The sequence below is a fragment of the Flavobacterium sp. UBA7663 genome (assembly GCF_002483315.1).
Classification (GTDB): Bacteria; Bacteroidota; Bacteroidia; order Flavobacteriales; family Flavobacteriaceae; genus Flavobacterium.
This window is the reverse complement of the sequence record NZ_DLHR01000020.1, coordinates 57,672-115,342: the sequence shown is the minus strand read 5'-3', so window position 1 is coordinate 115,342 and position 57,671 is coordinate 57,672. Positions and strand designations below refer to the sequence as shown.

The following is a 57,671-nucleotide window of genomic DNA, read 5'->3' as shown; positions in this document are numbered from 1 at the left end:
TACTGATATTGCGGCAAGAGGAATTGATATTGAACAACTTCCGTTTGTAATTAACTTTGACATTCCTAATATTTCTGAAACGTATGTTCACCGAATTGGTCGTACAGGTCGTGCTGGAAATTCTGGTTTAGCCATTTCATTTTGTGGAAAAGACGAAAAACCATATTGGCAAGACATTGAAAAGCTAATTAGAATGAAAGTTAAAGTGGTTACCGATCACGATTATACTTGGAAAGACGAAGTAATAAATCCGGATGCAAAACCAGATTTAAGAAATAAAGACAAAAATAAAATGAATCCGAATTCCAATTCAAGAAAATCGGAAGCATCTAAGAAAAACAAAAAACGTTGGTACTAACCAACGTTTTTTATTTATCTACTAATCGTTTAATTGTTTCAAAAAGCTTGTGACTTTCAAATGGCTTCACTATCACTTCATCAATTTGAGCGTCTATAACCTTATCCTCAATATCTTTCTTATCGAAAGCCGTAACCGCAATAATTGGTATTGTTATTCCTTTTTGACGAATTAGTTTAGATGTATCAAATCCATTAATGATTGGCATATTAATATCCATTAAAATGGCATCAAACTTAACTTTATCAATTAAATCTAAAGCAGCATAACCATCATCAACTATTTGACATTTGAAATGATTATTTTCTAGTAATTTCTTGGTAACAACTTGATTAATTTTATTATCCTCAACCACTAAAATTTTGTATTCTTTTTTAATTGACAAATCAACTTCTAAGTTATGAATAATTGATTTAATTTTTGTTACATCTGATTCTAATGGAATGGTAAATGTAATTGTTGTGCCTACGTTTTCTTCACTTTCTAAATGAATTGTACCTTTGAAAAGTTCTACCATTTTTTTAACGATGGTAAGTCCTAAACCTGTTCCTTGATAATCATCTTCTTTACGATAAACTTGAACAAATTTATCAAATACTTTTTCCTGGTCTTGCTTTGCAATACCAATTCCGTTATCTATTACTTGAAATTTTAAATAGCACTTGGTTCCTACTTTTTCAACTAAATCAGCTTTAACCGTAACATTCCCTTCATTGGTAAACTTTAAGGAATTACTCATCAAATTAATAAAGATTTGCGACAAACGAATTTTATCTCCTACTAAAATTTCTGGGATATTTGCATCAACATTAATTTCAATTTGATTGCTGTTTTTAATTGCTAAGAAATGTAACGAATCTTTAATAATGGTCAATTCATCTTGAAGATTGAAAACCATATCTTCTAAAACAACTTGATTTTCCTCAATTTTATATACTTTCAAAATATCATTTACCAATGATAATAAATACTTAGCTGAAAATTTTAATGATTTTAAATGTGGGCTATTCGTAAGTTCTTTGTGTTCGTCTAAAATGATATCAGTAATTCCGACTACTCCATAAAGTGGTGTTCTTAATTCGTGACTAATTGTGGAAATAAACTGCGTTTTTAGTTGCGATGCTTCTTCCGCTTTTTCTTTAGCAATCAATAGTTCTTGATTCGCTTCTTTTAAATCGGAATTGGCTTTCGCTTTAATTTTATTATTTCGAATTAAGGAAAGTAATAGCAACAATAAGATGAAAAAAATGATACCTAAAAGAATAACAAAAATACGATTGGCTTGCAATTTTTCTTGTTGGATTTCTTTTTCTTTTTTAATTTGATCAATCTCTCTGTTGATTTCGTCGTGTTCAATCTGTAAGCCTCCTACTTTAACATCATTTAAACGCTCTTCGTTGTAAATTTTGTCTTGTAATTCATCATGTTTTAAAAGATAGAAATGTGCTTTTTCAAAATTTTTAATTTTATAATAAAAATTAGAAATATCATTATAAACATCGCTTGCATTAGACTTTATTAATTCAATATCATTTTGTTCACAAAAATGAACTGCTTTTAAATAATATTCCTCAGCTTTTTGATTATTGTTTAAACTATTGTAGTATAAACCAAAATTAGAATTTAAAGATATTTTAGCTTCAATGTCGTCGTTTTTTTCAACATATTCTTTAATGTCATTAAAATATTGAATACCGTTACTAAAGTCTTCAACAGCAAAATAGGCACTACCAATATTTAATTTCGAAAACATAATTTCATATTGATCATTATGCTTAATGGAATATTTTAATCCTTCTTTATAATGTTTTATTCCTTTATTAAAATCGATTTTTCGATAGCAATATAAATTTCCCAAATTATTGTTGAGCCAACCTTTTACGGTATCATTATCAACTTTATTAGCTAATATAAGCCCTTTATTATAAAATTCGATTGCTTTCTTATAATCAGCAAATTCCTCAAAGTTTAAACCAATAATATTGTAAGCTTTTGCCGCTAATAAATCATTATCGTTCTTGGTGGCAATAACTAAAGCTTTTTGAGCAAAATCGAGCGATTTTTTTGAATCTAACTTCAGAAAGCTTTGTCCTGCTTGTTTTAATAACGCTTTCGCCTCTTTATTTGTTGAATTAGTATTCTGCGCCATCCCAAATATGGAAGTAATACAGAATAGTAAAGCAAAATAAAAACGCGTGTAAGTTATCATGAAACTGCTTTAAATGGATTGAATTTTACGAAAGACTAAAATAAAAAAAAATCCTGACAAAATCAGGATTTTTTAACAAATGTTTATCGTGTTAATTTTTTGTATTTAATACGAGTTGGCGTTACATCTTTTCCTAAACGTTTGCGCTTGTTTTCTTCATATTCTGTAAAACTTCCTTCAAAGCTATACACTTGAGAATCACCTTCAAAAGCTAAAATGTGCGTACAAACTCTGTCTAAAAACCATCTATCATGCGAAATAATTACGGCACAACCTGCAAAATTCTCTAAACCTTCCTCTAAAGCTCGTAATGTGTTCACGTCTAAATCATTAGTAGGCTCATCTAAAAGTAATACGTTTCCTTCTTCTTTTAGTGTCATGGCTAAGTGCAATCTATTTCTTTCTCCACCAGATAATGTTGAAACTTTTTTGTTTTGTTCACCTCCACCAAAATTAAAACGTGATAAGTAAGCACGAGAGTTTACTTGACGTCCGCCCATCATAATTAATTCTTGACCATCGCAAAAGTTTTCCCAAAGGGTTTTGTTTGGATCAATATTAGAATGTGATTGATCTACGTATGCAATTTTTACTGTATCACCAATTTCGAATGTACCAGCATCGGCTTGTTGTTCACCCATAATCATTTTGAAAATAGTCGATTTACCAGCACCATTTGGTCCGATAATTCCAACAATTCCTGCTTGTGGTAAAACGAAATTTAAATCGTCATATAGTAATTTATCTCCAAATGCCTTAGCAACATTTTTAGCTTCAATTACATTCGTTCCTAAACGAGGTCCATTAGGAATGTAAATTTCTAATTTTTCGTCTAGTTCTTTTTGGTCTTCGTTTAATAATTTATCGTAGTTCTGTAAACGTGCTTTTTGTTTGGTTTGACGTCCTTTTGCTCCTTGACGCACCCAATCCAACTCACGCTCTAAATTTTTTCTACGTTTTGACGCTACTTTTTCTTCTTGCGCCATACGGTTTGATTTTTGTTCTAACCAAGAAGAATAATTTCCTTTCCATGGAATACCTTCTCCTCTATCCAACTCTAAAATCCAACCCGCTACATTATCCAAGAAATATCTATCGTGAGTTACCGCAATTACAGTTCCTGAATATTGTGCCAAATGTTGTTCTAACCAAAGAACCGATTCAGCATCTAAGTGATTCGTTGGCTCATCTAATAATAAAACATCTGGTTGTTGTAAAAGTAAACGACATAAAGCTACACGACGTTTTTCTCCACCCGATAAAACTGAAATTGGTGTTTCTGGATCTGGTGTACGAAGTGCGTCCATTGCGATTTCCAATTTATTATCAATTTCCCAAGCTCCTGAAGCGTCTATTTTGTCTTGTAATTCAGCCTGACGATCCATAAGTTTTTCCATTCTTTCTGGATTCTCATATACTTCAGGCAAACCGAAATCGTCGTTAATTTTATTGAATTCTTCTAATAAAGCAAACGTTTCTGCAGCACCTTCACGAACGATATCGATTACCGTTTTAGTTTCATCTAAATGAGGTTCTTGTTCTAGATATCCAACCGTGTAACCTGGTTGAAAAACTACATCACCTTGGTAATTTTTATCAACTCCAGCAATAATTTTTAATAATGAAGATTTTCCTGAACCATTTAATCCAAGAATACCAATTTTTGCTCCGTAAAAGAAACTTAAATATATATTTTTTAGTACTTGTTTATCTGCTCCTGGATAGGTTTTACTCAATTTTTGCATTGAGAAAATCACTTTCTTATCATCTGACATAATGGTATGTTTGTTTTATTATTTTTTTAAATTGTAATATTAAACTCTTCCTTTCAATGCGTTGAAAACCCAAGCAATAGCAAAGAAACCAACTCCAACCGCTGCAAATCCCCAACCAGCAACATCGGCATAACGGTAAATTCCTAATCCAATTAAAAGTAATCCCATTAAAATCATAATGAAAGTAGCCCAAGCCAATATTGTATTTTTATTCATTCCCATAATTAAGTATTTTTAACTAAAGTTTTGTAAATTTTAGGATTGCGAAGGTACAAATTTTTAAACTTTTTATCATTTGAATTAATTGAAAATTTTAATCAATAATTCCTTTAATAAATCATGTTGTGACATTGATGAAGCACCAACTCCTTTACTTTTTACATCGATATCGCGCAAAGCAGCAACAATAGCACTTACTTTTTTCATTGGATAATTTCTGAAAGCCACTTCGTAATCTTTTACAAAGTAAGGACTCACTTTTAAAACTTTAGCTGCATTAAACTGCGATTTGTCTTTTAATCCGTGATATTGTAATAATTGTGAAAAGAAACCAAACACCAATCCAGTAGTAACCACTAAAGGATTATCTTTTGGATTTTGAGAAAAATGATCTATAATTTTATAAGCTTTCAATTGGTCTTTTTCACCAATCGCTTTTCGCAATTCGAAGTTGTTGTAATCTTTACTAAAACCGATATTCTCTTCAATATCTTTTGGAGTAAACGTATGACCTTTTGGTAAAATAATTTTTAATTTATCTAACTCGTTACTGATTTTAGACAAATCGGTTCCTAAAAATTCAACTAAAATAGCCGCTGCTTTAGGTTCAATGCTATAACCTTGTCCTGATAAAACCCTTTTAATCCATTCGCCAACTTGATTTTCGTATAACTTTTTACTTTCATAAACCACTCCTACTTTGTCTAAAAGTTTAGTGACTTTTTTACGCTTGTCTAATGTTTTGTATTTATAAGCAAAAACCAAAACCGTTGTAGGCTGAGGATTTTCGGCATACGCTTCTAATTTATCAATAGTACGTGATAATTCTTGCGCTTCTCTAACAACCACTACTTGTCGGTCGGCCATCATTGGAAAACGTTTTGCACTTCCAATCACATCTTCCATTGTAACATCACGACCATATAAGATAGATTGATTAAAATCGCGTTCGTGTTCTTGCAAGACATTTTGCTCAATAAAATCGGTCAATTTATCAATATAATACGGCTCTTCTCCCATAAAAAAATAAATGGGTTTAATGTTTCCGGCTTTTATATCTTTTGTAATTTGAATTACTTCGTCCATAATTTAGTATTCAGTGTTAGGTAAAAAGTTGGCAGTTTGTAATATTTAACTAATTTTGAACTATGCAAAAATTGAATTTTCCAACGTATTCCTTTCGGTTCAAAAATAGTGAAAATAAAGTGTCTATTTTTGATGAAATTAGAAAAAAATTTATTCTTCTTACACCTGAAGAATGGGTACGTCAACACGTAGTTCAGTTTTTGTTACAAGATAAAAAGTATCCGAAATCCTATATCAACGTTGAGAAATTAATCAAAATTAACGATTTAAGCAAACGTTATGACGGTGTGGTTTTTCAACCAAATGGTGAAATATTTTTATTAATTGAATGTAAAGCACCAGAAGTTCCTATCTCGCAACAAACGTTTGACCAAATTGCACGCTATAATTTAGTATTGAAAGCCAAATATTTAATGGTTACCAATGGACTAAATCATTATTTTTGCCAAATGGATTTTGAGAATGAAAAATATGTTTTTTTAGAAGAATTGCCAACATATACAAAATAATGAAAAAAAATATTCTACTTCTTTGTCTCGTATTTTGTTTTGTTTCTTGTCAAAAAGAAAATAAAAAAGAAACTTCAATTCAAACAAATATAAAAGACACAAGCAAAGTTTTAGTAAGTGAAGCTGTTGTAATCATAGATACCACTTTTAGTGAAACTAATACAATTGAAGATTATTGTATTGCATTAGATTATTTAAAAGATGAATACACTAGAAAATTAAACGAAACTAATTCAAGCGCAAAAAGCAATGAGTTATATGAAGAATATCATACTATTAGAAAAAAATATATTTATAATATGAGTACATTTAATGATACGTTGCTTTCAAATTATGTCAATCAATATAGTGAAGAACAAGAAGATTATGTTTTAAATACTGATTATAAAAGAATTACAAACCAATTAAAAAAAGTAGCTGTTGAATTTTGGTATGTTGGAGAAGGTTATACAGAATTTAGGAGCATTCCAAGTCACTATCCTACCATGTTTAAAGGAAAAGTTTCTCAAGATTATCAAGATTTTTTAAATTTAATTGCTATTGATGAAAAGGAACTTTATTCAGCTGATGCAGGTTTTATGGTAAACTTTGATGAAGTAGGAAAAAGAGTTGCGCATTGGGAACAATATTTAACAAAACATCCTAACAGTAAATTACTAAATGAAGCTAAAGCACTTTATAATAACTATCTTACAGATTTTATTTTTGGTCTTGAAAACACTCAAACTTATGAAGAAGAAACAGGTCTTATCTATCCTGAATATTTAGAAGTTTATGATGATTTTGTAAAAAAATATCCTAATTCAAAAACTACAAAAACAATTCGGGAATTCTTAAAATTAGTTGAAAAAAAGACATCATTCGACGATATTCACAAAGCATTGAATTTGAAGTATAAGTTTTATCAATGAAAAAAAATAAAAAAATAGCAGTAGTCATATTGAATTGGAACGGTGCCAAATTGTTAGAACAGTTTTTGCCTTCGGTAATGGCATTTTCTGATGAAGCTACGATTTATGTAGCTGATAATGCTTCGACCGATACATCTATTGAAGTAATCCAAAACCAATTTCCATCGGTTAAAATCATTCAAAATACGGGAAATTTTGGTTTTGCAAAAGGCTATAATGAAGCGTTGCAATTTGTTGAAGAAGAATATTACGCTTTAGTGAATTCCGATATTGAAGTAACTGAAAATTGGCTTGTTCCTATCTTAAAAATTTTTGAAAATCAACCTGAAACTGCAATTATTCAACCTAAATTATTAGATTTCAAAAAGAAAACCCATTTTGAATACGCTGGTGGCGCTGGTGGTTTTATTGATAAATTTGGTTATCCGTTTTGTCGTGGACGAATTTTTGACACGGTTGAAGAAGACAAAAATCAATATGATGACGAGATTGAAATTTTTTGGGCAACTGGTGCTTGTTTTTTTATTAGAAAAGAAGTCTATCGAAAACTAAAAGGTTTTGATGATGATTTCTTTGCCCATCAGGAAGAAATTGATTTGTGTTGGAGAGCTTTTAATTTAGGTTACAAAATAAAATACACTTCAAAATCAATCGTGTATCACGTTGGTGGTGCGACTTTAAACGAAGGAAACCCAAGAAAAACGTTTTTAAATTTTAGAAATTCGTTGTTAATGTTGACTAAGAATTTACCTAAAAATCAATTGTTTCCAATCCTATTTATACGCTTGTGTTTAGATGGTTTAGCAGGAATTCAATTTATTTTGAAAGGTAAATTCAAACATTGTTGGGCAATTATTCAAGCACATTTTGCTTTTTATCACCTTGTATTTCAATTTTATAAGAAACGTAATACAACTCAAAAATCTAATTACTACAAAATAAACAGCATCGTTTATCGTTACTTTATCAAGAATGGCAAGGTCTTTGCTGACCTTTTTTAACAATAGTTTAGGTTTAAAAAAGCTATTTTTTAACAATTTCCATTTAATTTTGTAAAAAATAATTATCGTATGAGAAGAGTAATGTTATTCGCCGCAGTAGCCGCTATTTCATTAAGTTCGTGTGTTTCAAAAAAGAAATTCACCGAATTAGAGGCTAAAAACAAAGAGATTCAAGATTTATTAAACACCGCAACGGTTAAATTAAACACTTGTTTAACAGAAAGAGAAGCGTTGGCTAGTCAAGTTGATTTTCTTAAGAAAAATAACACTGACTTAATCAATAACATGGGGAATTTGACCACTTTAACTACAAAAGGGGCTGAAAATCTTGAAAAATCATTAGAAAGTTTAAAAGAAAAAGATTTAAAAATCACACGTTTACAAGACGCTTTAACTAAAAAAGACAGTGTTACTTTAGCTTTAGTTACTAGTTTAAAACGTGAAGTAGGAATCGACGATCCAGACATTAACATCAATGTTGAAAAAGGTGTGGTAATGATTTCGATTGCAGATAATTTATTATTCAAATCGGGAAGTTACGAAGTAAGTGATAAAGCAAAAGGTGTTTTAGGTAAAGTGGCTAAAGTAATCAACAGCAAACCAGACTTTGAATGTATGGTTGAAGGTCACACGGATAATGTGCCAATCAAAAATGCTGTTTTATTAGACAACTGGGATTTATCGGTAAAAAGAGCCACTTCAATTGTGAGAGTTTTACATAAAGAGTTAGGAGTTAGCCCAAAACAATTAATTCCTGCTGGAAGAAGTTCATATATTCCTTTAGTGGAAAATGATTCTCCTGCAAACAGAGCAAAAAACAGAAGAACTCGCATTATAATTATGCCAAAAATTGACCAATTCTACGATATGTTAGAAAAGGAAATGAAAAACTTAGAAGGGAAATAATTTACCTTTAAAATATAAAAAAACGCCTCAAGTGATTGAGGCGTTTTTTATTTAATACTTTATTATTGAGACATTTATAAAAAACAAGCACTTTATCTATGATTTTAAACAATTCGTAGAAAAATTGCTAAATAATTAAAAAATTAACTGATAAAAATTTTTATAATTAAATATTCTATATAATTTTGACAAAAATAATAAACATTTTGCCCCACACTACAAATGGATAAACTCCATTAATTAAAACAACTTTCCTTACTTCTTTGGTCGCATTTTATATTGAATTTAATAACCAATTAAATATATAAATTATGAAAAAAGTTGTTTTAAACATCTCCGTGATGTTGTTTGGTGTTGCAATGTTTGCACAAGCCAATCTTAGTGTAGTAAACCAAACAGGTTTAGGAAACATGTCTAATGTAGACCAATTCGGATTGTTAAATGGTTCAGATGTTGATCAAGATGGACGCTACAATGAAGCAGAAGTTGATCAAGTTGGTATTCTAAACGGTTCAGAAATTGACCAATTAGGTAGACGAAATGATGCCAAAGTAGACCAATTAGGCATCGCAAATTATTCTAACGTAAATCAAGACGGTAGAAGAAATGAAGCCGATGTAACTCAAGTAGGTTTAGGAAATGATTCTGATATTGATCAATATGGTAGAAGAAATAGCTCTACAGTTGTTCAATTTGGAATTGCTAACGAAGCTAACGTTTTACAAGTTGGATTAGACAATACTGCTTCCATTTTACAAATTGGAGAAGATAATACTGCTGATCAAACTCAATTAGGCGATGACAATAGTGCAACCGCAATTCAATTTGGTGAAGACAATTACTCATCACAAATTCAAGTTGGTGATGACAACACTGGATTAACACTACAAGTTGGAGAAGGAAATGCTTCTTATCAATTACAATTAGGTGAAGATAACATGGTAATTCATGATCAAGATGGTCAAAATAATTTAGCTATAACTACTCAAGCTGGTGAAGGAAATTTCTCTTACATCCAACAAGATGGTTCGTTAAATACTGCTTGGACAAATCAAACTGGTCAATTACACATGAGTTTTGTTAACCAAACTGGAGTTGGAAACCTTTCTTTAGTAAATCAATCTAACTAATTTTTTTATTAATGAGACAAGTGAGCTTTTCTTGCTTGTCTCATTTTTATTATATGAAATCGCTAACAACAAAAGTTTGAGTTAACAAATACAAGCAAGCGATACTATATGTTACCTATGTATGATAAATGAAGTTTTAACATATGAAAAATCTAAAAAAAATAATCGCCATTATATTTTTGCTAATCTGCTTTGCTGCTGTTTCGCAAGAAAATACACAAACAGAAATAGCGATAATAAATCAAAATCTTATTGATTATAAACTAACATCAATTATTCCTCAAACCCACACTAATATTACTATAATTACACAAATAGGAAATCAAAATTTCAATCAAAATACCATTATTGCCAATCAATCACTCATTCAACTATATCAAAACGGACATTTTAATTCGACCGATATTTACAGAGTTGAAGCTGAAGTAAACGAATTTATTATTCAAAATGGAAATGGAAATACAATCCATGAAATGTCGATAGGAAATTACAATACAATTGACAATCACTACATTCAAAATGGTGATAATAACCGAATTACAAGTTTTGGAAGTAACACAATATCAGAAAATTTAAAAATTCAAATCAACGGAAATAACGCATCAGTAATCGTAATTAACAGATGAAACGAAATCGAATATATATTCTAATTTTCTCGCTATTTTTTAGTGCAATACTTCATGCTCAAATTTTGAATACCGAAGTAAAAGCTAAAATAGAATTGAGTTATTTTGAAGAAATGGTTTCGGTTACAGGAACAGCTGAAAATCTTGATGACGGCATGAAAAATTTATCATACACCTTGTCGGTCATCAAAAAAAATAAGCAAACGGCAAACACATCAAACAATTCTCAAAATGGTGAGTTTACGTTAAATCCTAATGAGAAAAAAATACTTTCAACAACAAAAATCAATCAAAGTACTAAAGATGAAATTATAATTCTACTCTTAATTTATGACGATAATGATGTTATGGTTGGAAAAGACCGAATTATTGTAGAGGAAAAAAAAAGTGAAGCTTTAAATAAAAATGAAGCCGAACTTGAAATTACGGGCATTGTTTCAGACGATACCAAAACCAAAGTAGGAAAAGATTTTTACGACATATATTTTTCAAAATACAATTCTGAAGCTATAAAAGGAAATCAAATTGTACAAATTGAAGAACAACTCAACATCGGAAGAACAACAATTCTAAAAATAACAATAGACAACAAGTTAATTTCAGAATTTATTGCAAATCCAAATGAAGAATTTCTTTCTCAAAAAGCCGAAGAAGCCATTCAAATTACAAAGAAATACTTCAAAGATTTAGAAAAACTAAAAAACAGAATCGAACAATATTAAAACAATAAAAATGAAAACGTACATAACACTATTCGCTTGTTTTTTTATCGGTTTTTCAGTAGCACAAAACTTAGTTTATAAACCAAAAAACCCAGCATTTGGTGGCGATACATTCAATTATCAATGGATGTTAAGTTCAGCCGAGTCACAAAATTTATTAAAAGACCCTGATGGTGATGATGATTACAAACAACAATCTGATTTAGAACGCTTTAGAGACAACTTGAATTCACAATTATTAAGTTATTTATCAAGAGAACTTTTTGATAATCAATTTGGTACTGGAACTTCTGGAACAGGAGATGGCACTGGCTCTGGAACTCAAAATGGTGTATATACTTTTGGAAGTTTATCAGTTGAATTATATGAGTCTAACTTAGGCTTAGTCGTCAATATTTTAGACATTCTGACAGGTGAAGAAACTCAAGTTATTATTCCCAGAAATTAAATTCCTTCAAACATAAACTGCCCTAAAGTTTATCAAAATTTAGCTTACACGTGTTCTTTTACTAAAAACAAAACACATGAAAACAAGCATAAAAATAGTTGGTTGCAGTTTATTTATTCTATTAAGCAGTTGCGGAGCCTATTTTAATCAGCCGCTTACCGTTCAAAAAGCTTCTTATGGGGAAGGAACACCTGCTACTCTATCATTAAAATCATTACCACCACCAAAAGAACAAATCGTTGTAGGTGTGTATAAATTTAGAGACCAAACGGGGCAATACAAACCTTCAGATAATGGAAGTAATTTTAGTACAGCTGTTACACAAGGCTCAACATCTATTTTAATAAAAGCACTTGAAGATTCAAAATGGTTTATTCCAATTGAACGAGAAAATTTAGCCAATCTTTTACAAGAAAGAAACATCATTAGATCTACACGTCAAGAATATTTAAAAGATACAAATACAAAAGACCAACAACTTACTCCACTACTCTATGCCGGAGTTTTATTAGAAGGCGGAATTGTTTCGTATGATTCTAATATTATAACTGGTGGTTTTGGTGCACGCTATTTTGGTGCCGGAAGTTCTACAAGTTATAGACAAGATCGAGTAACGGTTTATCTTCGATTGGTTTCAACCCAAAATGGAAAAATTCTAAAAACAATTTATGTTTCAAAAACCATTTTATCACAATCGTTAGACGCAAGTTTATTTCGCTATGTAAAATTTAAAAGATTATTGGAAGTTGAAACGGGTTTTACAAAAAATGAACCTTTGCAATTAGCCGTTACAGAAGCAATTGAAAAAGCGGTTGAAGGTTTAATTGTAGAAGGAATTCAAGATAATATTTGGGTTGCCAATGCGCCAATTTCAACATTAACTGAAGTCATAAACGAATACAACAAAGAAAAAGAAGAATCAGAATCAACACTACTTTACAAACGCTATTTCAAAGAACGTAGAGCAAAATTTGGAGTCAACTTAGACGTGGGTGGTTCATTAATTCAAGGCGATTATCCAAGTGCAGTTTTAAAACCTGCTTTGCGTGCTGGAATGCGTTATTTCATTTTGCCCACGTTCAGCATTAATACTTCAGTGAATTTATTTTGGATGAAAAACAAAAACAAATTTGATGATGCACACACTTCTTTTGATTTGAATACTGAAGTTCTCTTTTTACCATATGATAGATTGACACCATTTTTTTTCATTGGAACAGGTTTAGGAGCAACATCAAGTTATGAATCACCTTATTTTAAACTACAATCAGGTGTAGGTGTAGAATATTTAGCAACCGATAATTTAGGAATCCGAATGCTTGGCGAAATCAATTTAACACAATCTGATAAAATTGATAACATTACATCAGGAATTAGAGATGACAATTACTGGCGGTTTTTCATCAGTGTAAACTATTATTTTCCTCGAAAAAAATATGATGAAAAAGCCATTAAAAAACACGTAAAAGATTTATCTATTGAAGCAACTTCAAACACAACAAAATAATCATGTACAAAATATATAAATTCAGTTTTTTTATACTAATTCTTGCACTTTCATATTCTTGTTCCGAAGAAACTATTGACGAAACAGGTTTTGGAACGGTAACTGGTCGTGTAGTAGAAGCCGTTACATTTGAGCCAATTGAAAACGCTCGAGTTTCTTCAAATCCTAATACAAGTGCTGTTTTTACTGATGAAGACGGATATTTTACAATAGAAAACGTACCAACAGGAGATTATGCTTTTGAAGCCCGAAAAGATGGTTATATTACTAAATTTGAAGCGGGAACTGTACTAATAGAATTAGAAACCGAATTGGTTTTTGAACTAGAACCTATTGAAGAAATTAACCAATCTCCAACTGTTCCAGAACTTTTAACACCACTCGATAATGCCGAAGATTTAAGTTTAAGCGTTAATTTAACTTGGCTATCAACAGACGCAGAAGATGACGAACTAACTTATAAAATTACCCTTAGAAATGATATTACAAACGAAATTATTATTTATGAAGACATTACAACAGCATCTTATAACTTAACAAGTTTAAATTATAGTACCAAATACTTTTGGGAAGTATCTGTTTCTGATGGAATAAATCCCGAAGTAAATAGCTTGACACAATCATTTAGAACATTAGAATTTCCAAATGCACGTTATCTTTTTACTCGAAAAATAGCTGACAACAATGTAATTTTCACTGCTGACGATGCTGGAAATGAACTACAAATAACTTCTGATGCAACCAATAGTTTCAGACCACGAAAAAATATTCCTGCAAATAAAATTGCTTTTTTGAGAACGACTGGAGGACAAGCTCATATTTATACCATGAATCCTGATGGTTCTGATGTTTTTAAAGTCACAGCCGGAATTCCAGCTGCGGGATTTAATTTGGATTATTATAATTTCAGTTGGAAAAGCAACGGAAGTCAATTAATTTATTCCAATTTTGATAAACTGTACAAAATCAATGCCGATGGAAGTGGATTAGAATTGATATTTCAAACACCCAACGGAAAATTCATTTCTGAATGTGATTGGAGTGTTGATAGTTCAATTATTGCGCTAAAAATGAATAATTTGAATGGTTATGAAACAGAAATCTACGTAATTGATTCAAACGGAATAATCGTAGAAAATGTAATCTCTGGAACCATGGGTGCGATTAGCGGTTTACATTTATCGGTTACTAATAACAAATTAGTTTTTACAAGAGATATTACTGGCTTTGAAAGTTTTGATTACCGACAATTAGATTCAAGAATATTTCAATATGATTTTTTAACTGATACAACAACAGAAGTAAATGTTCAAAAACCAGCAGGCTTCAACGATTTAGAAGTTCGATATTCTCCAAATGAAGCTGAATTACTTTTTGTGAGTACATCAAATGATGGAATATCGGCTAGAAATATTTTTAAATACTCCGTTGGAATAACAGGTACAAGATTACAATTATTTGATATTGCCATCATGCCCGACTGGAAATAAAAAAGCAGGTCAAAGACCTGCTTAATGTATCCTTAATTTTTTTATTAATAACCAATTAAATATTAAATTAAGAAACACATAGTTTTAATAAATTTATACTAAAACTATGAATGTCTCATCTATAATTGGTTAAAATTGAGAATAGTAAAGCTAATTTAGTATTTTATAGTGATAAAACCAAATTATTAACTATAAAACATCCAAACTTCCTTTTCCTTCACGAATTACTTCGGGCTCGTAGCCTGTTAAATCTATAATGGTTGAAGCTACATTGTCTCCGTAACCTCCATCGATAACCAAATCGACTTTGTTATTCCATTTTTCGAAGATTAATTCTGGATCGGTTGAATATTCAATTACCTCATCTTCATCATGAATGGATGTGGAAACGATAGGATTTCCAAGCATTTCTACAATTTGCAAAGCAATATTATTAGCTGGAACACGAATTCCGACTGTTTTTTTCTTTCTGAATTCTTTTGGTAAATCGTTATTTCCTGGTAAAATAAAGGTGTAAGGTCCAGGCAATGCGCGTTTTAAGATTTTAAAAGTCGATGTGTCAATTTGTTTCACATAATCAGAAAGATTACTCAAACTAGAACAAACGAAGGAAAAATTCGCTTTTTCTAACTTAATTCCTTTGATTTTAGCCAATTTTTCTAACGCACGAGAATTGGTAATATCGCAGCCTAAACCATAAACCGTATCGGTTGGATAAATAATTAAACCTCCGTTTTTTAAAACCTCAACTACTTTTTTAATTGCGGCTTCACTGGGTTTGTCTTCGTATATTTTTATAATTTCTGACATAATTATATGCTTTATGCCTTAAGCTGAATGCTTAAAGCAGTTAACCAATCACTTCCAACTTCGCAAATCGCAACAATAATTTTTTCAATCCGCCTACATCAAAACGAATTTCAGCTTTTTTATCGGCTCCAATTCCTTCAATGTTTACGATTTGACCTTTTCCAAAACGTTCGTGCATTACGATATTTCCAACAGCTAAATTCGCATCGACTATGTTTGAACTTCCTGAATTGCTTGAAACAGGTTTTAATCTTCTAATATTGGCTGAAGAAACAGGTTCATCTCGCGTTAAATATTTTGGTGGTGTTCCCGCAGTTGGTTTTGCTAATCGTAATTTTGATTTATCAATATCGCCAAAAACATCAATATCCATAACTGGTTTGTAGCGATAACCTGAATCCACTGGATTCAAATATTCTAAATATTCATCGTTAATTTCTTCAATAAAACGCGAAGGTTCACTATCTACTAATTTTCCCCAACGGTAACGCGATTGTGCATAAGTCAAATACGCTTGATGTTCGGCTCTTGTTAAGGCTACGTAGAATAATCGACGTTCTTCTTCTAATTCGCTACGGGTATTCAAACTCATAGCACTTGGAAACAAATCTTCTTCTAATCCTACAATAAACACGTGTGGAAATTCTAATCCTTTTGCCAAGTGAATCGTCATCAGTGCTACCCTATCATCATCTCCTGTATCTTTATCTAAATCGGTGGCTAAAGCTACGTCTTCCATAAATTCTGCTAGCGCACCTCTTGCACCGTCGATTTCAATTTGTCCTTCAGTGAAATCTTTAATACCGTTTAGTAACTCTTCTATATTTTCAATTTTGGCAATTCCTTCTGGAGTTCCATCTTTCTTAAGTTCTTGAACCAATCCCGTTTTCTTTGTAACATGATCGGTTAAGAAAAAAGCATCTTGATTTTCGTTAATGACTTGAAAACTTTTAATCATCGTAACAAAATCATTCAACTTTGCTTTTGTACCCGAATTCAGTTTCAAATCAATTTTATCAATATGTTCCATTACTTCAAAAATAGAACGCTTGTAATGATTGGCCGCAACCGTTAATTTCTCAACCGTAGTATCACCAATTCCTCTTGCAGGATAATTAATCACACGCACTAACGCTTCTTCATCTTTTGGATTAATCACCAAACGCAAATAGGCCAAAACATCTTTAATTTCCTTACGTTGATAAAACGATAAACCACCATAAATTCGGTACGGAATATCGCGTTTACGCAACGCATCTTCCATCGCTCGAGATTGTGCATTCGTACGATACAAAATAGCAAATTGTCCGTTTAACATTTGATTTTGCATCTTCTGCTCGAAAATAGTGGCGGCTACAAAACGCCCTTCTTCTCCATCGGTTAAACTACGGTGGACTTTAATTTTTGGTCCGTCATCATTCGATGTCCAAACGATTTTATCTAACTTGGTTTTATTCTTATCAATTACGTTATTCGCTGCTTCTACAATGTTTTTAGACGAACGATAATTTTGTTCCAAACGATACAATTGTACGTTTTCGTAATCTTTCTGGAAATTTAAAATATTGTTGATATTCGCACCACGGAAGGCATAAATACTTTGTGCATCATCGCCTACCACACAAATATTCTGAAATCTATCTGACAACGCACGGACAATCAAATACTGGGAGTGATTTGTATCTTGGTACTCATCTACTAAAATGTATCGAAAACGATCTTGATATTTTGCTAAAACATCTGGAAAAAGATTCAATAATTCATTGGTTTTCAATAACAAATCATCAAAATCCATCGCACCCGATTTAAAACAACGCTCTACATATTGTTGATAAATTTCACCCATACGCGGTTTTTTACTCATCGCATCGGCTTCTTGTAATTCGGGATTATTGAAATAGGCTTTTACGGTGATTAAGGAGTTTTTATAGGATGAAATTCTGCCTAAAATTTGCTTTGGTTTGTAAATTTCTTTATCCAATTGCATTTCTTTGATAATTCCACCCAAACAACGCAATGAGTCTTGAGAATCATAAATGGTGAAATTAGAAGGATAGCCTAATTTATCGGCTTCACTTCTTAAAATTTTAGCAAAAACTGAGTGAAAGGTTCCCATCCAAAGGTTTTTAGCTTCATTAGTCCCAACAATATCAGCAATACGTTTTTTCATTTCACGTGCAGCTTTGTTAGTAAAAGTTAAAGCTAAAATATTAAATGCATCTACTCCTTGACTCATTAAATTAGCAATACGAACGGTTAACACACGTGTTTTACCAGAACCTGCGCCCGCAATAACAATCATAGGACCATCTTTCTGCAATACAGGTGCTTGCTGTGCTTCGTTTAATTGGCTAATATATCGCTGCATTTCTTTCATAGTGTACTATAACTTTTAACTAATTTACAAAAATACATCATGAAAAGGGTTAATACAAAAGAAGTTATTAACTCTTATTAAGATTAACACAAACAACTGAAATTCTAATTTGAAAATTAAATTTTTTAATCTTAATTTGCGATGAAATTAAATCAACTAAAAATGACAATCGAAGATAAATTATTAGAAATTGCTGCTTATACCTTACCTGCTTTAATTACTGGTGGTGTCGCTTTTGTAATGATGCAAAAATTTTATAACAGCGAAGAAAGTAAACGCAAATTTGAATTATTAAGAGAAAATCAAAAACAAGCGTTACCTATTCGTTTACAAGCGTATGAGCGAATGGTTTTGTTGTTAGAGCGAATCAATCCGTCTCAATTATTAATGCGTGTTGCTCCTACAGGAAAAAGCAAAGACGACTATGCTACATTATTATCGCATCACATTCAAACTGAATTTGAGCACAATTTAACCCAACAAATTTATTTAACATCTGAAACTTGGGATATCATACTAAAAGCTAAAAACAGTACAGTGCAAATGATTCGAAAAAATGCACTTCGAGAAGATGTTGCAGATGCTGACAAATTAAGAGAAGCGGTTATGATTGAGCTTACAGAAACAGAAGCGCCAAGTAATATTGCGATTAGCTATTTGAAAGAAGAATTGAAAAGAGTATTTTAATATAAATCCCGAGTTGAAGCTCGGGATTTTTTTATTTTTCGTTTAAAAACTTTGCATACAAAGCTTTCATGGTTGAATCTGAAGTTTCTGCAAGTGTTTCAACCGTTTTACTATATTCGGGATTTTTTAGCAATTCACGAATTTTTGTTCTTGCAAAAAGCGTAAACTGCCATTTGTGATGATTGGTTGCTAAAAATAATTGTGTAATTACTTTTTTATTCATGAAATCAATTGAAAGAAGTGCTTCTAAAGCATTTTGCCTAATAGAACTTTCATATTGAGACGATGCATAATGCAACAATTCTAAATAAAAATCTATTCTTTGAGTTTCAAGCTCTGGAGTTTCATAAGCTAACTTTAGCCATGTAATTCGTAAACTTTTATCGTTATTTCCAATTAAACGTCTAATTTGAAATAAATATTTTTCTCTATCTTCAGGAAAGTTTGTACATAAATTCACTAATGCAATTTCTATCGTTTGATACGAATTATCATTAAACAATGTTTCATATTGTGATTTAAAAGCTTCTGGAATTACTGGAGTTGATTCTGCAACCGCTCTTCTTACCAAAATATCATTTGTGGCTAAAGCATTTTCTAAAATTACTTTACGTTCATCAAAAGGCAAATTTCGAGTTTGATATACGACGTATTGCTTAATAGGATAATAAGCCTCTGATTTTAGAATTTCTGTTAATTCAGATAATGATTTTTTACTTCTCCTTAGAGCAAAATAGTCTTGAATGAATTTATTTTTAGAAAGATATTTTTGAGCGATTTCCATTTCAAATCCAGGCTTTTCCAACCAAACCCTTTTGAAATTTTCCACATCATACCCCGAAACATCTTTAACAATTTTCAAGAAATCATCTGTGTTGACATTTTTATATTGGTATTTTTTTAAATATTTTTTTACTGCTTTTTGAAAATTCTTAGCCCCAATATCCTCTCGCATCACATGCAACGCCCAAGCACCTTTCTTGTAAAACGATAACGAACTTGCTTTTTCATTCATTACAGGAACTGTATCGGTTTTAGAAGCACGTTTTAATTGTTCGGCATAATCGTTTAATTCTTCGTAGAAATAATCATCGCCAAACAAATGACGTTCTGCTAATAACGCATAATAAGTCGCAAAACCTTCTTGTAGCCAATGGTGTTTTCCAGATTGCGCCGTAATCAAATCGCCAAACCATTGATGCGCTAACTCGTGTGCGTTAACGTTTACATAATTTCTATCATTAAAACCTATTGAATCTACTACAAAATCTTGTGCGAAAATTGTTGAAGTCGTATTCTCCATTCCCGCATACAAAAAATCCCTTACCGGAACTTGACGGTAAATACCCCAAGAATACTTCACTCCTATTTCTTGCTCCAAATAATCGAACATTTCTTTGGAATAGCGATAAGTGGGTTCAAATTTTGAAACATCATTTTTATCCAAATAAAATTCCAAAGGTGTTCCAGATTTGGTGGTTTTGGTCTGTTTTTCGAAATTTCCAATTGCCAACATTACTAAATAAGAAGACATTGGTTTTTGCATTTTAAAATTCCAAATTTTATCAGGTTTTGAAAGTGGTGTATACAAAACTGAAGATTTATGAATCCCATTAGAAAGAACTGCTAGGCGAGAATCAAAAGAAATATTAAGATTAAAAATCACTTTCTCATTTACATCATCAAAACTGGGTAACCAATGACTGGTATAACGTCCTTGTCCTTGTGTCCAAATTTGACTAGTTTCATTTGAAAGATCACCAGTGAAGTATAAAGTTTGTTTCGGTTTTGCGGAATAACTAAAAGTTAGCTTATTTTTTCCTTTCTTAAACCCTTCAAATAAATCCAATGTTTTTCCTGAATTTTTGAATTTTACCGATTTTCCGTTGATTGCAACTTCTGAAAATTCCATACTTTTAGCATCAATCTTTATGGTATCGATTGCTTTTTTTACTTTGAACTCATAAGTAATAGTTCCAGAAATTGTTTTTTCTGAAGCATTTGGAGAAACAAAAGCATTACATTTAATAAAATCAACGTTATTAATTTGTTGACCAAATGACAAATTAATGAAAAACAAGGCTAAAAGAATACGAAACATCTTGATGGAATTTAATAATGTACGAATATAAACATTTTCAAATTCTCTCTTTTTTAAATTAACAAATTATAAACTATCTTCGTTTTTTGAAGAACAAAGAGAAAAGAATAAAGAAAAAGACTGAATACTCAAATGAATCTACTCGAAACTCCCATAGAATATCTCAAAGGCGTTGGTCCACAACGTGGCGATTTATTGCGCAAGGAGTTGGGTATTCATAAGTACGCAGATTTACTGAATTTATTCCCAAATCGTTATATTGATAGAACCCGTTATTACAAGATAAACGAACTACAAAATAGCAACTCGGAAGTTCAAATCGTTGGGAAAATAATCAACATCAAAACCGTTGAACAAGGCAAAGGACGTTCGCGATTAGTAGCTACTTTTGTGGATGATACAGGTCAAATGGAACTCGTTTGGTTTCAAGGACAAAAATGGATTCGCGAAAGCATCAAAATTAATATTCCGTATGTGATTTTTGGAAAAGTTACCCAATTTGGTGCAACTTATAACATGGCGCATCCCGAAATGGAATTATTAGAAGAACATAAAGCTAGCCTACGTTCCGCGATGCAACCGGTTTATCCAAGTACTGAAAAATTAGGAAACAAAGGGATTTCAAACAAAGTCATTAATAAAATGATGCAGCAATTGTTTGTTGAAACCCAAGCCTTATTTTCTGAAACTTTACCCAATTATCTTTTAGACGAATTAAAATTAATTCCAAAAAATGCGGCTTTGTTCAATATTCACTTTCCAAAGAGTCAAGATTTGTTGGCAAAGGCGCAATTCCGATTGAAGTTTGAAGAATTATTTTTTATTCAATTGCAATTGATTACGAAGAATCTGATTAGAAAACACAAAATAAAAGGAATGCCTTTTGAAAAAGTGGGCGAAAACTTCACCGATTTTTACAATAATCATTTGCCTTTCGATTTAACGAATGCTCAAAAAAGAGTACTAAAAGAAATCCGTAACGACTTAGGAAGCAACGCTCAAATGAATCGTTTGTTGCAAGGCGATGTTGGTTCTGGAAAAACTATTGTAGCTTTAATGTGTATGCTTTTAGCAAAAGATAACGGCTTTCAAAGTTGTTTGATGGCACCAACAGAAATTTTAGCGAATCAACATTTTAACGGAATTACTGAATTAGCGAAAGAACTGAATATCAATATAAAAATATTAACTGGTTCAACTAAAACTTCAGACAGAAAAATCATCCACGAAGAGCTTGAAAACGGAACTTTGGATATTTTAATTGGTACCCATGCTTTGTTAGAAGACAAAGTACAATTTCATAATTTAGGCCTAGCGATTATTGATGAGCAACACAGATTTGGTGTAGAACAACGTTCTAAACTTTGGAAGAAAAATGACGTTCCTCCTCACGTTCTTGTAATGACCGCTACTCCAATTCCTCGAACTTTAGCTATGAGTTTGTATGGTGATTTAGATATTTCAGTCATTGATGAATTACCTCCTGGTAGAAAACCAATTCAAACGGTACATCGCTATGATTCGAACCGATTGAAAGTTTGGAAATTCTTGAAAGACGAAATTGCGAAAGGGCGCCAAATCTATATTGTGTATCCATTAATTCAAGAATCTGAAAAAATGGATTACAAAGATTTGATGGACGGTTATGAAAGTATTTCAAGAGATTTTCCTTTACCTCAATATTCTATTTCTATCGTTCACGGAAAAATGAAACCCGCAGATAAAGACGAAGAAATGCGTCGATTCTCAGAAGGAAAAACGAACATTATGGTCGCAACGACTGTGATTGAAGTTGGTGTGAATGTACCAAATGCTTCCGTAATGGTTATTGAAAGCGCAGAACGTTTTGGATTATCACAATTACACCAATTAAGAGGACGAGTTGGTCGTGGTGCCGAACAAAGTTATTGCATCCTAATGACGAGTCACAAACTAAGCAACGATAGTAAAATAAGAATGGAAACGATGGTTCGTACTAATGATGGCTTCGAAATTTCGGAAGTCGATTTAAAATTACGAGGTCCAGGTGATATTATGGGTAAGCAGCAAAGTGGTGTGCTAAATCTTCAAATTGCAGATTTGGTAAAAGACAAAGACATTCTACAATTGGCAAGACATCATGCTATAAAACTATTAAAAGAAGATGCGCCAATGGAAAAACCAGAACATGCAAAACTTCGAGAAGCATTTATTGAGTTAAGCAAAAAGAAAACGATTTGGAATTACATTAGCTAAATTTCATTTAAATCAGAGAAATATTAAAAATTATAACAAAAATTAATTTTTGAAATCAATTTGATACCTTTTTTAAATAAATCTCAAATTTTTGAAACATTTGTACCTACAACTATGTTAAATAAATGGTAAGATTTTGGCATAATTAGTTCGTAAAAGTTAGCTTTGTTGCAACTAAAGCCTTCGTTACCATGAAAATTAAAACTATTACAATTTCATTATTTGTTATTGCCTTATTGGGATTAATCGGATATAGAGTTTTTTCAAATGCTGAAGAATCTGCAAAAAACAATAAAAAAGGAGATAAAAAACCACCTATGATGGTTGATGCTGTAATCGTTTCTGAAAAAGACTTTGCCAACACGATTTCGCTTTCTGGTTCTATTGAAGCCAATGAAAATGTGGAAATTAGAAGTGAAGTTTCTGGAATTGTAGAAAAAATTTATTTCACAGAAGGAACAAACGTAAGCAAAGGTCAGGTCTTATTGAAAGTTAATGATATTGAACTTCGTGCACAACTTTCGCAAGCCACTACAAGACAAAGTTTGGCTTCCGAAAATGAAAGAAGAGCAAAACTATTACTTCAAAAAGAAGCTATCAGTCAAGAAGAATATGAAATTGCAAGTGCCGAATTTAGAAGTCTAAAAGCGCAAACCCAATTGATTCAAGCACAAATTGGAAAAACAAGTATAAGAGCACCATTTTCTGGTAAAATTGGATTACGTAACATTTCTCCTGGAACATATGTGACTCCAACTACGCTAATCACCAAATTAGTAAGCTCAAATCAAGTGAAAATTAGTTTTTCAATTCCTGAAAAATATGCATCTGAAGTTGAGAACAATACTCCTATTCAATTTACGATTCCAAATAATACACAAAAATTTACAGCAAAAATCTACGCCATCGAACCTGAAATTGAAACTTCAACTCGAACCCTAAAAATCAGAGCGATTGCCGAAAATCCAAATGGAAAATTATTAGCCGGAACATTTGCTACTATTGAACTTCCGTTGAAAAATATCAAAGGTGCGATTCAAATTCCTTCCGAAGCAGTAGTTCCAGTTCAAGACGGAAAAGTGGTTTATATTGCCAATAACGGAAAAGCAAAAGAAGTGAAAATTGAAACAATTGCCAGAACGGATAAAAACGTAATTGTTACCCAAGGCATAAAATCTGGCGATACGATTTTGACTTCTGGCGTTATGGCTTTAAAAGATGAAGCCGATATCAAAGTAAAAGTAAAATAAGCTTTTCTAAATTCTAATTTCAAACTTCTAAATTTAAAATGAGTTTATCTACCTTAAGTATAAAAAGACCCGTATTTACCATTGTAATTAATTTGTTGATTATTCTATTTGGTATTTTAGGATTCAGTTATTTGGGCGTTCGCGAATTCCCTTCGATTGACCCTGCCGTGATTAATGTTCGAACAAATTACACTGGTGCAAATGCCGAAATTATCGAATCACAAATCACCGAACCACTTGAAAAAGCCATTAACTCTATTGATGGAATTCGAAACATTACATCTTCAAGTAATCAAGGTTCGAGTAATATTACGGTTGAGTTCAAGTTAGAAAAAAACCTTGAAGAAGCTGCTAATGATGTTCGTGACAAAGTATCTCAAGCCATTAGAAGTTTACCGCAAGATATTGATGCGCCACCAGTTGTATCAAAGGCTGATGCCGATTCTGATGCAATTATTTCGATGACCGTTCAAAGTCAATCCAGAAATGCTTTAGAGCTGAGTGATTATGCTGAAAATGTAATTTCAGAAAGATTGCAAACGATTCCAGGTGTAAGTAGCGTGCAAATTTGGGGACAAAAGCGTTATTCGATGCGTATTTGGATGGATCCTATCAAATTGAATGCTTACGGAATCACGGTTGCCGATGTTAGAAATGCCTTGGACAAACAAAACGTAGAATTACCTTCAGGAAAATTGACAGGTGCTAACACCGAATTAATGGTAAAAACCCTTGGAAATTTATCTACAGAAAAGGAATTCAATGACATTATCATTGTTTCAGAAGCAAATAAAACCGTTCGTTTAAGCGATATTGGTTATGCCGTTTTAGCTTCTGAAAATTTAGAAACCAAGTTTACAGAATCGGGAAATCCGATGGTGGCTGTGGCAATTATTCCGCAACCTGGAACCAATTATTTAGAAATTGCAGAACAATTTTATGCAGAAGTTGACAAATTAAAGAAAGATTTACCAAGTGATATCAAATTAGATATTGCTTTAGATAATACCATTTTTATTAAAAAATCAGTTGTCGAGGTAGCGGAAACATTAGCAATATCAGTAGTTTTAGTAATCATCATCATCTTTTTGTTCTTTAGAGATTGGTCGATTGCATTTAGACCATTAATTGATATTCCTGTTTCGTTGATTGCTACGTTTTTTATCATGTATTTATGTGGTTTCTCTATTAACGTATTAACGCTTTTAGCCATCGTTTTAGCGACAGGATTAGTAGTAGATGACGGAATTGTAGTTACCGAAAATATCTTCAAAAAGGTTGAAGAAGGCATGTCGCCAATCGAAGCGGCAATCAAAGGTTCTAACGAAATTTTCTTTGCTGTAATTTCGATTTCTGTAACATTAGCTGCCGTTTTCTTACCAATTATTTTCTTGGAAGGTTTCGTAGGAAGATTGTTTCGAGAGTTTGGAGTCGTCATTGGTGCAGCTGTACTGATTTCTGCCTTTGTATCGTTAACATTAACACCAATGTTAAATGCCTATTTAATGAAAGGTGGCGAACAAAAGAAAACGAAATTCTATGAAGCTACAGAACCTTTCTTCGTGAATTTGAACCAAGGTTATGCCAATTCGTTAGCACGATTTTTAAATAAAAAATGGTTGAGTTTTCCAATTATCATCATTTGTATCGGATTAATTGTATTGTTTTTTGCTATTCTTCCGAAAGAAACAGCTCCTTATGACGATAGAAGTTTAGGAATTGTCAGTGTAACGACACCTGAAGGTTCTACCTACGAATACACTGATCGATTTATGGAAGATTTATCTAAACTAATCAATGATTCTATTCCTGAGAAAAAAGTGGCTTTGGTAATTACTTCGCCTGGATTTTTATCTTCTTCGGTAAATGCAGGAAGGGTTCGTTTGGCATTGGTAGATCCAAGTGAGCGAGAAAAATCACAAAAAGAAGTAGTAGACGATTTGAATAAATGGGCAAAAAAATATCCGCAAGCCAAAGTAAATGTTTCCGAGCAACCAACAATTTCAGTAAACAGACGAGGTGGTTTGCCAATTCAATACATTATTCAAGCTCCAAATTTTGAAAAATTAAGAGAAAAGATTCCTCAATTCATGGAAGAAGCGAGTAAAAACGAAACTTTCTCGAATGTAGATGTGAATTTAAAATTCAATAAACCCGAAATTAATGTAACCATTAATCGTGAGAAAGCAGAAAGTTTAGGGATTTCTGTAATAGATGTTGCACAAACCTTGCAATTATCGCTAAGCGGACAACGTTTTGGTTATTTCATGCAAAACGGAAAACAATATCAAGTCATTGGACAATTTGACGAAAAAGATCGTGATGCTCCATTAGATTTGACTTCGATGTTTGTGAAAAACAAAGCGGGAGAATTAATTCAATTAGACAACGTAGTTGAAGTGGAAGAGCAAAGTAATCCACCGCAATTATTTCATAACAATAGATATATGTCGGCAACCGTTTCTGCAGGTTTAGCACCCGGAAAAAGTATGATTGACGGTATTAATGCTATGGACGAAATTAAAGAAAAAGTGTTAGACGATACTTTTACAACCGATTTGGGTGGAGAATCGCGTGACTTCGTAGAAAGTAGTTCGAATACTTCTTTTGCTTTTGGCTTAGCTTTGTTATTAATCTATTTGATTTTAGCCGCACAATTTGAAAGTTTCATCGATCCGTTTATTATTATCTTAACAGTACCAATGGCAGTTGCTGGAGCATTATTCTCACTGTGGTTATTTGGACAAACATGGAATATTTTTAGTCAAATTGGAACCGTCATGTTGATTGGACTCGTTACCAAAAACGGAATTCTGATAGTCGAATTTGCCAACCAACTTCGAGAACAAGGAAAATCGAAATACGATGCTATTTTAGAAGCTTCAGAAGCACGTTTACGACCAATTTTAATGACCAGTTTAGCTATTGCGTTAGGAGCTTTACCAATTGCTTTATCGCTTGGAGCAGCTTCTGCAAGTAGAATGGGAATGGGTGTTGTAATTGTGGGGGGAACGATGTTTTCGTTAATCTTAACCTTATTCGTAATTCCAGCAATCTATTTAATGTGGTCGAAAGCTAAAAAACACAGACCAGAATTTGATAATTTAGACGCTTTAGAGAAATAAAATAAACCGCAGATTCGCAAATTAAAATTTAAAAGAATAATTTGAATCAACATAATCTATAAGTATTCAATAAAAAAACATTTAAGAACAAAAAAAATCTGCGAATCTGCGTTGAAAACATAAAAACACTATGCGAAATTTATATACTTATATATTCATTTTTTTACTTGGATTTTCATTACAAGCACAAGAATTACTTTCACTTGAAGATGCGGTAAAAATTGCCTTGGAAAACAATTACGATATTAAAATCGCTGAAAATAATTCCAAAATTGATGCTACCAATAACAATTTAGCCAATGCCGGAATGTTGCCTTCGTTGAATGCGAATTTCACCAACAATAACAGTCAATTAGACACCAAACAAACACAAGGAGACGGAACTGTGAGAGAATTAGACAATGCCAAAAACATGAATTTGAGTTATGGTATTGGATTAGATTGGACAATTTTTGACGGTTTAAGTATGTTCGCTAGAAAAGAACAATTGAGCGTTCTAGAACAACAAGGAAAAGCCGAATTACAAACTGCCATTTTAACTAGAATTAGTGATGTTTATACAACCTATTTCGATTTGGTGCAACAACAGCAAGTCTTAGCTTCAATTGATACTGCAATTGTGATTTCAAACCAACGTTTGACAACCGCTCAAAATCGTTTTAGCATTGGAAAAGCTTCAAAATTAGAAGTTTTGAATGCCCAAGTAGACTTGAATAGCGATTTAAGTTTACAATTAAGACAAAAAGAACTCATCAAAATCAGTAAAATTAGATTGAACGAATTATTAGTTCGCGATATTCAAACTGATTTTAAAGTGGCTGACGAAGTTACTTTCGAACAAAATTTAGATTTCAACGAATTAAAATCGACAGCTGAAAAACAAAATCCGCAATTGCAAGCGCAAATTCTGTCTAAAAAAGTAGCCGATTTGAATTTGAAACAAATCAAAGGCAATCGTTATCCAACGGTTCGAATTACTTCAGGTTATAATTTCACACGATCGGAAGCTTCTTTGGGATTTATCACGCAATCTTCTGGACAAGGTTTTGTGTATGGAGTGACCGCGACAGTGCCAATTTTTAATGGCTTTCTTCAAAACAGAAACGAAAAAGTAGCCAAATATCAAGTGGAGAATGCAGGATTCCTTTTAGAGCAACAAAAATTATCGCTAACTTCACAATTATCGTCTTTATTTGCGAGTTATCAAACCAATTTAGAGTTGGTAAAAGTGGAAGAAAAAAACTTAGAAATCGCCAAACAAAACTTAGATATTACGTTAGCGAAATTCAAAATTGGAACTATCACAACTATCGAATTTAGAACAGCTCAGCAAAACTTTGTGGAAGCTTCTGTTCGCTATTCGAATGCGCAATATGTAACCAAACTTTCGGAAATTAACTTAAAAGAATTAGCAGGTACTTTAAAATTGAATTAATATTTTTAGATTTGTTAAAATGTTTAATTGTGAAACTGTGAAATTGAGAAACCGCTTTTCACTAATCACTTTTCACTAATCACTAAAAAATGGTTCAATACAACCCAAAAGACTGGATTACTTTTATCTTTCGTTTTCACGAATCGGATACGTTTCGTCAATTAATTCCGATGATGATTTTCATTGGATTTTATGCCTACGGAATCGCATATTTGGAATTAGAATATTGGAATCTTTCCGAAACCAGTCATGTAAAAAACCTAAACCTAATGCACACTACCGTAGGTTTTGTGTTGTCGTTATTATTGGCTTACCGAACTAATACGGCTTACGACCGTTGGTGGGAAGGTCGAAAACAATGGGGTGCTTTGGTCAATAATAGTCGAAATTTAGCATTGAAACTTTCTGCCTATTTGTCTGATGAAAATGATAGAAATTTCTACAGAAAAGTGATTCCAGCTTATGCTTCGGTGCTTTCGAAACATTTATTGAATGAAGATGTGAGCAAAATGTTGTTTGAAGGTTTGGATTTAGAAATGGATCATCACAAACATCGCCCAAATCAAGTAGCAAAAATGCTGTTTCAAAAAGCGAATGATTTGTACAAATCTGGGAAAATTACGGGTGACCAATTTTACATCATTAATTCTGAATTGCAATCATTTACGGATATTTGTGGCGCTTGCGAACGTATTAAAAACACGCCTATTCCCTACTCGTACAGTTCGTTTATCAAAAAATTTATCTTCTTTTTTGTGATGACATTACCTTTCGGATTTGTATTTAGTTTGGGTTACTACGTAATTCCAGTAGTGATTTTTATCTTTTATGTTTTAGCGAGTTTAGAATTAATCGCCGAAGAAATTGAAGACCCATTTGGCAACGATGCCAATGATTTACCCATGACAAAAATTGCTTCAAATATTAAAAAACACGTGGAAGAGATTTTGTAAGGGTTTGGAGGAAAATTGGTATATTTGATAATATTTAATTTTTTAGAATTTAAAGATGACGCAAATAAAAAAGAAACAACATTATGTTTGAAAAAAATATTTGGAGTCATGGACTACTAAAAATCAAATTTATGCACTAATAAAGAATACAAATAAAATCATTAAAACAAATATTGAAGGTGTTGCACAAGAGAGATTTTTTTATGCACTTGAAGAATTCACATTAGAAGAAGAGGCAATTCTTAAAAAGTTAATCGATTTATGGAGTAAAGATTCTGTTAAAGAAGTAAACTTAAAATTTTATTTTGCATTCACATCATATTCAAAATTAAAAAGAGACATACCAATTGAACTAATTGACCTTGAGAAAAGAGAAGAATTTGAGAGAAGATTAAATATTCTGAGAACAAATGGAATGGAAGATGTTCATTCAGTTTTAGAAAAATTTGGTGAAAAATTAATAAGTGTCAAAAAAATTGAAGATTTAAATTTTTTAGATAAAGAAGATGATTTATTAATGACAATGATTTATGTTGCATTTCAATATTTGAGAACTAAGAAAATGCGTTCAAAAATCGAGACAGTAATTCCAAAATTAAATTATTTATCTCCAAAGTTTTTAAATATTCTGCCTTTCATATACTCAACCGCAATTGCTGACTCTCTAACCTATGACAAGAATACAAAATTTGAATTTCTAGATAATCAAACAGAAATTGATTTTTTAACATGTGATCAACCTTTGATAAATATTAAAGCAAGCGCGCTGAATGATTTTAATGTTGTTCAACAACTTGATTTGTATTATCCTTTAAATCCTAATTTAGCAATATTAATTCACTATCAAGATCAAAAAGATAAAATTAAATATTCCAAAGTCAATAATGATGAAGTTAACAAATACAATGCTTTTGTAATAGAGAATTCAAATGAATTTATATTTTCAAGAAGCCAAGCTCAACTTGAAAACATTAATAGAACAATTTTTATCAAAAGTTAATTTTATAAAATCCAACCATGAAAAACCTATTCCACACAACACTCCTACTTTTCTCAATCACATTATTCACAAGCTGTAAACAAGAAACAGTTTCCACTCAAAACGAGTATTTCGCACAATCAGCTGATAGTATTCAAAATGGTGGGGTGAAAGTCATTCCGATTACAACTCCAAAAGGCACTTTTAATGTTTGGACGAAGCGAGTTGGGAACAATCCAAAGATTAAAGTATTGCTTTTAAATGGTGGTCCAGGCGCTACACACGAATATTTTGAATGTTTTGAAAACTTCTTACCAGCAGAAGGAATCGAGTTCATCTATTACGATCAATTAGGTTGCGGAAATGCCGATAATCCAAACGATACTTCGATGTGGGATTTACAGAGATATGTGGAAGAAGTTGAACAAGTTCGTAAATCTTTAAAATTAGACAACACCAATTTCTACTTGTTAGGACATTCGTGGGGCGGTATTTTAGCTATGGAATACGCTACAAAATATCAAAACAACATGAAAGGCTTAATCATTTCTAATATGATGGCAAGTTGCCCAGAATACGACAAATATGCTAATGAAGTGTTAGCTAAACAAATGAATCCAAAAGTATTGGCAGAACTCATGAAAATAGAAGCTAATAACGACTTTTCCAATCCAAGATATATGGAATTATTACTTCCTAATTTCTATGAAAAACACATTCTTCGTTTCCCTTCAAAAGATTGGCCAGAGCCTGTAAATCGTTCATTAGGAAAAATGAATCAATCGCTTTATGTAACCATGCAAGGTCCGAGTGAATTTGGGATTTCAGGAAAATTAGAAAAATGGGATAGAAAAGCCGATTTAAAAAACGTAAAAATCCCAACACTAGTTATCGGAGCGAAACACGATACCATGGATCCAAAACACATGGAAGAAATTTATAAAATCTTACCGAACGGTTCATATTTATTCTGTCCAAATGGAAGTCACATGGCGTTTTACGATGACCAAAAAACATATTTTAGCGGATTGATTTCGTTCTTGAAAAAATAACAAAAAGCAACTCTTAGTAGTTGCTTTTTTTGTATCTTGCTTTTCTATTTCAAAATTTAAAATGGCCAACAAAGCGTTACTTTTTACTCCTGCTTTAACCCACGAAAAGTCGTTAAAAACTTTGGTGGAAAACCGTACTATTTTCTCCTTAGATCATTGTGAATTAAATATTTTTGAAACCTACCAAAAATCGGATTTGGTTCCTTTGAAGTTTAATGATTTGGTGGTTACGAGTATGTTGCGAGGTAAAAAAGTAATGCACTTATTTGAAGACCCAAGTTTTGAATATTTACCAGGCGAAACCGTAATCGTGCCTTCCAATGCAGAAATGAAAATTGATTTTCCCGAAGCTTCAAAAGAGAATCCTACACAATGTATTGCTTTGGCAATCGATAATCAGATTATTACGAATACGTTGGATTTTTTAAACGAGAAATATCCGAAAGAAGGAAAAAGTAATTTGTGGAAATTAGACCACGAAAACTATTTCTTTTATAACAATGTAGAATTAGCAGGAACCATCAACAAGCTGATTAAAGAATGCATGGGCAATTCATTAACCAAAGACGCACTTGCCGATTTAACCCTTCAAGAATTGATTATCCGAATCATTCAAACTCAAACCACTAAACGTTTTGAAAACGAAAAATTCATCGATAGCAACAGCCCAATTACACCATCGATTGAATACATCAAAAACAACATCAGAGAAACCATCAATTTGAAAGATTTAAGCGATAAAGCTTGTATGAGCACCACTTCATTTTATCGTTATTTCAAAAGAGAATTAGGCATGAGCCCTATTGAATACATCTTAAATGAAAAGATAAAATACGCCAAAAAACTATTGAGCAATCCCAACATTCAAATCAATGAAGTTTCGTATGCGACAGGTTTTGAAGATTGCAATTACTTTATTCGATTATTCAAGAAATACGAAGGTGTGACTCCAAAGCAATATCAGTTGATGAATTATAATGGGTAAAAGAGTGATTAGTAAATAGCATTACTCATTTAATCTGATTTCTTCCAAATTCTGAACTTCTTCTTCGGTAAATAATCTATAATTTACTTTGAATGTTTTTCCGTAGGGTGTTTCTAATGAAAAACCGCCTGCTCCTATTCCATCAGTTACATCTAGCGTAAAATGAGCGTGTTTCCAATATTCGAACAAATCTTTGTCCACCCAAAATTCAAAGCCTTGAAGGGTTCCAATGCAAACATCTCCAAAGCGCAAATAGAATCCGCCCTTTTCAAAACATTGCGGTTGCGTTCCTTCGCAACATCCACCCGCTTGATAGAACATCAAATCACCAAATTTTTCAGATAGCATTTTGATTAATTCTATAGCTTTTTCGGTAGCTTCTAATCGTTTTATTTTTTCCATTGTTTACAAAAAAAAAAGCCGCAAGTTCAAAATAAAATTAATCATGAATCGCGACTTTAAATTAAAAATTATTCATTAAAAGAAACCTAATTTGTTCTTGTTATAAGAAATCAACATGTTTTTAGTTTGACGGTAATGGTCTAACATCATTTTGTGATTTTCTCTACCAATTCCCGATTGTTTATAACCTCCAAATGGTGCTCCTGCTGGATAAGCATGATATTGGTTTACCCAAACACGTCCTGCTTGAATAGCTCTTGGAACTTGGTATAATTCATGTGCATCACGTGTCCAAACGCCTGCTCCTAATCCGTACATAGTGTCGTTAGCAATTTCTAATGCTTCTTCTGTAGTTTTAAAAGTTGTTACTGCTAATACAGGTCCGAAAATTTCTTCTTGGAAAATACGCATTTTGTTGTGCCCTTTAAATAAGGTTGGTTGGATGTAATATCCGCCTTCTAAATCACCACCTAAATGATTCACATCACCACCGCATAATAATTCAGCACCTTCTTCTTTACCTAAATTAATGTAGGAAAGAATTTTGTCTTTTTGAATTTGAGACGCTTGAGCGCCCATCATCACCGTTGGATCTAATGGATTCCCCATTTTGATAGCTTTTACTCGTTCCAATACTCTTTCGATAAATTTATCATAAATCGATTCATGAATTAACAATCTTGATGGACACGTACAAACTTCTCCTTGATTTAGGGCAAAAAGAGCAACACCTTCTAGAGCTTTGTCTAAAAACTCATCATCAGCATCCATAACGGATGGGAAGAAAATATTAGGTGATTTTCCACCCAATTCTAAAGTAACTGGAATAATATTTTCAGTAGCATATTGCATTACCATTCTACCAGTAGCTGTTGAACCTGTAAATGCTGCTTTACACACTTTTGGATTGGTTACTAAAGTTCTTCCTAACTCCGCTCCAAAACCATTAATTATATTGATTACACCCGCTGGAACTAAATCGCCGATAATTTCCATTAATACCATAATTGAAATTGGAGTGCTTTCTGCTGGTTTCAACACCACACAGTTTCCAGCCGCTAATGCTGGTGCAAGCTTCCAAACTGCCATTAAAACAGGAAAGTTCCAAGGAATAATTTGTGCTACAACTCCAATTGGCTCATGTACGATAATGGAAACCGTATCTTTATCTAATTCGGTAATTGAACCTTCTTCAGCACGAATTACACTGGCAAAATATCTAAAATGGTCAATTGCTAATGGAATATCGGCAGCCATAGTTTCACGAATGGCTTTACCGTTATCTAACGTTTCAACCGCAGCGATGTATTCTAAATTAGCTTCAATTCGATCTGCAATTTTATTCAACATGATACTTCTTTCTGTAGCCGAAGTTTGACTGAATGTTTTGAAGGCTTCATCAGCTGCATTTACAGCCATTTCAACATCCATTTTAGCCGAATGTGCTGCTTTTGCCATTAATTTTCCATCTACTGGAGAAAGTACTTCGAAATATTGCCCTGTTGAAGGCGCTGTCCATTTTCCATTAATATAATTATCGTACTTTTCTTTTAGTTGTGGTCTTTGAATTAAATTACTCATAATTTTGATTTTTGGTTTGTTTATCAAATTTAGATTCAATTCTTATCTTAGAATAGCACAATTATTTCATTTAATAGCACAAAACTGATATTAGCTTAATTTTAACTTCTAAAAATTCCATTTCTACTAAATTTTTCGGCAATTATTTATCAAATTAATAATCTAAACCCAATTATACTTATCACCAAACTACTGTTCAAAATTTCTAAATTCTAATTTCTAAATTCTAATTTTATAAAGTATCTTTGCCGTTTAAAATTCGATACAAAATGCGTATATCTTACAATTGGTTAAAACAATTCATTAAAACCGATTTAAAATCTGAAGAAATTGCCGACATTCTTACCGACTTAGGTTTAGAAGTAGAAGGCGTTGACAAATACGAAAGTTTAAAAGGAGGTTTACAAGGCGTTGTGATTGGTCATGTACTTACATGCGAAAAACATCCTGATGCTGATAAACTAAAAATCACAACGGTTGATTTAGGTGATGGAAACGCGCCTGTTCAAATTGTGTGTGGTGCTCCAAACGTGGCGGCAGGACAAAAAGTTCCTGTGGCGACTATTGGAACGAAATTATTTGACAAAGAAGGTAACGGATTCGAAATTAAAAAAGGGAAAATCCGCGGACAAGAAAGTCACGGAATGATTTGCGCTGAAGACGAATTAGGCTTAGGTGAAAGTCATGACGGAATTATGATTTTGAACGAAGATTTAAAACCTGGAACTCCAGCTTCAAAAGTATTCGAAATAGAAACCGATGAAGTATTCGAAATTGGATTAACGCCTAACCGTGCCGATGCTATGTCGCACATGGGAGTTGCTCGTGATTTACGTGCGGGATTGTTACAAAAAGGAACAACTTCGGAATTAATTACGCCATCAGTGAGTAAATTTAAAGTTGAAAAACGTACTTTAAAAATCGATGTAAAAGTTGAAAACGAAAAATTAGCTCCAAGATATTGTGGGGTTACGATCTCGGGAATTACCGTTAAACCTTCGCCAACTTGGCTACAAAACCGTTTGAAAGCAATTGGATTAACTCCAAAAAATAATATTGTTGACGTTACGAATTACGTTTTACACGAATTAGGGCAACCTTTGCATGCTTTTGATGCGGCTCAAATTAAAGGAAATAAAGTTGTAGTAAAAACAGTTCCTGCAGGTACTAAATTTATTACTTTAGATGATATCGAACGCACCTTACACGAAGAAGATTTAATGATTTGTGATGAAAGTGGTCCAATGTGTATTGCAGGGGTTTTCGGAGGAAAAACTTCGGGAGTTAGTGAAAAAACGCAGGCTATTTTCTTAGAAAGTGCTTATTTCAATCCGGTTTCGGTTAGAAAAACAGCTAAAAGACATACGTTAAGTACTGATGCTTCTTTCCGCTTTGAAAGAGGAATTGACCCAAATATTACTGAATACGCATTAAAACGTGCGGCTTTGTTGATTCAAGAAGTAGCAGGTGGTGAAATTACTTCTGATATTATTGACATTTATCCTAAAAAGATTGAAGATTTCAGTGTGTTTATTCATTTCAATAAAGTGAATAAAATCATTGGTGAAGAAATCAAACCTGAAACAATTAAGAAGATTTTAGCTTCATTAGACATCAAAGTTAGTAGTATTACAGAAGCAGGTTTGGGATTAACAATTCCTTCTTACCGAGTAGATGTTACTAGAGAAATTGATGTTATCGAAGAAATATTACGTGTTTACGGATATAACAACATCAAAATTCCTTCTAAAGTAAATGCTACTACAGCAAATTCATCAAGAACGGAAGAATATAAAGTACAAAATATCATTGCGAACCAGTTGTGTTCATTAGGTTTTAACGAAATGATGGCGAATTCACTAACAACGCCAGATTACGTAAAACTTTCTGAAAACTTGAAAGAAGAATTCAACGTGATGATGTTAAATCCATTGAGTAGCGATTTATCAGCAATGCGTCAATCGTTATTGTTTTCTGGATTAGAAGCGATTTCTTTCAATATCAATAGAAGAAGAAGTGATTTAAAATTCTTCGAGTTTGGAAAAAGTTACCACAAAATTCCAAGCGGTCACGAAGAAAACAAACACTTAACGTTATTAGTAACTGGAAACAGACAAAACGAAAGTTGGACTAACCCACAATCAAAATCTGATTTCTTCTTGTTCAAAGGTTATATCAACACGATTTTAAGTCGTTTAGGATTAGACAAGAAAGTGACTTCATTACCATTTGAAAATGATGTTTTCTCAGAAGGATTAGCATTAGCAGTCGGAAAAGAAGTAATTGTAGAATTTGGAACGGTTAAGAAATCTGTTTTAAAACATTTCGATATAAAACAAGAAGTATTGTACGCTGATTTTGCTTGGGATAAAATTCAGAAATACGTTTCTACAAAAATTAAATTCACTGATATTCCAAAATATCCTGAAGTTCGTAGAGATTTAGCTTTGTTGTTAGATGAAAATGTACCATTCGAACAAATCTATAAAATTGCCAAACAAACAGAAAAAGGCTTGTTAAAAGACGTGAATTTATTTGATGTTTACACAGGAAACAACTTACCAGAAGGTAAAAAATCATACGCCGTAAGTTTCATTCTACAAGACGATTCTAAAACACTAACCGATACTCAAATTGATAAAATTATGAGTAAGTTACAAGGTAATTTTGAAAGTCAGTTAGGCGCGAGCTTACGCTAGTGTTCAGTTTATAGTCGCAGTTTACAGTATAAAAAAACTCCCGATTCAAATGAATCGGGAGTTTTTGTTTTGAATTGTTATTTCGACGTAAGGAGAAATCACATTATCTTAATACTTTATGCGATTTCTCCTTACGTCGAAATGACACAAATTTACTCTTTCACAAACTTCACATTAGCACTACCCTTTTCTGTATTTATTTTTACGAAATACGTTCCTGAAGCTAAGTTAGCAACATCAACTGTATTTACAGCATTTGTAGCCATTACGATTTGTCCTAATTGATTATAAATTTCAATCGAATTGATTGCTAAACCTTGTTTCGCTTGAATATTCAAAACATCTTTTGCCGGATTTGGATATAACGTAAAATAAGTTCCAAAATCAAAATCTTGATTATTTAAAGCAGCAACAGTTGTGGTATAAGTATTCGTTGTTATCGGGAAATTGTAATCAAAGTAAATGTTAGCATTATTAGTGAAAGTATTTCCAACAACTAACGTAGGCTTAGTTTTAATTTTAAATACCACATAACCATCATTAGTAGCGTCATTGAAATCTAAGTTAATGTTTTCAAAAATGAATTCTACTTTGTTTTCGTTAATTCTTGTGTAAAATTCATGACTGCTTTTTAAAGGAACTAAAGTTGCAATATCGAACTTAACCAAATCAATCATGTCTTTCACCACAATATTTTCTGCAGGATATGTTCCGGTATTTTCAAAACGAATGACATAATGTACATAATTCCCCACTTCAGTTGGTGTAATCGTTGTTCCTTGTAAACACGTTTTATCGTTTGGATCATAAGAACCAACTACAATTTGTTTTAATGCTGAAATATTATCGTATTGTATTTCATCATTGGTAAAAGGAGTGATTTCGGCTAGAAAATTTATTTGGTCACCAATATTAACAGCTGGTATTTCCATTTGTGAATTTACGTTTAATACTAATGTAATTTCTCTGGTTTCAAAAGGTTGTAAATTAGTATAATTCCATGTTAAATTATTTACCGCTGTACTATTAAAAACCGGATTAGAAGAAACGTAATCTAATTTAGCATCATCAAATGTTAAAGATATACTACCACTTTCTATTTGATTTCCTTTGTTGCGATAAACTAGTTTATAATTAGCGTCAAAACCTGGACGAGCTGGTACAGTAGGAATCAATACTACTTCAACATCATGTTTAACTCCATTAGCTGTTACACAAAAATCTTGCGTAAACGGGCTTGTTTGTGTTGGAAAATTTGCTGTGAAACTTGTCGGTGAAATATTAAAATAGGTTGGGTTTTCGAGATTTGGTGTTATGGTGTGGATTCCTGCTTGAACCGGGATTAAATAACTGCCAAAAGTACTTGCTATAAATCCTCCAGAATTAGTTCCATTTGAAATTATCAAATTTAAATTAGAATAATCAATATCAGAAATGTCACAACCATTATTATTAAAATCAAATTTTGTACTACCAACAATTTCATAATAAACTCCACCTGGTACAAACGAACAATAAGAATTTACATTACAGTTTTGGCCATTAGTAATCACTGCGTTTTCTATATCTTGATCCTGAATTTCATCGCAACAAATATATTGTAAACTTATATTGTTTGAAAAATTTAGAACTTCAGTTTTTCCATTTTTAATAAACAAAGATGTTAGTAAATTATTTTGACAATTTAAAATCAATAAATTTGGAGCATTACTTAGATCTAAAGTACTTAACAGATTACTTTCACAATAAAGACTATTTAAACTATTTAAATTTTGTAAATTTATTGAAGTAATTTGATTTGAAGCACAACTTAACTCTTTCAAATTAATTAATCCTTCAACATTTAAAGAAGTAATTTGATTTTGAAAACATCTAATCTGTGTTAGATTAATTAACCCTTGAACATTTAATGAAGTTATTTGATTTCTTCCACAATGAATTTGTCTAAGGTTAGTTAATCCTTGAATGTTAAATTCTGTAAGCCTATTATAATAAAAATCCAAAAGTTTCAAATTAGTTAACCCTAGTACATTTATTGAAGAAACTTGATTAGAAACACATTTTAAAGCTTCAAGGTTTGTAAATTCTTCAATACCCGAAACCGAACTAATTTGAAAACTTGCAGGAAGTGAGGTTGTGTTACTTATATCTAAATATTTCACTTGCAAAGCCTCGCTAACTTCAATTTCTCCATCATTATTTATATCTATTTTTTGATAATTAGGAGCTGACCATGAATTTGAAACAGAATTATAGATTGGCGAGTTTGTTGAAGCAATGGTGTTACTAGAACTTGCACTAAGCAACTTAGCTTTAAATTTCGCATCAGGAAAATTAATAATCTGTGCATTACTTAAAAAACCAATCGTCAAAAAGAATAAAAAGTACAGTTTTTTCATTTGTAGGAAATTAAAGAAGTAAAAGTATGATAAATACTTAAACATCAAAGTATAATTTAACTAAAATCTTCATTTAAATCCTGACAGGTTTCCGAAACCTGTCAGGATTGTATAACTGCATAAACTTAGAGTTATAACATTTCGTAAACCTATCCTATTTTTCATTAAAATAAAATTAAAATTCACTATTTTAGCCCCATGATAAAAGTAGTTTTAATCGGTTCAGGAAATGTGGCGCAACACTTAATACAAGTATTGTTGCAAGCTAAAAATGTGGATTTGGTACAAGCGTTTGCTCGTAATCCAAATCATTTATCGCATTTATTACCAGCAACCAAAATTACTTCTGATTATCAAAAAATTACCGAAGCTGATTTGTACATTATTTCGGTTTCAGATAACGCTATTGCGGAAGTTTCAGCACAATTACCATTTGAAAATCGTTTGGTGGTGCATACTTCGGGTTCGTCTGATATTTCTGTTTTGAATGATAAGAATCGAAAAGGCGTTTTTTATCCTTTACAAACATTTACCAAAGGTAAGGAAATCGACTTCGCTCCTATTCCTATTTGCTTGGAAGCTGAAAAGGAATCAGATTATCAACTTTTAGAAAAACTAGGCAATTGCATTTCACAAAAAGTAGTTCGAATTACTTCAGAACAACGAAAAAGCTTACACGTAGCGGCTGTTTTTGTTTGTAATTTTGTGAATCATTTGTACCAAATTGGTAATGAAATTTGCGAGGAAAATAACGTGCCATTTGAAGTATTACACCCTTTAATTCAGGAAACGGCTCATAAAATCACGGAACTTTCTCCAAAAGAAGCACAAACAGGTCCGGCTTTACGAAACGACACCAAAACCATTGAAAAACATTTAGATTTCTTAGAAAATCCCGAATATAAAAACCTATATCAATTACTTACACAATCGATACAACATGTCAAAAAGTTATAAAGAACTCATGAATCAAATTACCACTTTCATCTTCGACGTAGATGGAGTGTTAACCGATGGAACTATTCATGTAACGCCAACAGGCGAAATGCTTCGTAATATGAACATCAGAGATGGTTATGCCATGAAAGCCGCAGTTGAAAATGGTTACACCGTTTGTATTATTTCAGGTGGAAGCAACGAAGGTGTTCGAGTGCGTTTGAGAAATTTGGGAATAACAGATATTCATTTAGGTGTTTCTGATAAAGTAGAAACCTTCAAAGAATTTACAGATATTTACAATATCAAACCAGAAAACGTGTTATATATGGGTGACGATATTCCGGATTATCACGTAATGAAATTAGTAGGATTACCAACGTGTCCACAAAACGCAGTTCCAGAAATCAAAGGAATTTCCAAATATATTTCGCATGTTGAAGGAGGAAAAGGAGCCGTTCGTGATGTAATCGAGCAAGTTATGAAAGTACAAAGCAAATGGATGGAACATTTTGATGCAAAAGTTGATTAAAAGTTGGTTTTTAACGCAAATACAGAAGCTTAGGGACGCAAAGTCTCTTGCAAAGGACGCAAAAACTCGGTGAAGCTCTGTGTAAAAAACTTGAAACCTGAAACAAAAATTAAAACATATAAGTCATATAAGTAAAATTTAAGTTATATTTTACTTCAATTTAAAGTTCATAAAAGATTTTAAAAATTTTTTCAATCAGCGTTCCGAAAAACCTGAAACTTGAAACTCGAAACAAAAAACAACATGAAATACTTAAAACTAATTCGATACCAAAATTTACTAATGCTTGCTTTTATGCAATTGGTTTTTCGTTATTTATTTTTAGCACAATCGTATGTTGATTTAGCCTTGACGGATTTTAATTACATATTATTAGTGATTGCAACCGTTTGCATTGCAGCTGGTGGTTATGTTATTAACAATATTATGGATCAAGATACTGACGAAATTGCAAAACCTCAAAACCGCGTTGTTGGTGTTTCTGTTACGGAAACAGTGGCATATAATTGGTACATTGGTTTGACAATTGTTGGTGTTGGAATTGGATTTTATCTTTCCAATGTGATTTATAAACCTACATTTGCTTCTATGTTTATTTTGGTCGCTACACTACTTTATGTGTATGCCACAAGTTTTAAACAAATTCCTGTGGTTGGAAACATTGTAGTAGCACTTTTACTTTCAATAAGTATTATAATTATAGGCTTATTTGATATTCTTCCAGCGATTGATGCGGATAACCGATTTAGAATGAAAGAAGCTTTCGATATTTTAATGCATTATGCCATTTTTGCATTTATCATCAATTTGATTCGAGAAATCGTTAAGGATATGGAAGACATGGATGGCGATTATCAATCAGGACTTAATACGTTGCCTATTGCTATCGGAGTTCAGAAAACGAAGATAATTGTTGAGGTTTTAACCTTAATTTCAATTGGGATTTTAGCTTATTACGTAAACTCTAATTTATTTGAATTGGACTATGTAGTGTATTACGCGATGTTTTTAATCGTTGGTCCACTGATTTATTTTGGAGTAAAGTTACTTAATGCTACAACGAAAAAAGAATTTCATCATTTAAGTTTAGTTTTGAAAATCATATTATTTTTCGGAATTTTATCTGTAGCGGTAATTGTTTTCAATTTAAAATTAGCCAATGCTTAAAGAAAAACTAAATAGAATAAACATCATTTTAGCTTCGAGTTCGCCAAGGAGACAACAATTCTTTAAAGAAATGGATTTGCATTATACTATTCGCTTAAAAGAAATTGAAGAAATCTATCCAGAACATTTACAAGCGGAAGAAATTACTAATTTTTTAGCCGTATTAAAAGCTAGTGCTTTCGAAAATGAATTGGAAGAAAACGATGTATTAGTAACTAGCGACACAATCGTTTGGTTAAACGGAAAAGCTTTGGGTAAACCAAAAGATTATGATGATGCTTTTAAAATGTTGCAACAATTGGCCAATCAAACGCATGAAGTAATTACTTCGGTTTGCTTAAAATCGATTGATAAAAAGGATGTTTTTCATTGTGTTACCAAAGTTACTTTTTCTGATTTATCTGATGAAGCTATTCGATATTATTTAGACAATTACAAACCTTTTGACAAGGCGGGAAGCTACGGAATTCAAGATTGGATTGGTTTAATCGGAATTTCAAAAATTGAAGGTTCTTATACAAATGTTGTAGGTTTACCAACAGAAATGTTATTTCAAAAATTAATGAATTATGTTTGAATTAATAAATAACCCTTATTTAGACCAAGAAATAGCAACTATTGTAGTGTTATTTCTATACTTTATATTAAGAGTTAGCTCAAAAAAACTAGTTAGAAAATACGCCACTTTAAACGAAGTTTTAGAACATCGTAGTAATCTTGTTATCAAGTATATTTACTTATTATTAGGCATTTTAGCGTTTATTTCTATTGTAATTATTTGGGGAGTTAAAAAAGACCAAATATTTCTATTTATTTCCTCTGTTTTTGCCGTTGCTGGAGTTGCTTCGTTTGCGCAATGGTCGATTCTGAGTAATATTACAGCTGGAATTATATTATTTTTTTCTTATCCATTTAAGATTGGTGACCGAATTAAAATTCACGATAAAGATTTTCCAATTGAAGGTGAAATTGACGACATTAAAGCTTTTTATTTGATTTTAAAGTCTTCAGATGGTGAATTGATTACCTATCCAAATAATTTACTCATGCAAAAAGGGGTTTCTGTATTAAAGGATACTCCTGAAGAAAAAGAATTTTTTGATTAAATCAACTTATAAAATAGTGTTAAAAAGGAAGCGATTAAAACTTCCTTTTTTTTATTTCCTTATTTTTGAAACAAAACCATTGCAATGAAAAGAAGCTTTACTTCAATATTTATATTTTTAATTTCAATAATATCATTTGCGCAAGCGCCTCAAAAATTGAACTCTGTAGAAATTTACGAACAAGTTCAAAAACTAAATTTCCTTGGAAAAGTATTGTATGTTGCGGCACATCCTGATGATGAAAATACTAAATTGATTACCTATTTTTCCAATCATTATCACGCACAAACAGCCTATTTATCGTTAACGCGTGGCGATGGTGGGCAAAATTTAATTGGAACAGAATTAAGAGAAAAACTAGGAGCCATAAGAACTCAAGAATTGTTAGCAGCAAGAAGAATTGACGGTGGCGAGCAATTTTTTACACGTGCCAACGATTTCGGATTTTCAAAAGAACCAAACGAAACTTTCGCTATTTGGAACAAAGACGAAGTAATGGAAGATGTTATTCAAGTGATTGAAACATTTCGTCCAGACATTATTATTAACCGATTTAGCCACAACACTCCAGGGACAACCCACGGACATCACACGGCTTCAGCAATGTTGAGTTTGGAAGCATATGATTTAGTAAAATATAAACCAAAACGCATCTTTTTCAACACGTCTTGGTGGTTTTACGGAAGTCAAGAAGCGTTTGATGCTGCCGATAAATCAAAATTATTAGCCATTAATTCTAATGTATTTTATCCGTTAAAAGGAAAAAGTAACAACGAAATTGCGGCTTTGAGTAGAAGTCAGCACAAATGTCAAGGTTTTGGAACTTTGGGAAGTCGTGGCGATGAAACCGAATATTTAGAACTTTTAAAAGGTGATTTACCAAGTAATACCAATCTTTTCGAAGGAATTGATACCTCATGGAATCGAGTAAAAGGCGGTAATGAAATTGGAAAAATTCTATACGAAATTGAAAAGAATTTTAACTTTGGAAATCCGTCAGTTCATATTCCAAATTTGATAAAAGCGTATGATTTAATTCAAAAGTTAGAAGATTCACATTGGAAAGACATCAAATCGAAACAAATTATTAAGATTATTGAAGCGTGTAGCGGTTTATTCATGGAAGCCGTTGCCGACACTGAAACCACAACAAAAGATAGCAATTTCAACATTAATATTGAAGTCATTAACAGAAGTCAGTCGAATGCAAAATTGATTTCCGTGAAAGCGTTACAACTTCCAACAGGGACAAAAAATGCTGTTTTAAAAAATAACGAGAAAACAAGTTTCCAACTTAAAAATGTGGTTATTGGTGAAAGTGTTGATTATTCCAATTTATTTTGGTTAAAAGAAAAACAAACTGAAGGAATGTATCGTGTTTCAGATAAATCAATTCGTATTCTTCCTGAAGTTTCATCTAATTTCCCAGTCGTTTTCACCATTGAAATTGAAGGAAAAACAATTGAATTCGTAAAGAACATTTGCTACAAATTCAATAATCCCGATGACGGAGAAACTTATGTTCCTTTTACCGTTTTACCAGATGTTACGACTAAAATTGAACCTGAAGTTATAATTTTCAACGGAACGCAATCTAAAGAAATTACGGTTTCAGTAAAAGCACACAAAGCCAATGCAAAAGGCGTTTTATCATTAAATATTCCGAGTGATTGGAAAGTAAATCCAAAAGAAATTCCATTTGAAATTACTACCAAAAACGAAGAGAAAAAATTCACGTTTACACTTTATCCAACCAAACCAGAAATTGCTACAAAGTTGAGTGCAAAAGCTCAAATTGGTAATCAAACATTTGATGATAAATTAATTACGATTCAATATCCACACATTCCAAAACAAACCATTTTAGTACCTTCTGAATCTAAATTAGTAAAATTAGACATAGAAACTAAAGGCAAAAATATTGGTTACATTATGGGCGCTGGCGATGAAGTAAACAAGAATTTAGAAAATCTTGGATTTAAAGTTTCAACGATTAATCCGAACGAAATTTCAATAGAAAAACTGCAACAATTTGATGCTGTAATCTTAGGAATTCGAGCTTTTAATGTGGTTGATGAATTAAAATACAAGAATAAAATCTTATTTCAATATGTAGAAAAAGGTGGTAATTTAATAATTCAATACAACACTACTAATAATTTGGTTACCAAAGAAATAGCACCATTTAACTTAGAATTATCGAGAGACCGTGTCACCGATGAAAATGCGAAAGTTACTTTCTTAGCACCAAGTCATAAGGTACTTAATCAACCGAACAAAATCACTGAAAAAGATTTCACAGGTTGGGTACAAGAACAAGGTTTATACTATCCAAACAAATGGAGTTCAGAATTTATTCCTATTTTAGCTTCTAATGACGAAGGCGAATCTTCAAAAACAGGTGGTTTAGTAATTGCAAAATTTGGTAAAGGAAATTACATTTACACAGGTTTGAGTTTCTTTAGAGAATTACCAGAAGGCGTTAGTGGCGCTTATCGATTATTAGCAAACATGATCGCTTTAGATAAATAAAATAGTGATGGATAAACAAAAACACAAATGGAAAAAAAGTTATAGCATCGTGTTGATACTGAATGCTATATACATTTTAATTTTCTATTTACTAATGGAAATATACAACTAATATGGAAATTTTAGATTGGATTGTATTATCCACTACCCTATTTTTTATCGTAATTTATGGAGCTTTAAAAACCAAAGGAAGTGCCAACGTTAAAGATTATTTACTAGATAACAACGAAACACCTTGGTTTACTGTTGGGGTTTCAGTCATGGCTACGCAAGCGAGTGCGATTACATTTTTATCAACACCAGGGCAAGCCTATCATGACGGAATGGGGTTTGTGCAGTTCTATTTTGGATTACCTTTGGCGATGATTGTAATTGCTTACACTTTTATTCCAATTTATCACAGATTAAAAGTATATACTGCTTACGAATATTTAGAACAACGTTTTAACATTCAAACCCGAACGTTAGCTGCTATTTTATTCCTCATTCAAAGAGGTTTAGGAACCGGAATTACGATTTATGCTCCTTCAATCATTCTGTCGGCACTTTTAGGTTGGAATTTGAATATGCTGAATATCATCATTGGAATTTTGGTAATTGTATACACAGTTACAGGTGGAACAAAAGCAGTGAATGTGACTCAAAAGCAACAAATGTTTGTGATTATGAGTGGTATGTTCATCATTTTCTTCTATATTTTGGCGAATTTACCTCAAGAAGTTGATCTTTCAAATGTGTTACACATTGCTGGTGCCAATGGAAAAATGGATATTTTAGATTTCTCCTACAATCCAGAAACACGTTACACCTTTTGGAGCGGAATCACAGGAGGATTTTTCCTAATGCTTTCCTACTTTGGAACCGATCAATCGCAAGTGGGGCGTTATCTTTCTGGAAAATCTGTAAAAGAAAGCCAAATGGGATTAATTATGAATGGCTTATTAAAAGTTCCAATGCAATTTTTTATTCTTCTAACTGGAGTTTTGGTGTTTGTTTTCTTTCAATTTAATGATGCACCTTTACATTTTAACCCAACTAATGTTGAAAAAGTAAAAACATCTGAACAAAAAGAAGCCTACGAAAATTTAGAAAAGAAACTAACGGAATTAAACACCGACAAAAAGATTGTCAATCAAATCTACATTGAGCAATTAAAACATAACGAATACGACAATCCGATTCTAAAAAAACAAATGGTAGCGCTTTCTTTAAAAGAGAAAGATTTAAGAGAAAAAGCAAAAGTGGTAATTTCTAAAGTAGATGAGAAAACCGAAACCAACGATAAAGATTATGTTTTTCTGTATTTCATCTTAAACTATCTTCCAAAAGGACTTTTAGGATTGCTTTTAGCGGTTATCTTTAGCGCAGCCATGTCTTCGAGTGCTTCGGGTTTAAATTCATTAGGCGCTACATCAGCTATTGATATTTACAAACGAAATGTCAATGCCAAATCAGACAAACATTATGTGTATGCAACACAATATTTCACCGTATTTTGGGGAATCGTCGCAATCGGATTTGCATGTGTTAGTTCGTTGTTTGAAAACTTAATTCAATTGGTAAATATCATTGGTTCTATTTTTTACGGAACCGTTCTAGGGATTTTCTTAATTGGATTCTATATCAATTATGTAAAAGGTAAGGCTGTTTTTATTGCAGCATGCATTAGTCAGTCAGCAATTTTCTATATTTTTTATTTAGATGTTGTTGGTTACTTGTGGTTGAATTTTATTGGAGCTTTACTTACAATTGGTTTATCATTAGTTCTTCAGAAAATATTTAATAAATCAGATATATGAAAAAAAGTCCCGAAATATTTCGGAACTTTTTTTTGAATTAACACTTAACTATTATTTTGACCATTCAGCAATGCTGTCTTTGTTCATTTTTTCGTAATCGCCGTTTCCTGCTTTAATTGATAAAGCTAAAGATTCTTTTGCTGTAGCAATAGCACCTTTTTTATCACCAGATTTGGCTTGAATTAACGATTTTAATCTCAAATACCAGAAAGGAACATCTTGCCCTTTTGGAGAATTTGAAATAGCGCTATTCACCCAAGACAATGCTTTGGTCATATCACCATTAGTTTGGTAAAAATATTGAGCCGCTGAAAAATAATCACCAGCAGATGGACCAGCTAAGGTTTTCTCAATACTCTTCATTGCAGCTTCTTGTGTAGGAACTGTAAATGGAATTGAAACAATTGTTCTTTCCCAAGATAATTCTAATACTCCAGAATCATTTGATAAGTTATTCAAGAAAATAGTAAATGATTCAACCGATTTACTTAATGTTTCTGGTTTAACAGACGTTTTTAAAGCAACTTTACTTTCATCCCAAGTTTCTGGTAAACCCCAGTTGTTTGTGTCTGTATAAAAAATCACATCCCAACTATCTGCTTTAGGTGTAGTAAATAAGGCATATTTTCCTTTTTTCAATTCTTTTCCTGCAATAGTTACATTTTCACTAAATGAAATTGTTGTATTTGCATTTGCACCCGTTCTCCAATTTTTTCCAAAAGGAACTAAATCACCATAAACAGTTCTTCCTTTTGCACTTGGTCTTGAATATTCAATTTGAACATTAGTCAAACCTACAACTTGGTCAATTTTAGCTAAAGGACTAGATTGAGGCGTTTTTACTTGGGCTTCAACAACAAAATTGGCTAATACTACAGCCAACATAACAATAATTTTTCTCATAGGTTTCGTTTTTAGATTTCCAAAATTACAAATTGTTATTGACTCAAATGTTAAGAATAACTTAAATGAATAATTTTTTGTTTAATTTATAATTAAAAAGATTAAACAAATTTATATCTTTACAAAAAAAATAATATGAAAATATATCGATTACATACCAAACAAAATTTACCAATTACAATTGATGAAGCTTGGGATTTACTTTCGGATCCAAAGAACCTTCAAAAAATCACTCCTGAATATATGGGATTCAAAATTTTATCAGGAGCAGATAGACCTATGTTTCCAGGGCAAATTATTCAATATATAGTTACACCAGTTTTAGGAATTCCAGCCAAATGGGTAACAGAAATTACTCATGTGGTAGATAAGCAGTATTTTGTGGACGAGCAACGCTTTGGTCCATACGCACTTTGGCATCACAAACATTTCATTAAAGAGATTCCTGGTGGTGTTGAAATGGAAGATATTGTAGATTACAAAGTACCGATGGGAATTTTAGGACAATTAGTTCATCCAATACTAGTAAAACCTAAATTGAATGAAATTTTTGAATACAGAAGAAAAAAATTAATTGAAATGTTTGGTGAATTTAAAGGATAAAAACATGAAAAACATATTATTAATAGGCGGTTCTTACGGAATAGGATTAGCCATTGCACAAGAACTTCAGAATGGAAACAATATTTTTGTTGCATCTAGAACCAATGAAAATTTATCAGGTTTAAATGTAACATATATTCCATTTAATGCTTCGACAGATACTTTAGATACAACAAAATTACCTGCAATTTTAGATGGTTTGGTATATTGTCCTGGAAGCATTAATTTACGTCCATTTAGAGGATTAAAACCGGAAGCTTTTGAAGCCGATTTACAAATAAATTTCATTAGTTTAGTAAAAGTAATTCAAGCGGTTTTACCCAATTTAACAGCGGGTGAACAATCAAGCATTGTGCTTTTTAGTAGTGTTGCTGCTTCTATGGGAATGCCATTTCATACGAGTGTTGCCGCAGCAAAAGGAGCTATTGAAGGTTTTGCAAAAGCTTTAGCAGCAGAATATGCTCCAAAAATAAGAGTTAACGTAATTGCTCCATCATTAACCGATACGCCATTAGCCGATAAATTCTTGAACAACGAAACCAAACAGGAAAAGTCAGCCGAGCGCCATCCGTTAAAACGATTTGGAAAACCAGAAGATAGTGCACAAATGGCAAGCTTTTTATTAAGTGATAAAAGCAGTTGGATTTCAGGACAAATTTTCCATGTTGATGGCGGTATGTCAACATTATTAGTAAACGGATAAAACAAATTCAAGGACAATTACAAATTCAAAAATCAAATCTCAAACTTGAGACCTGAAACTTGAAACCTGAAACAAATAAAAAAACATGAATATCTTTTGGTTTAGACGCGATTTAAGAATAGGAGACAATGTAGGACTTTTTCATGCTTTAAATAGTAATGAAGTAGTGTTACCTATTTTTATTTTTGACGAAATTATTTTATCGCAACTTCCAAAAGATGATGCTCGCGTTACTTTTATTCACGAACAATTAGAGAAAATTCAGTCGGAATTGAATAAAATTGGTAAATCATTAGCGATTTTTCACGGAAATCCGATTGATGTTTTTACCAAATTAATTTCCGAAAATAGAATTAAATCGGTTTACACCAATCACGATTACGAACCTTATGCTCGCAAGCGCGATAAGGAAATGAATCAGTTATTTGTAGCTAATGGAATTTCTTTTTTAACTTCGAAAGACCAAGTTATTTTTGAAAAAAGTGAAGTCGTAAAAGACGACGGAACGCCTTATGTGGTTTATACGCCATATTCCAAAAAATGGAAAGAGAACTTTAGAAAAATCAAGTTAGTTCATTATCCGTCGGAAGATAAATTGGATAAAATTGCGGAGCACTCCTACCCTTTTTTATCATTAGATGATATTGGTTTTGAAAAATCAGAAATTAAAGTTTCAGCATTTGATGTTTCCGAAAATTTAATTCAGAATTACGAAGCAACTCGGAATTTTCCAGCTTTAAATAAAACCTCTTATTTGGGAATTTATCTCAGATTTGGTGCGGTTTCTATTCGTAAAATGGTTGAAAAAGCTATCGCTGAAAAGAATGAAACCTTTTGGAACGAATTAATATGGCGTGAATTCTTCATGCAAATTTTATGGCATTTTCCACATACCAAAAATGCCAGTTTCCGACCAAAATACGATGCCATTATTTGGGAAAACAATGAAGATTTATTTCAAAAATGGTGTCAAGGAAAAACAGGTTATCCATTTGTTGATGCTGGAATGCGCGAATTAAACACAACTGGTCACATGCACAATCGCGTGCGTATGATTGTAGCAAGTTTTCTATGCAAACATTTACTAATCGATTGGCGCTGGGGAGAAAATTACTTTGCGCAAAAACTATTAGATTATGAAATGTCGAGTAATGTTGGAAATTGGCAATGGGCCGCTGGTTCAGGAGTTGACGCTGCTCCGTATTTCCGAATTTTCAACCCAACAGAACAAATTAAGAAGTTTGATAAAGACTTAAAATATATTAAAAAATGGATTCCTGAATTGGAAACCCAATATTATCCAAAACCAATTGTAGACCACAAAGAAGCTCGAGAACGTTGCTTAAAAGTGTATAAAGAAGCGGTTGGATAAAATTAGCGTTGCCCTAAACACTATAAAACCCCTAAAAATGAAAGTTGTTTGGTTCAAGAGAGATTTGCGTTTGCACGATCATGAAGCCTTACATGAAGCCTTATCGACTTCGGGCAAAACATTATTGCTTTATATTTTTGAACCTTCTTTGATGAAAGATTATCATTATAGTCAACGTCATTTCGACTTTATAAAACAATCGTTAGAAGCTCTTCAAAAAGAACTACAAAAATATCACACACAAATTTTAATTGTTCAAGGCGAAGCTGTGCCTATATTTAAAAAACTCACACAGCTTATATCAATTCGAGAAATTTATTCTCATCAAGAAACAGGAATAAAACTCACTTACGAAAGAGATTTAGCTGTAGCTGAATTGTTAAAAGAAAAAGGAATCATTTGGAAAGAATACATCACAAATGGTGTCATTCGTGGCATCAAAAACCGAAAAACGTGGAAAGAAGATTGGTATGATTACATGGATAAAGATTGTTTACCATTTCAACCAACGCCAAGAAGTTTTGTAAAATATATCGAAATTGAAGAATTAGAAAATGCTTTTGATATTCCTTCAATTAAAACAGTTCATAATCCAAATTTTCAAAAAGGTGGCGTTCCTACGGCAATACGTTATATGAATTCATTCTTTGAAGAACGAGTGCAAAATTATAGCAATCACATTTCAAAACCCGAATTAGGCAGAAAAGGATGTAGCCGATTATCGCCTTATATTGCTTGGGGAAATTTATCGATTCGACAAGTGTATACCAAAGCTTGGGAAGTGCATCAACAAGGGAAATTTAAACGTCAGATTTCTAATTTTGCGTCAAGATTACGATGGCAAGCGCATTTTATTCAGAAATTTGAAATGGAAAGCACAATGGAGTTCATCGCCGTAAATAAAGGCTATCGCAATTTGATTCAAAGAGTCAATGAGAAATATCATAAAGCTTGGATAACTGGAAGAACTGGAGTTCCACTGGTTGATGCTTGCATGCGCTGTTTAAGTACAACAGGTTATTTGAATTTTAGAATGCGTGCTTTGGTGGTTTCGTTTTACACGCATCATTTGTTTCAACCTTGGCAAAATTGCAGTCCGCATTTGGCGCAACAATTCCTAGATTTTGAACCTGGAATTCACTATCCTCAAATTCAAATGCAAGCGGGTGTGACTGGGATTAATACGTTACGCGTTTATAATCCTGTGAAAAATTCATACGAACACGATGCTGATGGTACTTTTATTAAAAAATGGGTACCAGAGTTAGCTAATATTCCTGCAGCGTTTATTCATGAACCATGGAAATTAACACCCATTGAACAAATGTTGTATGATTTTGAAATAGGACGCGATTATCCTTCTCCAATTGTCAATTTGGAAGAAGCCAGAAAGTTTTCAAGTGATTTCTTTTGGTCAATGCGAAAAGACGAATCCGTCAAAAAAGACAGTAAACGAATAGTTGAAAAACACACGTTTCAAGATCGAGAAATGAGTTAATTTAAATCACGAACTTTCTCAAAATTCAATTCGTTAAAATGCTGAATAACTACATTTGCTTTTGATAAATCCTGATTTTTGGAATGAAAACTTTTGTAACCCACACAAAAAATTCCAGCTGAAACTGCAGCTTGAATTCCGTTTGTGCTGTCTTCAATTACGATGCAATCTTGTTTTGGAGCAATCGATAAACTCGCAGCATGTTCAAAAATAGCAGGATGGGGTTTTGATTTTGGAAAATCTTCTCCCGAAACAATATGGGTGAAATATTGATGCAAATTAAAACGGGTAAACACTCTGTTAATCGTAACATTTGACGCTGAAGAAGCAACAATCAATTGGATTCCATTTGCATGCAAATCTTTGATTAAATCTTCTACTCCTTCAATTAAATACAAATCTTCTTTTGAATCGAAAGCATCATTGAAAAGATTTCGTTTGGTTAAAATCAAATCTTCAACCTCTTCCACTAAATTGAATTGTGCTTTTAATTTCTGAAAAATATTACGCGTTGAATTTCCAGTAAACGAAGCGTACATTTCGGAAGTAACTTCAATGTTTAATTGCTTAAAATGTTGGTGATACGCATAATGATGTACCGGTTCGGTATCTACAATTACGCCATCCATATCGAAAATTACTGTTCGTATCATTCTTATAATCGTTAAAATTTAAAATATTTTTTTGGAACACAGATTAAATAAATTATAATAATTTTTAAAATTTCTTTAATCTGTGTTCCTAACTTTTTGTATCATTGGAATTTAGAAATCAAATTCTTTGCCATCGTCGGCTAAAAGTACGTTATCAAAAATAGTTTGTGCTTCTGTTCTAAAAGGTTCAATAGAACCATATCTTGTTGAATAATGCCCTAAAATCAGCTGCTTTACATTAGCTAATTTCGCAATTTGAGCCGCTTCTTTTGCAGTAGCGTGTTTGGTTTTTTCTGTGTATTGCATTTCCGAATCTAAAAAGGTTGATTCATGATATAAAACATCTACGTCTTTAATTATCGGAACAATAGATTCGTCATACAAAGTATCACTACAAAAAGCATAGCTCATAGGAGCATCTGGTGGAAACGAAAGCAATTCATTTGTAATCACTTCACCCGAATCTAAGGTTACGTTACCTCCTGATTTGATTTTATCAAAATAGACTTTTTCAATTTTGTATTTGGCAACTGCTTCGATATTCAAATGGCGTTTTCCTAACTTTTCTTGAAACAAAAATCCATTAGTATAAACACGATGATTTAACGGAATGGTTTTTACAATTACCGTTTCGTCTTCAAAAATCACTTCGCTTTCTTTCGATTCTAATTCGTGGAAATACAAATTATAACCCGTAAACGAGCCCGAAGCACGCAATTGCAATAAAATGATTTCTTTAATTCCTTTTGGACCATAAACGTGCAAATCATTTTCGCGATTTAGCAACATAAACGTCGAAATCAAACCGATTAATCCATAAAAATGATCGCCATGTAAATGCGAAATAAAGATATGATTAATGCGAGAAAACTTGATTTTATGCTTGCGCAATTGCACTTGTGTTCCTTCGCCACAATCGATTAGAAATAAATGGTTTTTTATGTCTAAAACTTGCGATGTAGGGTTGGTTATAGTTCTTGGAGTAGCTGCGTAACAGCCGAGTATTTGTAGTTTCATTTTTTAGTGTTCAGTCGCAGTTTTCAGTCGCAGTTACTGAATACTGTAAACTGAGACTGTAAACTTTTATTAAAATCCTAAATCACGTTCAATTTCGTCCATTTCAATCATATCGTGGGCTTCTAAAACGGAAGGAACTACGTTTAAATAATTTGGAACTTTATCAAAATCAACTTCGTCGGAAACAATAATCATTGATTTTTTTGCTTTTTTATGCGTTTTAGCCAATTCTTTAAAATGAACTAAATCAGCATTAGCAAGGGTTTTATTGTGCGATACATCCAAAATTAAATTCTGACCTTGAAACACATGATATTCATTGGTAATTTTACCCACAAAAGACTCCACATTATTTTGTGTGTCTTTGATGATGGTGGTATGTCCTTTTTGATCTACTTTCATTTTGGTTGTCTTACTGATTTAGTGCTAATATAATAAATTAATTCTTAATCTTACTCGCCAATAAATAAATCACTGCCATACGAACCGCTACTCCATTTTCCACTTGATTCAAAATCACTGATTGTTGTGAATCGGCGACATCTGAAGTGATTTCTACTCCTCTGTTGATTGGCCCTGGGTGCATGATTACGATTTCTTTATTTAGCGAATCTAATAATTCTTTGGTTACACCGTATTGTTGTGTGTATTCTCTTGTGGTTGGGAAATAACTCACATCTAAACGTTCGTTTTGAACACGTAACATATTCGCTACATCTGCCCATTCTAAAGCTTTACGTAAATTTGGTTCAACCGTTACTCCAAGTGACTCAATGTACTTAGGAATTAACGTTTTTGGACCACAGACTTTTACTTCGGCGCCTTGCATTTGTAGTGCGAAAATATTTGATAAAGCTACTCTTGAATGTAAAATATCGCCCACGATTACGATTTTCTTTCCGCCTACATCGCCTAACTTTTCTCTAATCGTAAAACTATCTAATAAAGCTTGTGTTGGGTGTTCGTGTGCTCCATCTCCAGCATTTACAATGCTTGCACTTACATTTTGCGATAAAAAATGAGCGGCTCCAGGACTACTGTGACGCATCACCACCATATCTACTTTCATCGATAAAATGTTGTTTACCGTATCTATCAAAGTTTCTCCTTTTTTAACCGAAGATTGAGCTGCCGAAAAACTGATAACATCTGCTGAAAGTCGTTTTTGTGCTAATTCGAAAGATAATTTGGTTCTTGTGCTGTTTTCGAAGAAAATATTGGCAATCGTAACATCTCGTAATGATGGTACTTTTTTAATTGGTCGATTAATTACTTCTTTGAAATGGTCAGCCGTTTCGAAGATTAAATCAATATCTTGTTTGGTAATGTGTTTTATTCCGATTAAATGATTTACTGATAATTCTTTCATTTATATGTAGTTGTGTTTGTTGTTGCTGGGTGTTAGTTGATGGATGAAAAACTTATTTTGTGATTAGGTAAACAGCATCTTCTCCATCGTTTTCAAGCCATTTTACTAATACTTTTTCATTATTTATGGCGTCTACTTGTCTTCCTCTATAATCAGGTTGAATAGGCAAATGACGACTAAATCTTCTGTCAATTAAGGTTAAAAGTTCCACTTCTGATGGTCTTCCAAAGGATTGAATGGCTGTTAAAGCGGCATTAATACTTCTTCCAGTATATAAAACGTCATCGATAAAAACCACTTTTTTATCTTCTACTAAAAAATCAATTTGGGTTTTGTTTGCTTCCAATGGTTTTTCGCCTCTTCTAAAATCATCGCGAAAGAACGTAATGTCCAAAAATCCCAATTGAATATTGGAAACTTGGTATTCTGATTCTAAAATTTGTTTGATTCTTTCGGCTAAAAATTTACCTCGAGGTTGTAAACCGATTAAGATGGTATTTGAGAAATCTAAATGATTTTCAATTAGTTGACAAGATAATCGATGCAAGATAATGTGTACTTCTTTTGAAGTGAGCAAAACTTTTTGACTCATAGTGTGTTGTTTGTACAAATTTAGAATTTAAATTTCTAATAGCAATCGTATTGTAAAAAAAATCCCGTTACTAAAACTAGCAACGGGAATAATATTAAGAATACATTTTTTGTCTTAATTCTTTGATTTTGTCATCTTCTAAATATTCGTCAAATGTCATGTATCTGTCGATAGCGCCATTTGGTGTTAACTCTAAGATTCTGTTCCCTACCGTTTGAGCAAATTCGTGGTCATGTGTAGTAAACAATACCGAACCTTTGAAATTATTTAAGGAATTATTAAAAGCTGTAATCGATTCTAAGTCTAAGTGATTCGTTGGTTCGTCTAACATTAAAACGTTCGCTCTAATCATCATCATACGCGATAACATACAACGTACTTTTTCTCCTCCAGATAAAACGTTACATTTTTTCAAGGCTTCTTCTCCTGAGAAAATCATTTTTCCTAAGAATCCACGAACATAAACTTCATCGCGCTCTTCTTCGGTTTTTACCCATTGACGTAACCAATCTACCAAGTTTAAATCAACTCCATCAAAATATTCATGATTATCTACTGGTAAATACGATTGTGTTGTAGTGATTCCCCAATCAAATGTTCCTGAATCTGGAGTCATTTTGTTGTTTAAGATTTCATAAAAAGCGGTCGTTGCTCTCGAATCTTTAGAGAAAACTACAATTTTATCACCTTTTGCCATGTTTAAATCTACATTTTTAAACAAAGTTTCTCCATCAACTGAAGCTGATAAATCTTGAACGTTTAAAATTTGGTCTCCTGCTTCTCTTTCTACATCGAAAATAATTGCTGGATATCTTCTGCTTGAAGGTTTAATCTCGTCTAAATTTAATTTTTCAATCATTTTTTTACGAGAAGTTGCTTGTTTCGATTTTGCCACATTCGCACTAAAACGACGGATAAATTC

The 57,671-nt window shown here is 32.3% G+C and carries 49 protein-coding genes (2 of these 49 cut by a window edge); 32 read left to right on the top strand and 17 right to left on the bottom strand.

What is annotated here, in order from left to right; genetic code table 11:
• Window positions 1-358 carry the end of a DEAD/DEAH box helicase gene (locus B2741_RS09635; RefSeq protein ID WP_291138202.1) on the top strand. The gene continues 902 nt to the left of window position 1, outside the view, so 358 of the gene's 1,260 nt are visible here — the last part of the coding sequence; the start codon falls outside the window, past its left edge; it ends in the stop codon at window positions 356-358.
• A gap of 10 nt (window positions 359-368) precedes the next feature.
• On the opposite strand, the gene B2741_RS09630 is transcribed toward B2741_RS09635, so the two are convergent.
• The 4 genes from B2741_RS09630 to holA form a co-directional block, all read right to left on the bottom strand.
• On the bottom strand, window positions 369-2,567 hold the full coding sequence (locus tag B2741_RS09630) for an ATP-binding protein (RefSeq protein ID WP_291138199.1): 2,199 nt from the start codon (window positions 2,565-2,567) through the stop codon (window positions 369-371).
• A gap of 83 nt (window positions 2,568-2,650) precedes the next feature.
• Window positions 2,651-4,342, bottom strand: a complete 1,692-nt coding sequence (ettA, locus tag B2741_RS09625) for an energy-dependent translational throttle protein EttA (RefSeq protein WP_133606600.1) — start codon at window positions 4,340-4,342, stop codon at window positions 2,651-2,653.
• A gap of 39 nt (window positions 4,343-4,381) precedes the next feature.
• Window positions 4,382-4,564 carry a CAL67264 family membrane protein gene (locus B2741_RS09620; RefSeq protein WP_133606598.1) on the bottom strand — a complete coding sequence of 61 codons (183 nt, stop codon included), beginning with the start codon at window positions 4,562-4,564 and terminating at the stop codon, window positions 4,382-4,384.
• Between the two features lie 78 nt (window positions 4,565-4,642).
• Window positions 4,643-5,647 (bottom strand): DNA polymerase III subunit delta, encoded by a 1,005-nt coding sequence (gene holA / locus B2741_RS09615; protein ID WP_291138189.1) that lies wholly within the window; start codon window positions 5,645-5,647, stop codon window positions 4,643-4,645.
• 62 nt (window positions 5,648-5,709) lie between these two features.
• Between holA and B2741_RS09610 the strand changes: the two genes are divergently transcribed.
• From B2741_RS09610 to B2741_RS09565, 10 genes are all read left to right on the top strand, one after another.
• Entirely contained in the window at window positions 5,710-6,156 is a 447-nt protein-coding gene (locus B2741_RS09610) for a type I restriction enzyme HsdR N-terminal domain-containing protein (protein ID WP_291138185.1), read from the top strand.
• A complete protein-coding gene (locus tag B2741_RS09605; protein WP_291138182.1) occupies window positions 6,156-7,067 on the top strand; it encodes a hypothetical protein in 912 nt (303 codons plus the stop codon). The genes B2741_RS09610 and B2741_RS09605 overlap by 1 nt, the downstream gene beginning before the upstream one ends.
• Window positions 7,064-8,068: a glycosyltransferase family 2 protein gene (locus B2741_RS09600; protein WP_291138179.1), complete on the top strand. Its 1,005-nt coding sequence runs from the start codon at window positions 7,064-7,066 to the stop codon at window positions 8,066-8,068. The genes B2741_RS09605 and B2741_RS09600 overlap by 4 nt, the downstream gene beginning before the upstream one ends.
• 69 nt (window positions 8,069-8,137) lie before the next feature.
• Window positions 8,138-8,974 (top strand): OmpA/MotB family protein, encoded by an 837-nt coding sequence (locus B2741_RS09595; protein WP_133606581.1) that lies wholly within the window; start codon window positions 8,138-8,140, stop codon window positions 8,972-8,974.
• Between the two features lie 311 nt (window positions 8,975-9,285).
• Window positions 9,286-10,104 carry a hypothetical protein gene (locus B2741_RS09590; protein ID WP_291138173.1) on the top strand — a complete coding sequence of 273 codons (819 nt, stop codon included), beginning with the start codon at window positions 9,286-9,288 and terminating at the stop codon, window positions 10,102-10,104.
• A gap of 143 nt (window positions 10,105-10,247) precedes the next feature.
• On the top strand, window positions 10,248-10,730 hold the full coding sequence (locus B2741_RS09585; RefSeq protein WP_291138170.1) for a hypothetical protein: 483 nt from the start codon (window positions 10,248-10,250) through the stop codon (window positions 10,728-10,730).
• A 65-nt stretch (window positions 10,731-10,795) separates the two neighbouring features.
• Window positions 10,796-11,452, top strand: coding sequence for a curli-like amyloid fiber formation chaperone CsgH (gene csgH, locus B2741_RS09580; protein ID WP_291138167.1), 657 nt, complete (start codon window positions 10,796-10,798; stop codon window positions 11,450-11,452).
• Between the two features lie 10 nt (window positions 11,453-11,462).
• Window positions 11,463-11,900, top strand: coding sequence for a curli production assembly/transport component CsgF (locus tag B2741_RS09575; protein ID WP_291138164.1), 438 nt, complete (start codon window positions 11,463-11,465; stop codon window positions 11,898-11,900).
• A 76-nt stretch (window positions 11,901-11,976) separates the two neighbouring features.
• The gene (locus B2741_RS09570; RefSeq protein ID WP_291138161.1) at window positions 11,977-13,407 is read left to right on the top strand and encodes a CsgG/HfaB family protein; all 1,431 of its coding nucleotides are present in this window, start codon (window positions 11,977-11,979) and stop codon (window positions 13,405-13,407) included.
• A 2-nt stretch (window positions 13,408-13,409) separates the two neighbouring features.
• Complete coding sequence (locus tag B2741_RS09565) at window positions 13,410-14,897, top strand: carboxypeptidase regulatory-like domain-containing protein (RefSeq protein ID WP_291138158.1); 1,488 nt, start codon at window positions 13,410-13,412, stop codon at window positions 14,895-14,897.
• Window positions 14,898-15,086: 189 nt separating this feature from the next.
• On the opposite strand, the gene B2741_RS09560 is transcribed toward B2741_RS09565, so the two are convergent.
• Window positions 15,087-15,707 carry an L-threonylcarbamoyladenylate synthase gene (locus tag B2741_RS09560; protein WP_291138155.1) on the bottom strand — a complete coding sequence of 207 codons (621 nt, stop codon included), beginning with the start codon at window positions 15,705-15,707 and terminating at the stop codon, window positions 15,087-15,089.
• Between the two features lie 40 nt (window positions 15,708-15,747).
• Window positions 15,748-18,075, bottom strand: a complete 2,328-nt coding sequence (locus B2741_RS09555; RefSeq protein ID WP_291138571.1) for an ATP-dependent helicase — start codon at window positions 18,073-18,075, stop codon at window positions 15,748-15,750.
• A 171-nt stretch (window positions 18,076-18,246) separates the two neighbouring features.
• Here B2741_RS09555 and B2741_RS09550 point away from each other — a divergent pair, with 171 nt between their 5' ends.
• A complete protein-coding gene (locus B2741_RS09550; protein ID WP_291138152.1) occupies window positions 18,247-18,771 on the top strand; it encodes a hypothetical protein in 525 nt (174 codons plus the stop codon).
• Between the two features lie 31 nt (window positions 18,772-18,802).
• Here B2741_RS09550 and B2741_RS09545 read toward each other — a convergent pair whose 3' ends face one another.
• On the bottom strand, window positions 18,803-20,872 hold the full coding sequence (locus tag B2741_RS09545; protein ID WP_291138149.1) for a M1 family metallopeptidase: 2,070 nt from the start codon (window positions 20,870-20,872) through the stop codon (window positions 18,803-18,805).
• Window positions 20,873-21,004: 132 nt separating this feature from the next.
• Here B2741_RS09545 and recG point away from each other — a divergent pair, with 132 nt between their 5' ends.
• From recG to B2741_RS09505, 8 genes are all read left to right on the top strand, one after another.
• Window positions 21,005-23,107 (top strand): ATP-dependent DNA helicase RecG, encoded by a 2,103-nt coding sequence (gene recG / locus B2741_RS09540; RefSeq protein WP_291138146.1) that lies wholly within the window; start codon window positions 21,005-21,007, stop codon window positions 23,105-23,107.
• A gap of 191 nt (window positions 23,108-23,298) precedes the next feature.
• On the top strand, window positions 23,299-24,357 hold the full coding sequence (locus B2741_RS09535; RefSeq protein WP_291138143.1) for an efflux RND transporter periplasmic adaptor subunit: 1,059 nt from the start codon (window positions 23,299-23,301) through the stop codon (window positions 24,355-24,357).
• A 38-nt stretch (window positions 24,358-24,395) separates the two neighbouring features.
• Window positions 24,396-27,482: an efflux RND transporter permease subunit gene (locus tag B2741_RS09530; RefSeq protein ID WP_291138140.1), complete on the top strand. Its 3,087-nt coding sequence runs from the start codon at window positions 24,396-24,398 to the stop codon at window positions 27,480-27,482.
• 130 nt (window positions 27,483-27,612) lie between these two features.
• Window positions 27,613-28,917 (top strand): TolC family protein, encoded by a 1,305-nt coding sequence (locus B2741_RS09525; protein ID WP_291138137.1) that lies wholly within the window; start codon window positions 27,613-27,615, stop codon window positions 28,915-28,917.
• Between the two features lie 89 nt (window positions 28,918-29,006).
• Entirely contained in the window at window positions 29,007-29,870 is an 864-nt protein-coding gene (locus B2741_RS09520) for a bestrophin family protein (RefSeq protein ID WP_291138133.1), read from the top strand.
• Between the two features lie 100 nt (window positions 29,871-29,970).
• Window positions 29,971-30,870 carry a DUF4238 domain-containing protein gene (locus tag B2741_RS09515; RefSeq protein WP_291138130.1) on the top strand — a complete coding sequence of 300 codons (900 nt, stop codon included), beginning with the start codon at window positions 29,971-29,973 and terminating at the stop codon, window positions 30,868-30,870.
• A 17-nt stretch (window positions 30,871-30,887) separates the two neighbouring features.
• Entirely contained in the window at window positions 30,888-31,901 is a 1,014-nt protein-coding gene (locus B2741_RS09510) for a proline iminopeptidase-family hydrolase (RefSeq protein WP_291138128.1), read from the top strand.
• Between the two features lie 61 nt (window positions 31,902-31,962).
• On the top strand, window positions 31,963-32,886 hold the full coding sequence (locus B2741_RS09505; protein WP_291138125.1) for an AraC family transcriptional regulator: 924 nt from the start codon (window positions 31,963-31,965) through the stop codon (window positions 32,884-32,886).
• Between the two features lie 21 nt (window positions 32,887-32,907).
• Here the strand turns inward: B2741_RS09505 and B2741_RS09500 are convergent, their stop codons facing one another.
• Both B2741_RS09500 and B2741_RS09495 read right to left on the bottom strand, forming a co-directional pair.
• On the bottom strand, window positions 32,908-33,288 hold the full coding sequence (locus B2741_RS09500) for a DUF779 domain-containing protein (protein WP_291138122.1): 381 nt from the start codon (window positions 33,286-33,288) through the stop codon (window positions 32,908-32,910).
• Between the two features lie 75 nt (window positions 33,289-33,363).
• Complete coding sequence (locus B2741_RS09495) at window positions 33,364-34,869, bottom strand: aldehyde dehydrogenase family protein (protein WP_291138119.1); 1,506 nt, start codon at window positions 34,867-34,869, stop codon at window positions 33,364-33,366.
• Window positions 34,870-35,138: 269 nt separating this feature from the next.
• On the opposite strand from B2741_RS09495, the gene pheT reads away from it, so the two are divergent.
• Window positions 35,139-37,568 carry a phenylalanine--tRNA ligase subunit beta gene (gene pheT, locus B2741_RS09490; protein ID WP_291138116.1) on the top strand — a complete coding sequence of 810 codons (2,430 nt, stop codon included), beginning with the start codon at window positions 35,139-35,141 and terminating at the stop codon, window positions 37,566-37,568.
• Window positions 37,569-37,720: 152 nt separating this feature from the next.
• Here the strand turns inward: pheT and B2741_RS09485 are convergent, their stop codons facing one another.
• Window positions 37,721-39,967 carry a DUF7619 domain-containing protein gene (locus B2741_RS09485; protein ID WP_291138113.1) on the bottom strand — a complete coding sequence of 749 codons (2,247 nt, stop codon included), beginning with the start codon at window positions 39,965-39,967 and terminating at the stop codon, window positions 37,721-37,723.
• A gap of 198 nt (window positions 39,968-40,165) precedes the next feature.
• Here B2741_RS09485 and B2741_RS09480 point away from each other — a divergent pair, with 198 nt between their 5' ends.
• The 7 genes from B2741_RS09480 to B2741_RS09450 all read left to right on the top strand — a co-directional run bounded on the left by B2741_RS09480 (window position 40,166) and on the right by B2741_RS09450 (window position 48,039).
• A complete protein-coding gene (locus B2741_RS09480; protein WP_291138110.1) occupies window positions 40,166-40,924 on the top strand; it encodes a Rossmann-like and DUF2520 domain-containing protein in 759 nt (252 codons plus the stop codon).
• On the top strand, window positions 40,908-41,435 hold the full coding sequence (locus tag B2741_RS09475) for a KdsC family phosphatase (protein ID WP_291138107.1): 528 nt from the start codon (window positions 40,908-40,910) through the stop codon (window positions 41,433-41,435). The genes B2741_RS09480 and B2741_RS09475 overlap by 17 nt, the downstream gene beginning before the upstream one ends.
• A gap of 243 nt (window positions 41,436-41,678) precedes the next feature.
• Window positions 41,679-42,602: a geranylgeranylglycerol-phosphate geranylgeranyltransferase gene (locus tag B2741_RS09470; RefSeq protein ID WP_291138104.1), complete on the top strand. Its 924-nt coding sequence runs from the start codon at window positions 41,679-41,681 to the stop codon at window positions 42,600-42,602.
• Window positions 42,595-43,179, top strand: coding sequence for a Maf-like protein (locus tag B2741_RS09465; RefSeq protein WP_291138101.1), 585 nt, complete (start codon window positions 42,595-42,597; stop codon window positions 43,177-43,179). The genes B2741_RS09470 and B2741_RS09465 overlap by 8 nt, the downstream gene beginning before the upstream one ends.
• On the top strand, window positions 43,172-43,708 hold the full coding sequence (locus B2741_RS09460) for a mechanosensitive ion channel domain-containing protein (RefSeq protein ID WP_291138098.1): 537 nt from the start codon (window positions 43,172-43,174) through the stop codon (window positions 43,706-43,708). Before B2741_RS09465 ends, B2741_RS09460 begins: the two co-directional genes overlap by 8 nt.
• Window positions 43,709-43,792: 84 nt before the next feature.
• The gene (locus tag B2741_RS09455; RefSeq protein ID WP_291138095.1) at window positions 43,793-46,240 is read left to right on the top strand and encodes a PIG-L family deacetylase; all 2,448 of its coding nucleotides are present in this window, start codon (window positions 43,793-43,795) and stop codon (window positions 46,238-46,240) included.
• A 113-nt stretch (window positions 46,241-46,353) separates the two neighbouring features.
• Entirely contained in the window at window positions 46,354-48,039 is a 1,686-nt protein-coding gene (locus tag B2741_RS09450) for a sodium:solute symporter (protein ID WP_291138092.1), read from the top strand.
• Window positions 48,040-48,090: 51 nt separating this feature from the next.
• Here the strand turns inward: B2741_RS09450 and B2741_RS09445 are convergent, their stop codons facing one another.
• On the bottom strand, window positions 48,091-48,942 hold the full coding sequence (locus B2741_RS09445; RefSeq protein ID WP_290820210.1) for a DUF2911 domain-containing protein: 852 nt from the start codon (window positions 48,940-48,942) through the stop codon (window positions 48,091-48,093).
• A gap of 135 nt (window positions 48,943-49,077) precedes the next feature.
• Here B2741_RS09445 and B2741_RS09440 point away from each other — a divergent pair, with 135 nt between their 5' ends.
• The 4 genes from B2741_RS09440 (at window position 49,078) to B2741_RS09425 (ending at window position 53,118) form a co-directional block, all read left to right on the top strand.
• Entirely contained in the window at window positions 49,078-49,545 is a 468-nt protein-coding gene (locus B2741_RS09440; RefSeq protein ID WP_291138088.1) for an SRPBCC family protein, read from the top strand.
• 4 nt (window positions 49,546-49,549) lie between these two features.
• Window positions 49,550-50,248: an SDR family NAD(P)-dependent oxidoreductase gene (locus B2741_RS09435; RefSeq protein ID WP_291138085.1), complete on the top strand. Its 699-nt coding sequence runs from the start codon at window positions 49,550-49,552 to the stop codon at window positions 50,246-50,248.
• 85 nt (window positions 50,249-50,333) lie between these two features.
• Window positions 50,334-51,620, top strand: coding sequence for a cryptochrome/photolyase family protein (locus B2741_RS09430; RefSeq protein WP_291138082.1), 1,287 nt, complete (start codon window positions 50,334-50,336; stop codon window positions 51,618-51,620).
• A 37-nt stretch (window positions 51,621-51,657) separates the two neighbouring features.
• Complete coding sequence (locus tag B2741_RS09425; RefSeq protein ID WP_291138078.1) at window positions 51,658-53,118, top strand: FAD-binding domain-containing protein; 1,461 nt, start codon at window positions 51,658-51,660, stop codon at window positions 53,116-53,118.
• Here the strand turns inward: B2741_RS09425 and B2741_RS09420 are convergent.
• From B2741_RS09420 to B2741_RS09395, 6 genes are all read right to left on the bottom strand, one after another.
• Window positions 53,115-53,771: an HAD family hydrolase gene (locus tag B2741_RS09420; protein ID WP_291138074.1), complete on the bottom strand. Its 657-nt coding sequence runs from the start codon at window positions 53,769-53,771 to the stop codon at window positions 53,115-53,117. The two genes, B2741_RS09425 and B2741_RS09420, sit on opposite strands and share 4 nt — an antisense overlap.
• Before the next feature lie 111 nt (window positions 53,772-53,882).
• Window positions 53,883-54,788 carry a ribonuclease Z gene (locus tag B2741_RS09415; protein WP_291138071.1) on the bottom strand — a complete coding sequence of 302 codons (906 nt, stop codon included), beginning with the start codon at window positions 54,786-54,788 and terminating at the stop codon, window positions 53,883-53,885.
• A 69-nt stretch (window positions 54,789-54,857) separates the two neighbouring features.
• Window positions 54,858-55,190, bottom strand: coding sequence for a ribonuclease Z (locus B2741_RS09410; protein ID WP_291138068.1), 333 nt, complete (start codon window positions 55,188-55,190; stop codon window positions 54,858-54,860).
• A 37-nt stretch (window positions 55,191-55,227) separates the two neighbouring features.
• A complete protein-coding gene (locus tag B2741_RS09405; RefSeq protein ID WP_262317733.1) occupies window positions 55,228-56,157 on the bottom strand; it encodes an aspartate carbamoyltransferase catalytic subunit in 930 nt (309 codons plus the stop codon).
• 52 nt (window positions 56,158-56,209) lie between these two features.
• The gene (gene pyrR, locus B2741_RS09400; RefSeq protein WP_291138063.1) at window positions 56,210-56,749 is read right to left on the bottom strand and encodes a bifunctional pyr operon transcriptional regulator/uracil phosphoribosyltransferase PyrR; all 540 of its coding nucleotides are present in this window, start codon (window positions 56,747-56,749) and stop codon (window positions 56,210-56,212) included.
• A gap of 94 nt (window positions 56,750-56,843) precedes the next feature.
• Window positions 56,844-57,671: the 3' portion of an ABC-F family ATP-binding cassette domain-containing protein gene (locus tag B2741_RS09395; protein WP_291138059.1), read on the bottom strand. The gene runs 792 nt beyond the window's last position; 828 of the gene's 1,620 nt are visible here — the last part of the coding sequence; its start codon lies off the right edge, out of view; its stop codon occupies window positions 56,844-56,846.

Coding starts and splice junctions, on each gene's coding strand:
- B2741_RS09565 (WP_291138158.1), top strand. CDS start 13,410: ATGTACAAAATATATAAATTCAGTTTTTTTATACTAATTCTTGCACTT.
- B2741_RS09605 (WP_291138182.1), top strand. CDS start 6,156: ATGAAAAAAAATATTCTACTTCTTTGTCTCGTATTTTGTTTTGTTTCT.
- B2741_RS09450 (WP_291138092.1), top strand. CDS start 46,354: ATGGAAATTTTAGATTGGATTGTATTATCCACTACCCTATTTTTTATC.
- B2741_RS09455 (WP_291138095.1), top strand. CDS start 43,793: ATGAAAAGAAGCTTTACTTCAATATTTATATTTTTAATTTCAATAATA.
- B2741_RS09505 (WP_291138125.1), top strand. CDS start 31,963: ATGGCCAACAAAGCGTTACTTTTTACTCCTGCTTTAACCCACGAAAAG.
- B2741_RS09600 (WP_291138179.1), top strand. CDS start 7,064: ATGAAAAAAAATAAAAAAATAGCAGTAGTCATATTGAATTGGAACGGT.
- B2741_RS09475 (WP_291138107.1), top strand. CDS start 40,908: ATGTCAAAAAGTTATAAAGAACTCATGAATCAAATTACCACTTTCATC.
- B2741_RS09405 (WP_262317733.1), bottom strand. CDS start 56,157: ATGAAAGAATTATCAGTAAATCATTTAATCGGAATAAAACACATTACC.
- B2741_RS09510 (WP_291138128.1), top strand. CDS start 30,888: ATGAAAAACCTATTCCACACAACACTCCTACTTTTCTCAATCACATTA.
- B2741_RS09425 (WP_291138078.1), top strand. CDS start 51,658: ATGAAAGTTGTTTGGTTCAAGAGAGATTTGCGTTTGCACGATCATGAA.
- B2741_RS09485 (WP_291138113.1), bottom strand. CDS start 39,967: ATGAAAAAACTGTACTTTTTATTCTTTTTGACGATTGGTTTTTTAAGT.
- B2741_RS09555 (WP_291138571.1), bottom strand. CDS start 18,075: ATGCAGCGATATATTAGCCAATTAAACGAAGCACAGCAAGCACCTGTA.
- B2741_RS09620 (WP_133606598.1), bottom strand. CDS start 4,564: ATGGGAATGAATAAAAATACAATATTGGCTTGGGCTACTTTCATTATG.
- B2741_RS09575 (WP_291138164.1), top strand. CDS start 11,463: ATGAAAACGTACATAACACTATTCGCTTGTTTTTTTATCGGTTTTTCA.
- B2741_RS09630 (WP_291138199.1), bottom strand. CDS start 2,567: ATGATAACTTACACGCGTTTTTATTTTGCTTTACTATTCTGTATTACT.
- B2741_RS09460 (WP_291138098.1), top strand. CDS start 43,172: ATGTTTGAATTAATAAATAACCCTTATTTAGACCAAGAAATAGCAACT.
- B2741_RS09465 (WP_291138101.1), top strand. CDS start 42,595: ATGCTTAAAGAAAAACTAAATAGAATAAACATCATTTTAGCTTCGAGT.
- B2741_RS09495 (WP_291138119.1), bottom strand. CDS start 34,869: ATGAGTAATTTAATTCAAAGACCACAACTAAAAGAAAAGTACGATAAT.
- B2741_RS09535 (WP_291138143.1), top strand. CDS start 23,299: ATGAAAATTAAAACTATTACAATTTCATTATTTGTTATTGCCTTATTG.
- holA (WP_291138189.1), bottom strand. CDS start 5,647: ATGGACGAAGTAATTCAAATTACAAAAGATATAAAAGCCGGAAACATT.
- B2741_RS09595 (WP_133606581.1), top strand. CDS start 8,138: ATGAGAAGAGTAATGTTATTCGCCGCAGTAGCCGCTATTTCATTAAGT.
- B2741_RS09500 (WP_291138122.1), bottom strand. CDS start 33,288: ATGGAAAAAATAAAACGATTAGAAGCTACCGAAAAAGCTATAGAATTA.
- B2741_RS09415 (WP_291138071.1), bottom strand. CDS start 54,788: ATGAAACTACAAATACTCGGCTGTTACGCAGCTACTCCAAGAACTATA.
- B2741_RS09530 (WP_291138140.1), top strand. CDS start 24,396: ATGAGTTTATCTACCTTAAGTATAAAAAGACCCGTATTTACCATTGTA.
- B2741_RS09550 (WP_291138152.1), top strand. CDS start 18,247: ATGACAATCGAAGATAAATTATTAGAAATTGCTGCTTATACCTTACCT.
- ettA (WP_133606600.1), bottom strand. CDS start 4,342: ATGTCAGATGATAAGAAAGTGATTTTCTCAATGCAAAAATTGAGTAAA.
- pyrR (WP_291138063.1), bottom strand. CDS start 56,749: ATGAGTCAAAAAGTTTTGCTCACTTCAAAAGAAGTACACATTATCTTG.
- B2741_RS09520 (WP_291138133.1), top strand. CDS start 29,007: ATGGTTCAATACAACCCAAAAGACTGGATTACTTTTATCTTTCGTTTT.
- B2741_RS09435 (WP_291138085.1), top strand. CDS start 49,550: ATGAAAAACATATTATTAATAGGCGGTTCTTACGGAATAGGATTAGCC.
- B2741_RS09480 (WP_291138110.1), top strand. CDS start 40,166: ATGATAAAAGTAGTTTTAATCGGTTCAGGAAATGTGGCGCAACACTTA.
- B2741_RS09570 (WP_291138161.1), top strand. CDS start 11,977: ATGAAAACAAGCATAAAAATAGTTGGTTGCAGTTTATTTATTCTATTA.
- B2741_RS09430 (WP_291138082.1), top strand. CDS start 50,334: ATGAATATCTTTTGGTTTAGACGCGATTTAAGAATAGGAGACAATGTA.
- B2741_RS09525 (WP_291138137.1), top strand. CDS start 27,613: ATGCGAAATTTATATACTTATATATTCATTTTTTTACTTGGATTTTCA.
- pheT (WP_291138116.1), top strand. CDS start 35,139: ATGCGTATATCTTACAATTGGTTAAAACAATTCATTAAAACCGATTTA.
- B2741_RS09560 (WP_291138155.1), bottom strand. CDS start 15,707: ATGTCAGAAATTATAAAAATATACGAAGACAAACCCAGTGAAGCCGCA.
- B2741_RS09470 (WP_291138104.1), top strand. CDS start 41,679: ATGAAATACTTAAAACTAATTCGATACCAAAATTTACTAATGCTTGCT.
- recG (WP_291138146.1), top strand. CDS start 21,005: ATGAATCTACTCGAAACTCCCATAGAATATCTCAAAGGCGTTGGTCCA.
- B2741_RS09545 (WP_291138149.1), bottom strand. CDS start 20,872: ATGTTTCGTATTCTTTTAGCCTTGTTTTTCATTAATTTGTCATTTGGT.
- B2741_RS09410 (WP_291138068.1), bottom strand. CDS start 55,190: ATGAAAGTAGATCAAAAAGGACATACCACCATCATCAAAGACACACAA.
- B2741_RS09440 (WP_291138088.1), top strand. CDS start 49,078: ATGAAAATATATCGATTACATACCAAACAAAATTTACCAATTACAATT.
- B2741_RS09445 (WP_290820210.1), bottom strand. CDS start 48,942: ATGAGAAAAATTATTGTTATGTTGGCTGTAGTATTAGCCAATTTTGTT.
- B2741_RS09590 (WP_291138173.1), top strand. CDS start 9,286: ATGAAAAAAGTTGTTTTAAACATCTCCGTGATGTTGTTTGGTGTTGCA.
- B2741_RS09610 (WP_291138185.1), top strand. CDS start 5,710: ATGCAAAAATTGAATTTTCCAACGTATTCCTTTCGGTTCAAAAATAGT.
- B2741_RS09420 (WP_291138074.1), bottom strand. CDS start 53,771: ATGATACGAACAGTAATTTTCGATATGGATGGCGTAATTGTAGATACC.
- B2741_RS09585 (WP_291138170.1), top strand. CDS start 10,248: ATGAAAAATCTAAAAAAAATAATCGCCATTATATTTTTGCTAATCTGC.